Source organism: Actinotalea ferrariae CF5-4 (genome assembly GCF_000603945.1).
GTDB classification, from domain to species: Bacteria; Actinomycetota; Actinomycetes; order Actinomycetales; family Cellulomonadaceae; genus Actinotalea; species Actinotalea ferrariae.
Genome location: NZ_AXCW01000001.1, coordinates 1 through 57671, shown reverse-complemented (window position 1 = coordinate 57671; position 57671 = coordinate 1). Strand labels below are relative to the sequence as shown.

Genomic DNA, 57671 nt, shown 5'->3' with positions numbered 1-57671 from the left:
GCAGCGGCTCGCGGGGACAACGCCATCAGGTCTCACTCCCGGGTGGCGTCCCTGGCTTTGCCCGAGCCAGACCATGGCGTGCAGCACGCCGCCTTGCTAGCGTGAACGCACTGCCACGCCCGGCGCACGAATCGCATTGAGGCGGCACGTCGGGACCAGCACCGCGAGGTGATTTCAAGTCGGTCATCGGGGACCGGCGGGAAGCGTGTCTCGATGACCACGTCGATGAACAGCAGACTCACTGATGCGTTGATCAGCACACGTCGGTTCTTCACCCCGAAGCAGGAGGTCTCCCCGGACGGGCGCACCCTGCTCAAGGTCGGTGGACGGTCCGGCGACGCGTTCTACCGGGACCGGTGGAGCCACGAGAAGGTCGTCCGGTCCACGCACGGGGTCAACTGCACAGGCTCGTGCTCATGGAATGTCTACGTCAAGGACGGGATCATTACCTGGGAGACCCAGGCGGTGGACTATCCGACGACCGGGCCGGAGAAGCCCGAGTACGAGCCGAGGGGTTGCCCCCGAGGTGCGTCGTTCTCCTGGTACACCTACTCCCCGACCCGCACCCGCTACCCCTACATCCGCGGGGTGCTGCTGGAGATGTACCGCGAGGCCAAGGCCCGGTTGACCGATCCGGTCCTGGCATGGGCAGACATCACCGAGGACCCGGAGCGGGCGGCCCGCTACAAGAGTGCCCGCGGCAAGGGCGGGCTGGTCCGCGCGTCGTGGGACGAGGCGATCGAGATCGTCGCAGCCGCGCACGTGCACACGATCCGCAAGTGGGGTCCGGACCGCGTAGCAGGCTTCTCGCCCATCCCGGCGATGTCGATGGTCTCGCACGCCTCGGGTGCGCGCTTCGTCAACCTCATCGGCGGGTCGATGCTCAGCTTCTACGACTGGTACGCGGACATGCCCGTCGCCTCGCCGCAGGTCTTCGGCGACCAGACCGACGTACCCGAGTCGGGGGACTGGTGGGATGCGGGCTACCTGATCATGTGGGGTTCGAACGTTCCGGTGACACGCACGCCTGATGCGCACTGGATGGTCGAGGCGCGCTACCGGGGGCAGAAGGTCGTCGTCGTCTCACCCGACTTCTCCGACGCCACGAAGTTCGCCGACGAGTGGCTCCCCGCGGAGCCCGGCACCGACGGCGCGCTGGCGATGGCGATGGGTCACGTCATCCTCAAGGAGTTCTACGTCGATCGCCAGACGCCGTACTTCATCCAGTACGTGAAGAAGTACAGCGACCTGCCCTTCCTCGTCACGCTCGACGCTGCCCAGGATGCCAACGGCGAGATCACCCACACGGCCGGGAAGTTCCTCACCGCAGCGGACCTGACCGACGAGATCGAGCCCGAAACGGAGAACGCCGCGTTCAAGCCCGTCCTGGTGGACGAGACCACCGGTCAGCTCCGGGTCCCGCCAGGAACGCTGGGCCATCGCTACGGCGAGACCGGGGTGGGCAAGTGGAACCTCGACCTCGGTGACATCGAGCCGCGACTGTCGCTGATCGACGACGCCGAGCTCACCGTCCCGGTCGACATGCCCCGCTTCGACACCGGCCAGGGCAGCGTGGGAGCCATCCGCCGCGGGGTCCCTGCGCGCCGGGTCGCCGGACGGCTGGTGACCACCGTCTTCGACCTGCTCCTGGCGCAGTATGGCGTCGGGCGGTCCGGGCTCCCGGGCGAGTGGCCCACCGGCTATGACGACGCGGAGTCGCCGTACACCCCGGCCTGGCAGGCGACGATCACCGGGGTCACCGCCGACGCCGCGGAGCGCATCGGCCGTGAGTTCGGACAGAACGCCGTGGACTCCAAGGGTCGTTCGATGATCCTCATGGGAGCCGGCACCAACCACTGGTTCCACTCCGACACGATCTACCGGACGTTCCTCGCCCTGACCACGATCACCGGATGCCAGGGGGTGAACGGTGGTGGCTGGGCGCACTACGTCGGCCAGGAGAAGGTGCGACCGCTGACCGGCTACTCCCAGCTGGCCAACGCACTGGACTGGTTGCGTCCCCCGCGGAACATGGTCCAGACCGCGTACTGGTACCTGCACACCGACCAGTTCCGCTACGACCAGTTCGGCGCCGACACGCTCTCGGCGCGGACCGGCAAGGGTCAGCTGGCCGGTAAGACGACCGCAGACGTCATCGCCCAGTCGGCCCGCCTGGGCTGGATGCCGTCCTACCCGACGTTCGACCGCAACCCGTTGATCATCAGTGCCCAGGCGCGCGAAGCCGGGAAGAGCACCAAGGACTACGTGGTGGACGAGCTCAAGGCCGGACGGCTCACGTTCGCGGCCGAGGACCCGGACTCGCCGGAGAACTTCCCCCGCGTGCTGTCCCTCTGGCGGAGCAACCTGTTCGGCTCGTCGGCCAAGGGCAACGAGTACTTCCTCAACCACCTGCTCGGGGCGTCGCACACCATCAGCGCGCAGGAGACGCCCGAGCGGCACCGACCCAAGGAGGTCACCTGGCACGACGAGGCGCCGACCGGAAAGCTCGACCTGCTGACCACTCTCGACTTCCGGATGACGAGCTCCACCCTGCTCTCGGACGTCGTGCTGCCCGCGGCGACCTGGTACGAGAAGTACGACCTGTCGACCACCGACATGCACCCGTTCGTCAACTCCTTCAACCCGGCGATCTCCCCGCCGTGGCAGTCGCGGACCGACTGGGATGCCTGGCAGCAGATCTCCCGGGTGTTCAGCGCGCTGGCAGTCCGGCACCTGGGCAAGCAGACCGACGTCGTCGCCGTGCCGCTGACCCACGACACCCCCGACGCGATGGCCGTGCCGCACGGCCGGGTTCTGGACTGGAAGTACGGCGAGTGCGAGCCGGTCCCCGGTGTGACGATGCCGAAGATCGTCGAGGTCGAGCGCGACTACACCGCGATCGGCGACATGATGCGCGCCGTCGGGCCGCTGATGGACACCCTGGGTGCGACCACGAAGGGGATCACCTACGACCTGACTCGTGAGGTCGGTGAGCTCAGGGCGAAGAACGGCTATGTGCGTGGCGGTGTCGCCGATGGTCGGCCGGACATCCTGCACGACGTCCAGGCGTGCGAGATGATCCTGATGTTCTCCGGCACGACCAACGGACACCTCGCCACCCAGGGTTTCGAGACCCTCGAGAAGCGCACCGGCTGCCGCCTGAGCGACCTCTCCTCGGAGAACGAGGGCCACCGGGTCACGTTCGCCGACACCCAGCGCGGTCCGGCGCCGGTGATCACGTCACCGGAGTGGTCCGGGTCTGAGACCGGGGGGCGTCGGTACTCGCCGTTCACCATCAACGTGGAACGGCTCAAGCCGTGGCACACCCTGACCGGCCGGATGCACTTCTACCTCGACCATGACTGGATGACCGAGCTCGGCGAGGGGCTGCCGACGTTCCGGCCACCGCTGGACATGACCGCCCTGTTCGACGAGCCGGCGATCGGCGACACCCCCACCGGGGGCATCTCGGTGCGCTACCTCACCCCGCACAACAAGTGGTCGATCCACTCCGAGTACCAGGACAACCTGTTGATGCTGTCTCTGTTCCGGGGCGGTCCGGGAATCTGGATGAGCCCGCAGGACGCCGAGAAGATCGGCGTCCGGGACAACGAGTGGATCGAGGCCATCAACCGCAACGGGGTGGTCAACGCGCGGGCGATCATCTCCCACCGGATGCCCGAGGGCACCGTGTTCATGTACCACTCCCAGGACCGGCTCATCGACATGCCGCTGTCCGAGACCACCGGCCAGCGAGGCGGGAACCACAACTCGCTCACCCGGCTGATGATCAAACCGACCCACATGGTCGGCGGGTACGCCCAGCAGAGCTTCGCGTTCAACTACATGGGTCCGACGGGGAACCAGCGCGACGAGGTCACCGTGATCCGTCGCCGCAACCAGGAGGTGACCTACTGATGCGGGTCATGGCGCAGATGGCGATGGTGATGAACCTCGACAAGTGCATCGGCTGCCACACGTGCTCGGTCACCTGCAAGCAGGTGTGGACGAACAAGTCCGGTGCCGAGCACATCTGGTTCAACAACGTGGAGACCCGGCCGGGTCAGGGGTATCCGCGCACGTACGAGGACCAGGAGCGGTGGAAGGGCGGCTGGACCCTGAACAAGCGGGGTCAGCTCAAGCTGAAGGCCGGTGGCCGGCTGAAGAACCTGGCGACCATCTTCGCCGCGCCGTACCTGCCGGGGATCAAGGACTACTACGAGCCCTGGACCTACGACTACGAGAACCTCACGACCGCCCCGGCGCAGCAGAACATGCCGGTCGCCCGGCCCAAGTCGCTGCTCACCGGAGAGAACACCAAGGTCACCGGGTCCTCCAACTGGGACGACGACCTCGCCGGATCGGTCGAGCACGGGCACAACGACCCGATCCTTCGCAAGGTGAGCGACAAGATCAAGTTCGAGTACGAACAGGCCTTCATGTTCTACCTGCCGCGCATCTGTGAGCACTGCCTCAACCCCTCGTGCGTCGCATCCTGCCCAACCGGCGCGATCTACAAGCGGGAGGAGGACGGCATCGTCCTGGTCGATCAGGACCGATGCCGCGGTTGGCGGCAGTGCGTTACCGGCTGCCCTTACAAGAAGATGTACTTCAACCACAAGACCGGCAAGGTCGAGAAGTGCACCTTCTGCTACCCGCGGATCGAGGTGGGTCAGCCGACCATCTGCTCCGAGACGTGCGTGGGACGCCTCCGGTACCTGGGTCTGATGCTGTACGACGCGGACCGCGTGCTCGAGGCTGCCTCGACCCCCGATGAGCACGGCCTGTACGAGGCCCAGCGCAGCGTCTTCCTGGACCCGAACGACCCGGAGGTCGTGCGCGAGGCACTCGCGGCAGGTATCCCCGAGGACTGGATCGCTGCCGCCCGCCGCTCGCCCATCTGGGCCCTGATCAACACGTACAAGGTCGCGCTGCCCCTGCACCCGGAGTACCGGACCATGCCGATGGTCTGGTACATCCCGCCGCTGTCACCGGTCGTCGACGCGGTCAGCGAGACCGGGGAAGACGGTGAGCGTCAGGAGAACCTGTTCGCCGCCATCGACCGGCTGCGGATTCCGATCGAGTACCTGGCCGAGCTGTTCACGGCCGGCGACACCGGACCGGTCGACATCGTGCTGCGCAAGCTCGCCGCGATGCGCTCCTACATGCGGGACATCAACATGGGCTGGGAGACGAACGAGTCGATCGCCGAGTCCGTCGGCATGACCGGCCAGGAGATCAAGGACATGTACCGCCTGCTGGCGATCGCCAAGTACGAGGAGCGGTACGTCATTCCACCGGCGCACTACGAGGACGCGCACAAACTGGAGAACGTCGCCACCGAGTGCTCCCTGGACGTCGACGGCGGGCCGGGCATGGGCGGCATGGATGTGTCGTTCGCCGAGCACCCGGCCCGCGGCGGCGGCACCGCGGTCCCGGACCGCCCGGAGGGCGTGCGGATCAACCTGCTGAACTGGGACGGGACGGGCACCCCTGACGGGTTGTTCCCGGACTCGACCGACGCATCGGCACCGAGCGGCTCGGTGGGTGGACCATGAGCCCACGGGTCCCGACCCTCGCCTACTCCGAGGACACCCTCACCCAGGCCTGGCAGTCGGCGTCGATCCTGCTGGAGTACCCCGACCAGCAGCTCCTGGCCCGGATGGACCTGCTCACCAAGGTGGCGGACAGCCTGCCGGTCAAGCTCGGCGCCGGTCTGCGGGCGACGATCGACCACCTGCTCAGGCAGCCGCTGCAGGTCTCCGAGCAGGACTACGTCGACACGTTCGACAACCGGCGCCGAGGCTGCCTGTTCCTCACCTACTTCTCCAACGGGGAGACGCGCAAGCGTGGACTCGCGCTGCTCCGGATCAAGCAGGAGTACACCCGCGCGGGCCTGGTGCTCACCGAGGACCAGCTCCCCGACCACCTGTGCGTGGTGCTCGAGTTCGCCGCCACCACCGATCAACGTGCCGGCCTGAAGATGCTGCTGGACAACCGGGCCGGGCTCGAGATGCTGCGCCTGCACCTGACCGACATCGCCTCCCCGTGGAGCGGTGCGCTGGAAGCCGTGTGCGCGACACTGCCGCCGCTCAAGGGCAAAGACCGCGAGGCGGTCCAGCGACTCATCGACGAAGGACCCGCGCAGGAGCAGGTCGGCCTGACCCCGTACGGGACGCCCGAGCTGGCACCGACCTCCGGAGGTGTGTGATGGACGGCATTCTGGACCTGTTCCTGTGGCTGATCTTCCCCTACATCGCGCTGACGATCTTCGTCCTCGGGCATGCCTGGCGATACATGTACGACAAGTTCGGCTGGACCTCCCGGTCGAGCCAGATGTACGAGGGGGACATCTTGCGCTGGGCCAACCCGATGTTCCACTTCGGGATCCTGGCGGTGTTCCTCGGCCACGTCATGGGGCTGGGGATCCCGAAGGCCTGGACCGATGCGGTGGGAGTCTCCGAGGGGATGTACCACTTCATGGCCATCTCGATCGGCGCGATCGCCGGTGTTTTCACGATCGTCGGATTCATCGGCCTGGTCTACCGGCGCCGGTTCACCAAGGCCGTGATGGGTGCGACGACGGTGATGGACAAGATCATGTACCTGTTCCTCGGGGTGGTGATCCTGCTGGGACTCATGAACACGGCATCCCAGGTGGTGGGGGAATACAACTACCGCGAAGGCGTGTCGATCTGGTTCCGCAGCATCTTCTACTTCAACCCCCAGCCCGAGCTCATGGTCGGGGCGCCGCTGAGCTTCCAGCTGCACGCCATCACCGCGATCGCGCTGTTCGCGCTCTGGCCGTTCACCCGGCTCGTGCACGTCTTCACGGCGCCACTGGGGTACGTCTTCCGTCCCTACGTGCTGTACCGGACCCGGGACGCGCACGAGGGGTCTCGGGCGCGCCGGCGCGGCTGGGACAAGGTCGACACCATCCCACGCCGCCGGTAGCACTCACGCCGAGCGCCATGTCTGGGCAGGGGGCGTTCGTCATCGGCGGTACCGTGGAGGCGGGCGGGTCTGTGGTGCTGACCCTGCGTGCGGGGCGCTTCGACGGGAGCATCGTGGCTCTTCACTATGCGTGGTTGAGCCTCCAGGGTCGGTTGCCGGAGGCGGCCAGGAGGATGCGTAGTCGGTAGTGGTCGAAGGTACGGATTCCGTGCGCGAGGCGGCGGGGCTTCTTGATGTGGAGGTTGATGGCCTCGGTTCCGCCGTTGGAGACGCCGTCGGTGTCGAAGTAGGCCAGGACCTGGGCTCGCCAGGCTCGCAGGGTCCGGCCCAGGCGGGCGACCTCGGGGATCGGGCAGGTGTGCAGGGTCGCGATGACGTCGGCGGCGACCTCCTTGCCGGTCGCCGCGGTGCGCTGGTGGTAGATCGAGCGCACCGCCGATAGCAGCCCCGGGCGACGGTCACCTCCTTCAACGCCAGAGGCCCTCTCGATCCGAAGATCAAGAGGGCCTCTGAAATGCTACTTCACAAGTAGCGGGGTGTGCGCAGCGACCGCCGGTCCGGCGAGGCCGGCCGCCACCATCATCGCACCGGAGAGGAGACCCGCAAGAGACGTCAGGGCCACGGTCTCCTTCACGGGCACATCCGCGCTGTGATGGCGGATGCGGCCATTCGGCAAGAACTGAACCGCCCCGGCTTCCATGGAGGCTCTCAACCCACGGAGGATGAGGGTCATGGCTGCACCGAGGAAGTACCCCGAGGAGCTGCGGGAGCGGGCGATCCGGCTTGTGCTGGACGCGAAGAGGGACCCTGCGACGCGTCCGGCGGCGGCCCGCCGGATCGGTGAGCAGCTCGGGATCAATCCCGAGACGCTGCGCGGGTGGGTCCAGCAGGCCGAGATCGACGCCGGCGACAGACCCGGGACCACAACGAGCGATGCCCAGCGCCTGGCCGAGCTCGAGCGTGAGGTCCGTGAGCTGCGCCGCTCGAACGCGATCTTGCGCAGTGCGTCGGCTTTCTTCGCGGCGGAGCTCGACCGCCCACAACGGTGATCGTGGAGTTCATCGACGAGCACAAGGACGAGTTCGGGGTCGAGCCGATCTGCCGTGATCTGCAGGTCGCCCCGAGCACCTACTACGCCGCCAAGACTCGGCCCGCCTCGGCGCGGTCGGTCAGCGACGCGGAGCTGAGCGAGGTCATTTCGACCGAGTACGCGGCGAACTACGGGGTCTATGGGGCCCGGAAGATGTGGAAGCACCTGCACCGCCTCGGCCGCCCGGTCGGGCGCTGCCGGGTCGAGCGGCTGATGCGAGCCGCTGACCTGCACGGGGCCGTCCGCGGGCGGGCCAAGCGCACCACGATCCCGGGCAAGGACGGGGTCCGGGCCGGTGACCTGGTCAACCGCGCGTTCACCGCCACGGCCCCGAACCAGCTCTGGGTGGCGGACTTCACCTACGTCCGGACCTGGGCCGGGTTCACCTACGTCGCGTTCGTCATCGACGTGTTCTCCCGGATGATCGTCGGCTGGAAGGCCGACACCACCATGCGAGCCAACCTGGTCACCGACACCCTGGAGATGGCCGTGTGGTCGCGCGGCCGCGCCGGCGTTACCGACCTGCAGGGCCTGATCCATCACACCGATGCAGGGTCGCAATACGTCAGCCTGGCGCTGACCGAGCGGCTCGCCGCGCTCGGGATGCGGGCCTCGATCGGGACTGTCGGCGACGCCTACGACAACGCCCTGGCCGAGTCCTCGATCGGTCTCTACAAGACCGAGCTGATCCGGCGGCGAGGGCCCTGGCGGACGCTGGACGACGTCGAGATCGCGACCCTGGAGTGGGTCGACTGGTTCAACAACCGGCGCCTGCACACCGAGCTCGGCGACGTCCCACCCGCCGAGCACGAGACCACCTACTACCGTCAGAACCCGGCGTCGACGACGCTGGAAACCAGAGAACCGAGCCTCCACTGAACAGGGGGCGGTTCACACGGCAACCCCTACCACCACCTGGGCCACCACAACCGCACCAGAAGGCCGATGAGCCAGTTGCGTCCGCCAGAGTGGTGTACCGGTGGCTCGGTGATCGTGTCGTCGTAGACGAGGACGCGGTCACCGCGTGACCCTTCGAGTGATCTCTCACAACCGACTCGAAGAAGGACTCCACGATGACCGCACCTACGAGTATCGACCCTGCGCGGTTCCTGCACGAGCAGCTGGCCCAGGCGTCCCCGGACCTGATGCGTGAGCTGTTGAGCACGTTCATCAACGCGCTGCTGTCCGCGGAGGCCGACGCGGTCTGCGGAGCCGGGTGGGGCCAGGTCTCCGAGGACCGGATCAACCGGCGCAACGGCTACCGCCACCGGGACCTGGACACCCGGGTCGGCACGATCAACGTCGCGGTCCCCAAGCTGCGCACCGGGACCTACTTCCCGGAGTGGTTGCTGACCCGCCGCCGGCGCGCGGAGGCGGCCCTGACCTCGGTGGTCGCGACCTGCTACCTGCTGGGGGTCAGCACGAGGCGGATGGACAAGCTCGTGCAGTCCCTGGGCATCACCTCGCTGTCGCGGTCCCAGGTCAGCGAGATGTCCAAGGACCTGGACACCCAGGTCACCGCGTTCCGCACCCGCCCCCTGGACGCCGGGCCCTACACCTTCCTCGCCGCCGACGCCCTGACGATGAAGGTCCGCGAGGCCGGCCGCGTCGTCAACGCCGTGGTCCTCGTGGCGACCGGCGTGAACGCCGACGGACACCGCGAGGTCCTGGGGGTCCAGGTCACCACCGCCGAGACCGGCCCGGCGTGGTTGACGTTCTTCCAGGACCTGGTCGCCCGCGGCCTGTCCGGAGTCAAGCTCGTCACCTCCGACGCCCACGCCGGGCTGGTCGCCGCGATCGGCGCGACCCTGCCCGGAGCGACCTGGCAAAGGTGCCGCACCCACTACGCAGCGAACCTCATGAGCGTGACCCCGAAGGCGTCCTGGCCGGCGGTGAAGGCGATGCTGCACTCGGTCTACGACCAGCCGACCCCCGCGGACGTCCAGGCCCAGTTCGACAAGCTCCTGGACGCGGTGACCGACAAGCTCCCCGACGTCGCCGCCCACCTGGACGCCGCCCGCGCCGACGTCCTGGCGTTCACCGCGGTCCCCAAGGGCCTGTGGCGCCAGGTCTGGTCCAACCCCTCTCCGCCAGGCTGGCTGTGAGTCAGTTCGCGAGTGGTGAGGGGTGTCCCGGTGTCGATCAGTGCGGGGTTCACGGCGGCGGAGATCCGGTCGTTCGTGCACGAGTACACGGTTCAGCCGTTCGGTCGTAAGGCCGAGTGGCTGTCCGCGCAAGGCGTGTCCTACGACCGGCTGCGCAGGTGGCGGCTGGCGGTGTTCAACGGCGACCTCGACCGCGGGCTGATCCCGCGCGACAGTAGCCCTGTGAGAACCCCGCCCGGCCAGCGCGCAGCCCTGGAGAGACACCACGCGAAGGAGCACGCCGAGCACCAGACCGAGGTCGCTCGGTTGAATGCACGGATCCGTGAGCTCGAAGAGACCAACGGTGCGCTGGGAAAAGCTATCGGGCTCTTGCACTCGATGAGCGAGCAAGAGCCCGACGCGCCCCGGACGACGACCGATCCACTCGATTCCTAAGCGCTGAGAACGACCTGGTCGCCGGGCTCACCTCGGCGATGAGGTCTCAGCGGCAGGCCCTGGCGGTGGTGGGCCTGTCCCGCTCGACGTGGCACTACCGCCACAAGCCGCGACCGCAGGTGGGCGATCCGATCGCGCACCCGCACCGGGCCTACCCCTCGCGGATCAACGCCACCGACCGGGCACAGATCGCCGAGCGGATCGTCGCCGGCTGGGCGCGGGGCGTCTCGGTCGACCACTCCTTCGCCGTCGCGTGGGACGGCGGAGTCATGCTCGCCTCGCGCCGGTCGTGGTGGCGGATCGCCGCCGCCCTCGCCGACCAAAGCGCCCGGCCGCTCGCCCCGACCAGGCGGGGGGCCACCGCACCACGGGCGGCGCCGGTGCTCGAAGCGACCGGTCCCGGGCAGGTGTGGTCCTGGGACATCACCGACCTGCGCTCTCCATGGCGAGGCGTGGCGTTCAAGGCGTACTCGATCATCGACATCTACTCGCGCAAGCTGGTCGGCCACCGCGTCGAGGAGCGCGAGGCAGACCACCTCGCGGTCCAGATGTTCCAGACAGCGTTCGCGGCCCACGGCCTGCCCGGTGCGGTGCACGCAGACTCGGGGCCAGCGATGCGCTCGACCCTGCTCAAGGACCTCCTGCAGCCGCTGGGCATCACCCAGACGCACAACCGGCCCAGGGTCTCCAACGACAACCCGTTCTCAGAGTCGGAATTCCGCACGATGAAGTACCGCCCGAACTACCCGGGCGCCTTCGAGACACTCGATGACGCCCGCGCCCACATGAACGCTTACGTGCGCTGGTACAACACCAGTCATAAACACTCCGGCATCGCACTGTTCTCGCCCGACGAGGTCCACGACGGCACATGGCGCCAGCGCTGGACCGCGCGAGCACGCGTCCAGCAGAGTTACTACGACGCTCACCCCGAACGCTTCCGCGAACCGCCCGTGACCCCGGCACCCCCAGGGCTCGTCGGGATCAACCTCGACGAACGCAGACCCGCGGCCGACCGACTCCAGACAGCTTGACAACGCCCGCGCCACCCCGATCGAGCGCCACGCGGAGCCCCTAGACCTCGATTTTCGGCGCAGCGCCTGGTAGGGCCGGTGCGGGCATGCCTGACCCAAGGTCGACGACGCGGCCGCGATCACGCGTTGGTGCGGCAGCGCTCGACGAACTTCGCCAGAGCGTCGACCGGCACCTTGCGGAGTCGGCCGACGTGGACGGACTCGATCTGACCCGAGCCCAGCAGCTCGTACATGAGCGTGCGCCCGATACCGAGCCGATGGGCCGCCTCGACGACGCTGAGTAGAAGCTTCTCGTCGTTCTCGATCGTCAGGTTGATCAGCTGGGGCTCGGGGGCGGTCGGGGCTCGAGTCGCGGTCGGGCTGACGAGGCGGAGTTGGGCAGTTGCGGTCATGGCGGCCTCCTTGGAGTGCAACGTGCCACTCAGCGTGACGAGGACCGATAGCCGGGACGATGACGGGGAGGCCGCCGCTCGAGCGAGCCGCGATGACGAGTTGTGGCTACAAGGCCGTCATCGGCGGTGGTACCGATGACGCGGGACCCCGCGATTGCCCCCGCCCCCTCGTCAGCGCCTCGTTGACCTGCCCGTTCGCACCCGTCATCCCCACGGCTATACCCCCTGAGCAGCGTCTCTCGTGTCCGTTCGACACAGGAGGCGATGATGAACAACAACACGACGACACACCGAGGCAGCAGCACCTCGCCGACAGCCCCGCCCCGCATCACTCGCGACAGGGAGGCTCTGCTAGGCGCGCTGGCCACCATCGACGCCGAAGGTTGGGAAGGCCACACCGCAACCGCCCTCCTGCAGTACGTCCGCACCGAGGTCGTCCGCCCGCTCGCCATCGACGCCGGCCTACGCGGCGCTGCCGCGTCCCAGGCCGAGGCCACCGGATGGGAGGCGGTGTGGGTGACCCTCACCAAGCCGTCTCTCCGGACGGTGGCCTCACCGTGGGGCGTGCTGTGGCAGGTGGCGCGGCGAGCGGTCCTGGGCGAGATCGTGGCAGCGAGATACGGCACCGAGGAGCGCCGCGGTCGCAGGCTCGACGCCGCAGCCCGATCAGGCGAGGGCGGTCCATTGGCGTCTCTCGACTCGCTCGCCAGCGCCGGTTGGGAGCCTGCACACACTGACCCAGATCCCGTCGCCGGGATGGCCTGGCGAGAGCTTCTCGTTCGGGTAGACCAAGCGCTCGTCGACGCTGGGTGGGAGCCGGCTACGGCCACGCGCATCGTCGACGCCGTCCTGCGCATGCCCACCACTCCTGACCCGCGGTGCACGCTCGTCGGCTGGCGACTGCTCGCTGTGGAGCTCGACCTACCGCCCTGGCAGGCGCGCCGCCTCGCGCTCGCGCTGCGGGGGACTTCCGCGTCGCCAGGTCTCATCCCGCGGCTCCTGACCGCCGGCGACGAGGTACTCCGCGACCCGAGTGTTCGCAGCGAACTGAACGGCACCCTGCATCGACTGACCACGAGCCCGCCGTTCGCAACTGCGACCGCACCTGAGCGCGGCCGTCCACAGCGCGCTGCGGGCTGAAGTCGTCCACAGATCAGGCCGAGCGTGCCCGAGGTTGCGTAGGTCGGCGCCTACCTATCTCTATGAGGACACCACGCACCCACGCGCCAGCTGGCGTCACAGGACGAATTGACCCCTGTCGTTCTCGGGGCAACGGGTGTCCAATGGAACTCCTGGCCCAGGACGCGGCTAGGACAGGGGTGGCGCGACAACCGTTGGGGGACGGTGACCGCCGATGACGATGCACCGCACGCACTTCCGCACGGCCGCGGCAATGGCGATCGCCGCCGTGGCGTTCCTTGGTGCCTGCAGCGCCGACGGCAATGACCCGAATCCGAGCCCGACGCCGACGCCAACGGCCGCTGCGTCGCCGACCACGACCCCGACGCCCACCTCGACCGCTGACCCCGAGGTTGCTGCCGCGGAGGCCGCCATCCTTGAGGCGTATGAGGGCTATTGGGATGCCAAGGTGCAGGCCTTTTCAGACCCGTCGGCTCCAGAGGCTCCGAGCCTGACGCAATTCGCCGTGGACACCGCCCTGGCTGACGTGCGCGCCAGCGTTCAGTCCCTGAAGTCCAGCGGGATCACCGTCGTCGGTGAGCCTCTCCTCGCCCCGGAGGTCTCCGATGTCGTGCTCGGTGACACCTCGACCGCGACCATCACCGACTGTGTCGATGTCAGCGACTGGCAGCCGATATTCACGGAGAGCGGCGAGTCGGCCGCGGACCCGAACCAGGCGCTGCGTGTGCTCACGACGTCGACGGCCTACGTCTACGACGGCCGATGGACAATCCGGAGCTCTGAGGTCGACCGGGACTCCTCGTGCTGAGGCGGCTTGCTCCCGGCGTGGTCCTCGGTCTGGTGTTCCCACTCGCGTCGGCCGCGAGCGCCACGGGTGGACCTCCCGTCGTCTGCCTGCCCGGAACGCAGATCTGTTGGGTCGAGGTCGAGAGTCCTGGAACGCCACAGCCGGATCCCGTGTCGAACGAGGGCACCTCAGGCGGTGGCGGCGAGCGCGTCTGCGTGATCGGTCGGACGGGCGAAGCGCTCCCCTGCTACGACGGCACCTTCGGGTGGTTCAACGACGTCGACGACTGCTACTACATGCTGCTCGACCCGCAGCCGCCCGGCGACGACCCCCTCTGGGAGGGCAACTACCCATCTGGGGCCATGTACCAGGTGACGTGCATGGACCGGATACCCGGCACCAACGGCGGCTGGACGTGGCTTCCGGAGGCGCCGCCCGGCTACGGCGGCGTCGCGATCACTCCGGCTCAGCTCGCTGCCCGCGCCGTGGACCAGATGCACCTGGCGGGTCCCACGATCGGCATCACGGTGCCGCCGGATCGGACGGGATTGGTCGGTGTCCCGGTCTGGCTATGGACCGAGGTCGCCCCGACCACGTGGGGACCGAACTCGGCCACCGCAGCGGTCCCCGGGCTCTCGGTGACCGCAACGGCTCAGGTCAGGCAGATCGCGTGGGACATGGGTGACGGACGCACTGAGGTCTGCACGAACGCCGGGACGCCGTGGTTCGAGGGCGGCGTCGAGTCGCCGACTTGCGACCACGTCTACGAGGCGCCGTCGGTCGGCCAGCCGGACGACGCCTACACCGTGACCGCCACGTCGACGTGGGAGGTCACCTGGGCCGGCGGCGGGACCTCCGGCGCCCTGACCGTCACACGGTCGTCGACGACGCCCGTGCGCATCGGCGAGCTGCAGGTGCTCGTCACGAACTGACCCCCGGCCGCCACGGGCCGACCGTCATCGGGAGACGCCATGACGACACACACCACGCACATCCCGGCTGCGACGAACGGCCGAACCCAGTCCCTCCGCGCGCCCGTCGTCCTCACGCCTCGAGGACGACGTCGCCCCGGGCTGATCGTTGCGGGGATCGCCCTGGCGATGGTCGGTGCCCTCACCGCCGTCTGGCTGGTTGCCGCCGCGGGCCAGCGCTCCGGGGTCGTGGTGATGGCCCGGGACGTCGCCTACGGCGCGACGCTGACTGCGCAGGATCTGGCGGTCGTTGACGTTTCCCTCGACCCTTCGGTCGCGGCAATCCCCTCGAGCGAAGCTGGGAGCCTTGTCGGTCAGGTCGCGGCTGTCCGGCTGGTGGCCGGCTCGGTGCTCGCGCCTAGCCAGGTGACGGCGGCAGGTCCACCGGGACCCGGCGAGGTCGTCGTGCCCTTGTCCCTGGACCACGACCGTGTCCCCGCCGGGGGCCTGCTGCCGGGTGACCGGCTGCTGGTCGTCGACACCCCTCCCGAGCAGGCGGACCCGCCCTCGACCGACCCCGCCGTCTTCGAAACCATCGTCGCGCGGGTCGGGGTGCCGGACCTGAACGGTGTCGTCGTCGTCGACGTCGTCGCGACCGATGACGACGGGCCGGCGCTTGCTGCGCGAGCGGCGACCGGCCGGTTCGCGTTGGTGGTTCAGCCACGTGGGGACGACTCATGAGCCTGTTCACCCTGTGCTCGGCGACCGGAGCTCCGGGCGTCACGACGACAGCGCTGGCACTGGGATGGGTTTGGCCTCTCGTGCACCCCGACAGGCGGAACCTCGTGGTGGATGCCGACGTCTCTGGGTCGGGCATCCTGCCGGGCTACACGCAGGCGGGAGTCCCAGCGGGCGGGGGTGTGCTGGCTCTGGCGGCGGCGCGCAGGGTCGGGACCGCGGAGGAGATCGTCGAGCACGCCGTCGCCCTCGATCCCGACGCCCGTCGATTCGTTCTCACGGGCTTGAGTGCAACCGCGCAGGCACGACCGCTCGGGCCGGTATGGCAATCGCTGGCCGACGCCGCCCCGAGTCTCGGCGCGGCCAGCACGGACGTCTTGGTGGACCTCGGCAGGCTGGGGCACCGCTACGAACCGACGCCGCTCATTGAGCAGGCGGACACACTCGTGGTTGTCCTGGGCTCGACGCTGGCGTCGGTGACGGCCGCCGTGGAGGCAGTCCGAGCGCTGCGTGGGTCTCGCGGACCGAGCCAGACGGCGGCGCTCCTCGTCAGCGACGGTGGCCCGTACTCGGCGCGAGAGATCGCCGCCGAGCTCGAAGTCGACCGCCTACCGGTGATCGAGACGGACCGGTGGGCGGCTCGTGCGCTCGCCGAGGCCGCCACCACCGGCTGGCGGTTCGATCGCTCGCCGCTGCTGCGCGCGGCACGTGAAGCCGCAGCGCACCTACGAGACACCGTCGCCACGCTCCGCACGGGGGCGTTGTCATGAGCGGGTTCGAGAGTCTCACTCCCGATCCACGAGACCCAGGCCAACCGCACAACGGCGGCGCCTTGAACGGGCACTCCTATATGACCGCAGTTCCCAAGCGCGGACGGGCTGACGGCGCCGGGGCCCACGCGACCGTCACTCTCGATGCGACCTCGGCGGCCTCGACTGTTCCCGCGGCATTGAGCACGCCCGGCGAACACGTGCTTACGGGCCCAGCGACACCAGACGCGCAGACCGTACGGCACGTGCGTCGGGCGGTGGCTGAACGGTTGGCCGCACGGCTCCAGGTCGAGCAGATCACCGACCACGCCACCCGGCGCGAACTTGCCCGTTCGCTGGTCGCCGAAGAGCTCTCTGACCGCGCACGTGGTCAGGTGCGCGACGGCGTCGAACCGTGGTCCGCCGCCGCCGAGATCGGCCTGGCTGCAGCGGTGATGGCCGACCTGTTCGGGTTGGGACGGCTGCAGCCTCTCGTGGACGACCCGGACGTGGAGAACATCGAGGTCGACGGCCATGACTCGGTCTGGATCTCCTACGCCGACGGCCGCGACCAGCGCGGCCCCTCGGTGGCCGACTCCGACGACGAGCTCATCGAGATGATCCAGCTGCTTGCCGCCCGCAGCGGATCGGCGGAGCGAACCTTCTCCTCCGCGCACCCGTCGCTGCACCTGCGGCTCGACGACGGGTCGCGACTGGCGGCGATGGCCTGGACCACCCCGCGCCCTCACGTCGTCATCCGCCGTCATCGGGTGCGCGACGTCGACCTGGACGACCTCGTCAAGCTCGGCACCCTCGACAGCGCGCTGGCGGCGTTCATGCGCGCGGCGATCAGAACGGGCAAGAACGTCGTCGTGACCGGACTTCAGAACGCAGGCAAGACGACGCTGATCCGCGCGTTGGCCAACGAGTTCGCGCCAATGGAGCGTTTCGCGACCATAGAGAAGGAGTACGAACTGCACCTCCACGACCTGCCCCACCGCCATCCCCGCGTCGTCGCGATGGAAGGCCGCGAAGGCTCGGCGGAGAAGGACGTTCGCGGACACCGCGCCGGCGAGGTTACGCTGACCGATCTGGTCCACGACGCCCTGCGGATGAACCTACGTCGGATCATCGTCGGTGAGGTGCGCGGCCCTGAGGTGCTGCCCATGCTCGAGGCGATGTCGACCGGCGACGGGTCGCTGTGCACGCTGCACGCCCGGACCGCCCAGCACGCCATCGACCGGATCGTCACCCTGTGCCTATCGGCCGGCGTGTCGATGACCGAGGCTTTCGCCTACCGGCTGCTTGCCGGGTCGGTCGACCTGCTCGTGCACCTCGCCCTCGTCGACGAGTCCGCGACCGGAGGGCACAAGCGCCGCTTCGTCTCCCAGGTCGTCGAGATTAACGGCCTCGGCGAGGGGCACCGCCCGGCCACGACGACGGTCTTCGGCCCGGGTCGCGACGGTCGGGCCGTGCCGCTGCATCGACCCGGCTGCCTGGACGACCTCGTTCGGGCGGGGTTCGACCCGACGTTCTTCGACCACCGCGGCGGCACGTGGAGCACCGCCCTCGACGTCGGGGGGCAGCGATGACGCCGCTGCTCGCCGGCCTCGCTGGCTCCCTGGTGGCCGTCGGGCTGTTCCTCGCAGTCGTCGGGTTCCGTCGCTCGGCAGTCACGCCTCCCCCGCCTGCCGCAGCGAAGCGTCGACCACGCCGACTCGCCACCTCCGGCTGGGCACGATGGCAGTGGCCTGTGGCCGGCGCCGCCGGGCTGGTGACGTGGGCCGTCTCTGGGTGGCCTGTCGCCGGGGCCGTGGTCACCGCGACCATCGTCGGACTGCCGGTCCTGTTTGCCACGGGCACTGTCGCCGCCCGGCGGATAGGTCGTGTCGAGGCGATCGAGGAGTGGACCCGGCGTCTGTCGGACATCCTCGTTGCCGGGGTCGGTCTGGAACAGGCGTTGACCGCCAGCCTGCGGACCTGCCCACCTGCGCTTCGCGCCGAGGTCACCGCGCTGGTCGCACGACTGTCGGCGCGGTGGCCCACCGAGCAGGCTCTTCGCGCGTTCGCCGACGACGTGGATGACGCCGCCGCGGACTTGGTCGTGGCGGCCCTGGTGCTCGCATCGCGGCGCCGAGGACCCGGGTTGGCGCGGGTGCTCACCGCCGTAGCGGATTCGGTCGCCGAGGACGTTGCCGTCCGCCGCAAGGTCGAAGCCGAGCGGGCCAAGCCGCGCACGACGGCGCGCGCCGTCACCCTCATCACGCTCGGTGCCGTTGCGCTTGGTGCGCTCAACGGCACCTACCTCAGCCCGTACGCCGGGCCGCTCGGGCAGCTGGTGCTAGCCGTCATCGCCACAGCGTTTATCGGCTGCCTGGCCTGGATGCGGGCCTTGACGCTGTCACCACCGGAACCACGCTTCCTGACCGACCGTGGGGTGGCGCGCTCATGACCCTCTGGCCAGTTCTCCTCGCGGGTGCCCTCGTCGGCGTCGGCGTCACCGTCGTCGTCGCCGGTCTCGTACCAGCGGCCCCCAACCTGCACGCGGCGCTCGCCCGCCTCGACCCGCACGCCGCTCCCACCCCGGCTACGTTCCCCGTCGGTGAGTCCCGGGTGGCCGGCGCCCTGAAGCGTCGCGCTCTTCCCCAGCTCGTCGAGTCCCTCGGCCTTCGCCGCTACGCCACGGATCTACGGATGGTCGACCAGACCGCCGAGGCTCTGGCTGCCCGCAAGGTCGGCTTCGGCCTGCTGGGAGTCGCGTTCCCCGCGATCCTGGCCGGCGCTGCCGCCGCGATGGGGCTCCGTCCGCCAGCGGCGCTCCCGGTCGCGTTCGCCGTGATGCTCGGTGGCGCCCTCTTCGTTGTCCCCGACGTCGACCTACGCCGCCGGGCGGTCACCGCTCGCGCCGACCTGCGACACGCCGCCTGCGTCTACCTCGAGCTCGTCGCCCTGGAGCGAGCCGCCGACGCGGGCACCACCGAAGCCCTCGACCGGGCGGCGGCCATCGGCACCACACGCGAGTTCCAACGAATCCGCGACGCGCTGCTGCGTGCCGAGGTCACGGGTCGGCCGTCCTGGCAGGGACTGACCGACCTAGCAGACAGCACCGGTGTCGCCGAGCTGGGCGACCTCGCGGACATCATGCGGCTGTCCGGGCACGACGGCGCCGCGGTGTACGCGACGCTGCGTGCTCGCGCTGCGTCCCTGCGCACCCAACTCCTGACGGCAACGACCGCGAAGGCCAATGCAGCCTCGGAGCACATGGTCGTTCCCGTCGCGCTCCTTGGAGTCGCTTTCATGGCCTTGATCGCCTACCCCGCTTTCGCTCGGATCCTGTTCAGCTGACCAGCACAGATAAGGAGAGAACCGTGAACACCTTCGCCGCCCTCGTCATCCTCAACGGCTACGTGGCGACCCTCCGCAGGGAGGTGCGGGCCCGGCTTAGCGACAACGACGTGGGGGCCTCCACCCTCGAGCTGGTCATCATCGTGCTGGGCCTCATCGCTGTCGCCACCATGCTCGTCGTGGCCATCACCATGGCGGTACAGCGACGCGTAGATCAGATCACCTGAGACCAGAAGACCATGCTCGCGACGACGCCTCGAACACCGGCACCGACCCGCCGGGCGGATCTGCGCGCGACGAGTCGGCGCCATCCTGGTGCCGCCCGGGACGCAGGTTCTGCCAGCGTGGAAGTCGCAATCTTGTTCCCGGTCGTGCTGCTCGTCATCACCGCGATCGTCCAGTACGGGCTCTGGTTCCATGCCCGTTCGATCGCCCTGGCGGCAGCACAGGAGGGCGTCACCGCTGCCCGGCTCTATCAGGCCGATCCCGCAGCGGGTCCCGACCGGGCGCGGGCCTTCGTCGAGACCCACGGCTCGGACACCCTCACCGAGGTGACCGCCACCGCCACCGTTCCGGGTCGTGATCAGATCGGAATCCAGGTCACCGGGCGAGCCCTGTCGCTCCTTCCCGGCATCCCGGGACTGGCGGTCTCCCAGTCGGCGGAGGGGCCGGTCGAGCGCTTCACAACGGCAGGTGGACCATGATCCAACGCGCTGCGCGTCGCCACTCGTGGTCCGGACCGGACCGCGAGCGCGGCAGCGTGACCCTCGAGCTCGCCATCCTGGCGCCGGCACTCCTGCTCCTGCTCGGCCTGGTGGTCCTCGCCGGGCGCGTGCAGGTCGCCGCGGGCGCCGTCGAACATGCCTCGACCATCGCCGCCCGTGAGGCATCGCTCGCACGGACGGCCGTCGCGGCACAGTCCACGGCCGCTGCCGCGGCGTCCCGGGAACTGCACGGCCGGGACATCCGCTGCGTCACCTCAAGCGTCACGGTTGACACGTCGGGGTTCGCCGTCGCGCTCGGGCAGCCAGCAACTGTTTCGGCCAGCGTCACCTGCACGGTGTCCTTCGCCGACCTCGCCCTCCCCGGCCTGCCCGGGTCGCGGACTTTGACGTCGACAGCCACGTCGCCCCTCGACCAGTTCCGTGCGCGATGAGCACCTGGCTGCGGCGTCGCATCGCCGGTACCGACTCCGAAACCGGGTCGGTGACCGTGTTCGTGGCCATCACCGTCGTCGGCCTCTTAGTCCTGATCGGATTGGTTGTCGATGGTGGAGCAAAGATCCGTGCTGCTCAGCGCGCCGACGCGGTCGCCGCCGAGGCTGCGCGAGCGGCCGGCCAGGCGGTCGCCCTGCCCGGCGTCGTGGGCCACCAGAACGTCGCCGTTGACCGACAAGGTGCTGTAAGCGCGGCCAACGCGTACCTCGCTGCCGCGGGTGAGACCGGCAACGTTGCCATCGGCCCGGACGGCACCTCCATCGAGGTCACCGTCACTACGAGTTCCCCGACAGCGTTCCTGGCCCTCATCGGCATCACCGATCTCACCGTCACCGGCCACGGCGAGGCCACGCTCGTCCATCGAGTCTCCGGAGAACGACCATGAACCCCACCTACGCTCCGACCCGCCGGCGCGTCCGCACCGCGCAGGACATCACGCGCGGGCTCGGCGCCGCTGCGGCGCTGGTCGCGTTCGTTGTCGGCCTGCCGCTGGTGCTCGCCGTAGTGGCGCCCTTGAGCTGGCCGCAGTCGGGGCCCACATGGGAGTCGATCCGGACTGCCCTGACGCGGCCCGACGACGGGTCACTGCTGCTGCACGTCATCGTCATCATCGCCTGGCTTGCGTGGGCAGCTTTCAGCGCCAGCGTCATCGTGGAGATCGTCGCCAGCCTCCGCCACGTGCGGGCGCCGTCCATCCCCTTGCTGGGCTGGTTCCAGCGGGGAGCCGCCCTGCTCGTCACGACCACTGGGCTTGTTCTGAGCACCGCGGCACCATCGCTTGCGACTGTCGTGACGCCCGTCGCGGAAGCGCCCGTGTCCGCTGCCGACGTCGCACCCTCGACCATGACGGGCTCGAGCGAGCCGATGACGGCGATGCCGGCGGCAGTGACGCGCTCCCCGGCCGCGATGACGGCATCGGAGGGAGCCGGAGCGGCACACGAGGAGGCGGACCGACACCCCGTCATCACGGCCGCCCGCGGTGACACCTTGTGGTCGCTGGCCGAACGTCACCTCGGGTCCGGGCACCGCTACAGCGAGATCCGCGACCTCAACCTCGGCCTTCCACAATCCGACGGTGGTGTCTTGACCGATGCGCACTGGATCTACCCCGGCTGGCAGCTTCAGCTACCCGCGGACGCCACCAACCTCCCCGCCCTTGCCGCCACGTCGGAGGCTCGCCGGGACCTCGGCGCGACCCCGAGGGTGCACGAGGTCGTCGCGGGAGACACCTTGTGGGACATCGCCGCCGCGCGTCTCGGCGACGGTGCCCGGTACCCCGAGATCCTCGACCTCAACACCGGCGTCGCCCAGCACGGCGGTGGCAGCCTCACCGACCCGGACCTCATCCGCCCCGGATGGCGCCTCGCCCTGCCGGTCCCGGCCGACGTCGTCTCCCCGGCGCCGCTTGAGAGCCCACCAACCGTTCCCGCGCAGACCACCCTTGCCGATTCTCCCGAGACGGCGACAAGCCAGGCCCCGGCGCCTCCGCCCTCCGCTCAGCAGCACGACGGAGCCTCGAAGCCTGAGTTCGGTGTGCAAGCTCCTGCGCCTTCGGCCGCCGACGTCGACGGCGGCGTCGAAGATGACGCCGCCGAGGAAGCCGAGCCCGCGACCCGCCTCTTCCTCGGGCTGACGGGTCTCGCCGCCCTCGGCGTCATCGGCGAGCTCGCCCGGCGCCGCCACCTCCAACACCGCACCCGCCGCACTGGCGAGCGCATCCCCCTGCCACCTCCTGGATCGCCCACCGAGGCGGCCGAACGCACCCTGCGTACCGCCACCACCCCGCTGTCGATCCCTCAGCTCAAGACGTCCCTGCTGAACTTGGCCAGCCGCGCCTATGCGGCGGAGCGCGACCTCCCCCGCATCGGCACGCTCGTCCTCAGCGACGAGACCCTCGAGCTCCACCTCGTCAACGACGACGGCGACCCCGTCCCCCCGTTCGAGGCGATGGGGCCGCGCGTCTGGTCCATGCCCACCGCTGCGCTGGCAGCCGACGAACCGATTGAGGACGATCCCGACCGGCCGGAGCCATACCCCGCCCTGGTCACCGTGGGCCACACCGACAGCGCCACCGTCTTCGTCAACCTTGAGGCCGCCGGCACCCTCGTCATAGCAGGCGATCCCACAGCGGCCCCCGACGTCCTCCGTGCCCTGGTCACGGAGCTCGCTACCAGCGACCTGGCTGGTCGAATCGGGTTCGTCGCCGGCCCGCAGTTCGCCGGACTCGCCGCTGCTTGCGATCCGGCGCGCCTGCAGTGCGTCGATCCAGGTGACCTCGCGTCGCAGCACGCCAGTCGATCCGCGGCCATTGTTGGTGTCCTCGGAGCCATCGGCGTCGACGACACCCTCGAGGCCCGCTCCGACCGCGCGGGGGGAGACACGTGGCTCCCCGTCGCCTACGTGGACGGAGCCGAAGATGCCGAATGGACGCCGCCCGCTGCGTGGTCCGGCTCTGTCCTGCTGACAACGGCCGAGCGATCTGGCTGGACCCTCACAGTGGCATCCGACGGCACCGCGAGCCTTGACGATGACGGGATCCACTTCGTGCCTTCACGACTCACAGACGCGGACCTCGGACGGATCGTCGACCTACTGGCAGCGGCGGCCCCGCGCCCCGAAGCTGACGGCACTGCGAACGCTGTGATCTCTGACGAGATGGCAGAGGCGCTCGCGGCGATTCCGGCTTCTCGTGACGTCCACGCTGAGAGCAGTAGCGACGCCTCCGGGCAGACTCTCCAGGTGAACGTGCTCGGCCCGATCGAGATCCTCGGCCTCCCCGAGGGCGCGCGGCCACTCGGGAAGCGCTCCATCGAACTCCTCGTCTACCTCGCGATCCGCGGCAAGGCGACCGGCCCCGAACTCGACGAAGTCCTCTGGCGTGGCCGGCGAGTCGATAATCAAACCCGAAACAGCCTCCTGTACCGAACCCGGCAGCGCGTGGGAATCGAGAACCTCCCGCCGGTCGACGCGGACAGCTCCTACAGGCTCGGCCACGGCGTCGCTTGCGACTGGGCGTCGTTCCAGCACCTGGTTCGCCGCGGGTACGCCGAGGGCCCGGAGGGCCGGGACAAGCTGCAGGCGGCACTGGAATTCGTCCGCGATCGACCGCTGTGCGGGCTAGCCGGCGCCGACTACGCCTGGGCAGAGAGCGACATCCAGGACATGAGCAGTGCAATCGTCGACGCTGCACACGTGCTTGCGGCCAGCCTCCATGCAGACGGCGATCACCGTGGCGCACTGTCCGCCGCCACGCGGGGGCTCCTCGCCGAGCCCTGCTCTGAGCGACTGTACGACGACGCGATACGCGCCGCGCGCGGACGGGGAGACGGAGACGAGGCGGAACGCCTCACGTCGAGACTCCGAGCCACGCTGGAGAGCTTGGACCCGGAGTACGTCGGGTGATCGGTGAACGGGTCTTTCACCCGCCAAGGCTCACGGGTCGATAGGTGCAACGCCCCAAGACACCGTCCCTGCCAGAACGCGAGGCACCGCTCAACTGGTTGAGCGCACCCCGAATCAGAGCCCACCGGGCGCCTCATCGGCGGAAGGGCACGCGCTGGCCGTACGACCGCGCGTGCTCACGCGTGCGATGCGGGATCCTCGTGGGCACGCCCGGAGGTCGTCCAGCTTCGTCGGCAGGCCGTCCGTGGCCACGGAGCCGTCCACCTACATCGTGCGATCGCGCCGAAGGACCGAGTGCGCGGCCTACCGACGGTGAGTCCCGCCGATGTACGTCAGACCCGGATTGTAGGTTGGGGCCCAGCGCGTCAAGGCATGTTCCTGAGTAGGACACGTCCTAGACCACGAGGACGTCTCCACCCATCGACGGGGTGGTCCTGTCGCGCGGGTTCATGAGCATGGCGAGAGAAGAGATGACGACGATAGAGCTTGAGGCCGAGACAGTAGGCGAGGTCCCGGCGCCCGTGACGGAGTCGAGCCGACCGACGAGTATCGAGCTCTTCGCGGGAGCCGGTGGGCTGGCCCTCGGCGTGGAGAGGGCGGGCTTTCGCACCCTGGCGACGGTGGAGCGGGACAGGTGGGCCTGCGACACCATCCGCGAGAATGCCGCTGCGGGTCACGAGCTGGTCAGCGCCTGGACGGTGATCGAGTCCGACGTCCGGGAGCACGACTGGAGTCGCTACGGGGACGATGTCGCCCTCGTGTCCGGCGGACCACCGTGCCAGCCCTTCTCGATGGGTGGGCGCGGCCTTGCCGCAGAGGACCCCCGCGACATGTTCCCCGCCACGGCGGACGTCCTCGCGGCAGTCCGCCCTCGGGCGTTCATTATCGAGAACGTGAGGGGCCTGACCCGCCCGAGCCTCGCCCTCTACTACGAGTACGTGCGACTCAGGCTCTCGATGCCGGAGATGCGTCCTCGACGCAACGAGACGTGGCCCGAGCACCTCGAGCGCATGAGGCGGTCGTCGGAACGGGGGGGAGGCAGCCTCCGCTACCGAGTGACGCCCACGCTGCTGGACGCGGCCGACTACGGGGTCCCACAGCGGCGCCACCGGGTGTTCATGGTCGGCTTCCGTGAGGACATCGACGTCGACTGGTCGTTCCCCCGAGTGACCCACTCGCAGCTGGCGCTGATCCGGGACCAGTGGGTCACCGGTGACTACTGGGAGCGGAACGGGGTGAGCAAGCAAAAGCGTCCGGAGGCTCCCTCGGCGAGCGTGATCAGGAGGGCAGCCGGCGAGCACCCGCCCCTGCGGCCCTGGGTCACGGTCCGCGAGGCGCTACAGGGCCTGCCGGAGCCCGGGTCGCGGGCCGCCAGGAGCATCCCCAACCACGTCTACCAAGCCGGGGCACGGAGCTACACGGGCCACACCGGCAGCCCGCTGGACCAGCCCTCGAAGGCGCTGAAGGCGGGCGGGCACGGGGTCCCCGGTGGGGAGAACATGGTGCTCCGTCCAGACGGCAGCGTCCGCTACTTCACGGTTAGGGAGAGCGCCCGCCTCCAGACCTTCCCTGAGGACTACGTACTCCATGGGTCGTGGGGGGAGGCGATGCGCCAGCTCGGCAACGCCGTCCCCGTCGACCTGGCACGAGTCGTCGCTCAGGGTGTGCACGACGCGATCGTCAATGGCACGAACCGATCAGCAGGAGGCAGAGCATGACGCTGGAGCCCGAGGCAGCGGACTCGACGATCGACCTGACGCCGTCCCCGAGGATCTTGGAGATGATCGCGGAGGTGGACCTGGACATCTATCAGTGCCTCGCCGAGCTCATCGACAACTCCTTCGATGAGTTGCAGCGTGCACGTGAGGAGGACCCCTCTCAGGAGTACCGCGTCGACGTCTCAATACCGACCCAGGCCAGCGCCTCCAGAGCCTCTGAGATCATCATGTCGGACACGGGGCGGGGAATGTCCCAGGACCAGATGCGGACGGCCCTGCGAGCTGGTTCATCCGGTAACAGCATGTTTGGCAGCCTCGGCCTATTCGGCATGGGGTTCAACGTCGCCACCGCACGTCTGGGTCAGATCACTGAGGTCCGGACCGGGAGGGCCGGCGACGACACCTGGAGCATCGCCACCATCGACCTAGCTGCCATGCAGCGCCAGGACACCTTCACAGTCCCGCTGCACCACGAGCCGAAGGACAGGTCCGAGCACGGGACGGTCATCACCGTGAGTACGCTCAAGCCGGACATCGTGGCGAAGCTTCAGCGGCCCAGCGAGGTCACGAAGACCAAGCGGATGCTCGGTCGCATCTATTCGTTCATCCTGCGTGACCCCAAGCGGCACACCTTCTCGGGCTCCGAGATCGCCGGCGGGCTAGGGCTGCCTCTGTACCTAAACGGCAACCCGGTGAAGCCCGTGCTCCCCTGCATCTGGGACCCCGAGCGGACCGTCACCTACAGGGGACAGGATGTCACCGCCGTGCAGGTCATCGATGTGCCGCTGACCGACGCGTACGCCTGCATGACGTGCGGGCACTGGCACGCGAACCCCAGGGACGAGTGCGTCCTGTGCGGGTCCACCCAGGTCGTCCAGCGGGAGCGGCAGATCAAAGGGTGGCTGGGCATCCAGCGGTACAACCACAACTCCGACTTTGGGATCAGCTTCCTGCGTCACGGCCGCGCCATCACGTACCAGGACAAGGACTTGTTCCAGTGGCTGGACGAGGACACCCCGACGGCGGAGTACCCCGTCGAGATCGGCGGCGGTCGGATCGTGGGCGAGATACACCTCGACCACGCCCCGGTGAACTTCCGGAAGACCGACTTCGCGAAGGACCAGGTCGCCTGGACAGTGATGAGGGACCGGGTCCGAGGCGAGGGTCCACTCAGGCCGCAGAAGGCTCAAGAGCTCGGGATGCCGGCGAACGAGTCGCCCCTGGCCAGGCTCTTCAACGCGTTCCGGCGCAACGACCCGGGGCTGAAGAACCTGGTCCCGGGGAACGGCAAGGCCGCCCTGCACGAGCTCGCCCGCAAGTGGGCGGAGGAGTTCCGCAAGGAGGTGCCCGGGTACGAGACGGATCAGAAGTGGTACGACGCCGCGAAGCAGCACGACGATATCGTCAACGGCGTGCACGACCCCGCGGCCGAGGGGGAGGCCGAGTCGGACTGGCTCGCGGAGGAGGGTCTCGAGCACCTCGACACCGACCACGACACGAGCCGAGACGACGCCCCCGACGGAGAGGGGCCCGACGAATCGCGGCCCCCGTCGCCACCCGAGACGGTGGAGGAGCGGTTCGCCAGGTACTTGGCCAGCGCGAGGCCGCTGTCCGATCTGGAGGGCAAGGTGCGTGTTGGACCCCAGAATCTCACCCTACGGGCGTACGTCACGTCCGGAGTCAGCTTCAGCCCCGACGACGGTGGGTCTGAGCACTTTGTGCTGAGGGCGCCCTCGGGCGAGACGCAGCTCTACGTCGCCGAGGAGAGCCCCCTGGTCAGCGAGTTCGGGTGGGATCCCGCCGACGCGGCCGTCGTCTACGCGGTGCCGTATCTGATGCGCCTGTACGACCTCGGCGGCACGCAGGAGGAGGTGCTCCACGACGTCATCGGGCAGTTCCCGGACCGCCGCATCGACCCCGCGACGATTCGGGACCGCGGGACGACTCTGCTCGGTGACATTCGTGAGGGCGTCCTCGACGTCGTGCGGAGCGAGCCGCCGGCGTTCTGGTCAAGTCTGCGTCCCGAGTCTCGGACGGCCGCAGAGGACAACGCCCGGGCCGCCCGTCCCGACCTCAACTGGGAGGAGGCAATCAGCGACGGGTCCTTCGCCGCGTACCTGACCGCCAGCGGCGTCGAGGACGTGCTGAGGGCCAAGCCCGAGGCCCTTCTCGACGGCAAGGTGTTCACGAGCACCTACGCGACGTGGAGCGACCAGAAGGACGCGCAGGTGGACCGTCTCGCCGGTCTGCTCCAGGACCTGCGGCGCGTGACCGCCTCCGGTGCCACGCACGACGCCCGCGAGATCGCCCGGTTCAGCCTGAGCCTGGACTTGCTCAGGAGAGAGCTCGTCCAGTGAGTGAGGTGAGTTTCTGCGACCCGCAGTTCTTGCGGGAGGAGACACCGCAGGGCTTCGCCCGCCAGGTGGAGCGCCTCCTCGCCCTCCTTGGCTTCGAGGACGTCGCCAATGTGGACGGCTCGGGCGACCAGGGAGCCGATATCATCGCGCGGCTAAAGGGCGCCGATTGGGTCTTCCAGTCCAAGTGGCGCAAGGCCGGTCGGGCCGTCGACGAGGACGCCGTCAATGAGACCTGGAACGCCATGCAGGTGTACGGCATCCACCGCGGGGTCGTCGTGACCAACGCGACGTTCACGCGGAAGGCCCGCGAGCGTGCGGAGGCGCTGGCGAGGGTCGGCGTGAGGATCACCCTGTGGGCGGGTGAGAACCTGTCGGTCCTCTATGGCCGGGCTTCGGACCGACTTCCGCCCTTTACCCTGCACTCCTATCAGGAGAGGGCGGTCGACGCCGCGTGGGAGGCGCTGGAGGAGTCCGGACGGGCCCTGGTCTTCCTGGCCACCGGACTGGGGAAGACTGTGGTCGCCGGCCGCATCGTGACCCGCGCCCTCGACCAGAACCCCTCGGCTCAGATTCTGATCGTGGCCCACGTGACCGACCTCGTCGAGCAGCTCGAGAGGGCGATGTGGCGAGACATCCCCAAGAGCGTCCCGACGCGCCTGCTGCACGGAGACTCGAAGCCCGACTCGCTGCTCGGGGTGACCTTTGCCGTGCTGCCCACTGCGGCCAGCTACGTGGCGAGCGGCTACCGACCGGATCTGATCATCGTGGACGAGGCCCACCACGTCGGCGAAACGGGCCACTACGCAACGCTGCTCGAGGCCACCGAGGCCCGCCGGATGGGGGTGACAGCAACCCCATGGCGTGGTGACAGGTACGAGATCGAGCAAACCTTCGGCGAGGCGGTCGTCCGCGTGAGCATCTCCGACGGGATGCGCTTGGGTTACCTCGCGGAGGTGAATTACCGGCTGTTCACCGACAACGTCGACTGGGACTTCGTGGAGTCCCAGTCGGAGCGGGGCTACTCCATCCGCGACCTCAACAAGCGTCTGTTCATACCGGAGCGCGACGAGGCGGTACGTGACCGCCTGCGCGAGGTCTGGGATCGAACCCCCAGCCCGCGCGGCATTGTCTTCTGTCAGACGATCCAGCACGCCGAGGAGATGGCCCGCGTGCTGGCGCGCGTGCCCGGCTGGGGTGCCACCGTTGCGGTGCACAACGACATGGGTAAGGGGGAGCGCCGCGAACGACTGCTCGGGTTTCGGTCCGGGTCTATCCCGATCATCACCAGCGTGGACCTGCTGAACGAGGGTGTCGACGTCCCTGACGTGAACATCCTCTGCTTCGCCCGCGTGACCCACAGCCGCCGGATCTTCGTGCAGCAGCTCGGGCGCGGGCTCCGCCTGCGGCCCGGGAAGACCCACGTGGAGGTTCTCGACTTCGTGAGCGACCTCCGGCGTCTCGCCGAAGTCCTCGAGATCCGTGAGCAAGTCAGCGAGTCGGACATCGAGTCTGTCAACGTCCCCAGGAACCAGTTCATGTTCGAGGACGCCCGGATCGAGAGCCTGCTGGAACAGTGGATCGCGGACGTCGGTGACCTGGCCGGGGCGCAGGAGACGGTCCGTCTGGAGTTCCCGCCGGTGGAGGGTGGGGTTTGATGGCCGACGTCCCAGCTCTGGTGCGCCGGGAGGTGATCCAGCGCCTCTACGCGCACATGGACAGGCTCCGGTGGGAGGAAATCACGCACCGGGAGAAGTCGGACGCGTACGAGCGATTCGTGAACGACCCGGAGATCGGCGGGCGGCTGACCCGCTACATCGGCTCGGACAAGATACGTGTCTGGATCAAGGACGGGCCGGCGAAGGAGTACGGCCGCGCTCTGGAGGGTGTTGGCTCCTACGCCAGCTACAGCACCAGGATGTACCCAAGTCCGCAACGCTTCGTCGCCCAGGTGCTCGGGCCGGAGTGGCGGGTCCGGGACGGATCCGTCGACGACAAGCCGATGAGGTGCTGGGCCGAAGCCGATCATGATTCGGCCCGGTACGTCATCTGGGGCCCCCTCACCGGGCTTAAGGACCTCGTGTGGCAGGCGGTCCTGCACCGCACCGACCACTGGGACTCCGAACCGGTGATTTGCGTGACGAGTCGCGGCATGACGCCCCTGCCCGCCTCGGTCCGCAAGGAGGCCGAGACGATGTGCCGAATTGTCGGGGCCGAGATGCGGGAGGCTCGACGGTCGGTAGTCGATAAGCCGAAGGACCAGTGAGTCCCGAAAACGGGGGGATTCCACCCAGGAGGACACCGTCCCCTGCGGTGGGGGCCAGGTACGCCGCCCTTGCCCGCAAGGACACCAAACCGGAGATCAGGCTGCGCCAGGAGCTCCACCGGCGAGGAATGAGGTATCGGGTCGACAAGGCGGTGCCCGGACTGCCGCGGCGGAGGGTCGACATCGCGTTCACCAGGGTCCGGCTCGCCGTGCTGGTCGACGGATGCTTCTGGCACCACTGTCCCATCCACGGCGTCCTGCCGAAGACGAACGAGGAATGGTGGCGCTGGAAGTTCAGCGTTAATCAGGCGCGTGACGCGGACACGGACCAACGTCTCGCCGACCTGGGATGGCGGGTCATGCGCGTCTGGGAGCACGAGGAGGTCCACGCGGCCGCCGACCGGATCGAGGCCGCCGTCCGACCGCCGCTCAGCCAGGGGCGGGATCTGGACACTGGGACTTCGTTGTAGCGGCGTCCACGTCCAGCGACGGTGAGGTCTCACCCATCACGCGGCGGGTGCTACCCGTCCGGGTCAAACCCCTTGATTCCCGCATTCGCGGCGCGGCTCGCGAAGCGCACTTCCCCAAGTCAGCCCGTCCACGCGCGACCTCGGCACGTTTAATACGCGAGGCGTCTCGACGCTGTCTCGAAGGTGCTGGAACACTTGAAGGTTTGACCAGGGCCGCAGGGCGCACTCCCTCGACGCCCCGTCGCATGTTGCAGTCGGCTCCGCCTACCTGCCCGTGTGGCACCCAGTCGTCCGGGGCGGGTGCCCGACCGAGCGGGTCGGGGGTACGGCGCATGTGGGCAACCATGGTGGCGGCGCAGATCGCGCCGATGGCGGATCCGGGTATCAGTCCGAACGAGGACGGGCTTCCCGGCCTGCCGGTGGTCCGCAACATCGTCGGCGCGCTGCTGACGTGGGGTCTGGTCGCCTGCGTGGCCGGGCTGGTGGTCTCGGTGATCGTCTGGGCAGTGGCGCACCAACAGGGCAACTACTCGCACGCCTCGAGCGGTAAGACAGGCGTCATCGTCGCGGCCGGTGGCGCGCTGCTGATCGGCGGGGCGAACGCGATCGTGACGTTCTTCTCTGGGCTCGGATCGGCGATCTGAGATGCCGACACCGGCCCTGGACCCCTGCGTCGGTCCGATCACGTTCCTGTGCGACTTGGCGAGCAACGCGGCCGGCTCCGCCGCGGCCGGCGCCTCGGACTACGTCCTGAGCGGCCTGGGTGCGGCGTTCGTCGACGCTGCCGCGCAGATCGGCACGGGTGCCCTCACGGCGCTGGACACCCTGACGCCGATAGACCTGTCGGTGTCATGGCTGCGCGACAACGTCGCGGTGATCGCCACGATCACCCTGCCCGTGCTCGTCGCGCTCTTCGCCCTGCAAGTGATCGGTTCGGTGCTCCGGCGTGAACCGGGCGGCCTGGGGCGCGCCGTCGGCGGCGTAGGCAAGGCGCTCCTGGGCGCGGCGCTGGCCCTGGGCGTGACTCAGGTGGCGCTGACCGCAGTTGATGAGCTCTGCGAGTACGTGGCGGCGTCGGCGGGCACCACCGTCGCGGCGTCGGCCGGGCAGTTCTTCAACTTCGCGGCGCCTGTGCTCGCGACCTCACCCGGACTGGCGATCCTGTTCGGGCTGGCGATGATGATCGGCTTCCTGCTCCTCTGGGGCGTACTGCTGTTCCGCAAGGCCGCGTTGATCCTCATCGCGGTCTTGGCACCGATCGCGTTCGCCGGCTCCGCGTGGGACCAGACGCGGGTGTGGACCCGGCGCTGGCTCGAGATCGTCGCCGCGCTCGTGTTCAGCAAGCTCGTGATCGTCGTCGTGTTCGTAGTCGGCGCGTCCGCGTTCTCCGGCGTCGGCCCGAGCACTTCCACATCGAACGCCTCGGAACCACCCGGCGTAGCCGGACTGTCCGACCTGCTCGTCGGCCTCCTGCTCCTCTCGATCGCCGTGTTCGCGCCGTGGCTGACGTGGCGGTTCGTCCACTGGTCCGGCATGGAAGCCGCCGCGGTCATGAACTCGGCGGTCGCCGCTGGCCCGATCACCCGAGGCGCACGCAGCGCCGGCGCGCAGACACGGGGCCTGGCCCAGCACGCGGCGACCACGATGCTGCTCGGGCACGTCGGAGCAGCGGGGGCGGCGGGCAAGGCCGCGAGCGCTGGCAAGGCCGCCGGTGGAGGCGCGACCACTAACCCCGTCCGGCCGTCGGCGCCGCCGGCCGCGACGACGGCCGGGGCCGCGCGTCCGGCTTCTGCGCCTCCCCGCGGCTTGGGTGGTGGTCGGTCGTGAGCACGCATGAGGTCGCGACGGTGCGCTTCGGCCCGCTCGAGCAACGCGCCGTGCTCCTTGGCCTGGGATTCGGTCAGCTCGGCGTCCTCGGGGTCGCGCTGTTGGTCGCGCTGGTCGGGGTCTACTCCGCTGGGATGTCCGGGCTGCTGAACGGGGCGCCGATCTGGTTACCGCTGGCGATCCTGGCAACGGTGAACATGCGAGGCCGCCCCCTGCTGGCCTGGCTACCCCTTGTCGTCACCTGGCAGGCGCGATCGAGGACAGGGGCGACCACCCTGATCGCACGCCCAGTCCTGCGTGTGCAGCAAGCCCTCACGCTTCCTGGGATCCGAGGGCCGGTCTCGGTCACGGCATCGCCGACCCTGGCAGCTGCGCTCGTCCTCGACCGGCGAGCGGGCACGGTGACGGCGATCGCGCGCGTTCGCGGCGCTGGCTTCGTGTTGGACGACGCCGCCACCCAGGACACGAAGGTCAGTGCCTGGGGGCGCGTACTCGCGACGACCTGCCAGATGCCACGCGTCCTGCGTGTCCAAGTGCTGTCGCGCACCGTGGCGGGGGGCTCGGCAGCCGCGCGTTCGTGGTGGCAGCGCAACGCGGCCACCACTCCGTCCTTGGCCGGGCGTGTCGTTGCGGAGCTGCTCGAGGCCGTCACCGCCAGTGCGCGCCGACCGGAGGTCTTCGTCGCCGTGGCCCTTCGCAGCCCACGCGGGAGCGTTCGACGCCTCTCCACGACCGGGGCCGAGACGCTGGAGCAGGACCTCGCAGCGATTGGCGATGCGCTGCGCGCTGCCGGCCTGGTGGTCGACAGCTGGGTCGACGTCAGCGATCTCGGGGCGGTGCTGCGCAACACCTACGACCCGGTCGGCGCGCGCGACGCCTCCTCCGCGGCACCGACGTCCCCGGGCGACGACGAGCGGCTGGTCGGCCCCAGCCTCCTCGGGCCGATGGGCGCCGAGGAGCGCTGGGCGCACTTGCGCACCGACTCCGGGGTGCACGCCACCTACTGGGTGGTGCAGTGGCCACGCAGCGAAGTGCACCCGGCCTTCCTCAACCCTCTGCTTGGGTCGGCCACGACGACTCGCACGGTCAGCCTGATCGCCGAGCCGGTCACAACGGCGCAGGCACTGCGGGAGATCCGCCGAGCCAAGGTCGAGCACGCCGCCGACGCAACCAGACGAGTGCGGATCGGTCAGATCGAGGACGAGGCCACCCGTGCCGAGGTCGCCGAGCTGTCCCGGCGTGAGGCGGAGCTCGTCGCTGGCCACGGTGACCTGCGGTTCACCGGGCTGATCACTGTGACGGCCCCGACCCTGGAGGCGCTGGAAGTGGCGTGCACGGCGACCGAGGCCGCCGCCGCGCAGGCCATGTGCGAGGTGAGGCGTCTGGTCGGGCAGCAGGCCGTCGCCCACGCCGCCGCAGCCTTGCCACTCGCGCGAGGTGTGCTGTGAGTCGGCGGACGATGCCGGGCGGGCCGCCCCTGCGGCTGCCGGCGCACCGAGCATCGTCGGCCACCCTCGCCGGGGCCTACCCGTTCCTGGTGACGCCCTCCTGCACGACCGGCGTGCTCGTGGGAACCGACGCGCTGACCGAGGAGCCGTTCTGCTTCGACCCCTGGGACCTGTACGCCGCCGGGGTCCTCACCAACCCGAACGTGCTGCTAGCCGGGGTCATCGGTCAGGGCAAGTCCGCCCTCGCCAAGACTCTGGCGTTGCGTTCGATCGCGGCCGGGCGCCATGTTTACGTCCCCGGCGACCCGAAGGGCGAGTGGGGGCCGGTCGCCCGTGCCGTGGGCGGTGTCGTCGTGCGTCTGGGCCCTGACTCGCCCACCCGCCTCAACCCGCTCGACGTGTCGACCACCGAGCCGACTGTCGCGCACACCCGCCGCCTGCGGCTCCTCGCGGCGCTGGCCGCGACCGCGCTGCGTCGCGACCTATCTGCCGCCGAGCACACCGTCCTCGACACCGCCCTGAGCCTCGCGACCACCTCATCGACGACAGCAACGGTCACCGTTCCCGGTGTCGTCGACGCCCTCGACGGGCCACGCCCGGAACCCGACGGCCAGGACCTGGCCCACGGATTGCGGCGCGTGGTCCGCGGTGACCTGGCCGGGATGTTCGACGGACCTTCCACGCACCGGCTGGACGCAGACGCGCCGATGCTCGTCCTCGACCTGTCCGCCTTGGGTGCCGACGACGAAGCACTCGAGCTGGCGATGGTCTGTGCGGCTGGGTGGCTCGACGCCGCCCTGACCACTGCTTCGGCGGACGGTGGTTCCGCGCGGCGGTGGGTCATCTACGACGAGGCGTGGCGGCTGCTCCGCTCCGTGCCGCTGATCCGGCGCCTGCAGTCGCAGTGGAAGCTCTCCCGCGCCTACGGCATCGCAAACCTGATGGTCCTGCACCGCCTGTCCGACCTGGACGCCGTCGGCGCGGCCGGGTCGGAGGCCCGCGCCCTGGCCGAGGGGCTCCTGGCCGACTGCTCGACGCGGATCGTCTACCGACAAGAAGCGGACCAGCTCACCGCCACCGCGAGCGCGCTTGGTCTGACCCGCCCCGAACGGGACGTGTTGGCGGGCCTGCCTCGGGGGGTCGGGCTGTGGAAGATGCCCGGTCGCTCCCACCTCGTGAGGCATCACCTGCATGCCGACGAGCTCGCCATCGTCGACACCGACGCCGCCATGCGCGGCACTCCGCACCGGCCCCAGGAGGTGGCCTGATGATCGACCACGACGACGCCGTGCGGCTGGCCGAACAGGCCACCCTCGGCTCCCTGCTCTACGTCCCCGAGGCCACCAAGGCCATCGGAACCTGGCTGCGGCCGGGCGACTTCGCCGACATGTGGCATGCGCACGTCTACCGAATCGTCCACGAGCACCACCTCGCTGGACGCCCGCTCAACGCCTCCGAGCTCGGATCCCAGATGCTCGGGGACCTCGGTCCCCGACGCGCCAACATCGTCGCGATCCACGACCTGCTCGCTGCGGCGCCGACGGCCCCACGTCCGGCCGTGTACGCACGCATGGTCCTTGACGCCGGGCTGCGGAGGGAGATCGCTGGCCTTGGTGTCCTGCTCCGTGCCGGCGCGCTCCAGTCGGCACTGAGCGGCGGACCTGCCCCAGTAGTCAATTCCTCCGCCGTCGTCGACGCCGGGCTGGACTCGAGCGCCAACCGATGGAGCCTGGCCACCGGTGAGCCGAGCGGGTGCGACGAGCCGCCGATGCGCATGCGGGCAGCGCTGTCCAGCCGCGACCTGCGCTTGTCGGCCGACAAGTACCTGCGTGCCCACCCCCGGCGCGACCTCGTCACCGAGCACGCCCACGAGGCCGCACTCGTCGGCTCGTTGATCGCCCACCCGGACACCATCGGATCAGTCGCCGCGTGGCTCCCGCCTACGTACGTGGTGACGCCGATCTGGCGCACCGTCTACGCCGCGACCGTCGAGCTGGCTGAACTCGGCCAGCCCGTCGACCTCGTGACCGTCGCAGAGGCAACGTTCCGACTGAGCCACCACCAGCCCGCCCCCGACCTACCCGACCTTCGTGAGGCAGTCGAATCGGGACGACTGGTCGACCCGCACCGCGCCGCCGGCGACGTCGCTGCCGACCAAGTTCAGCGCATCGCAGACAACGGCGCGCACCAGCTCCAGGTGGGCGCGGACAACCCGGGTCTGCGCATCGAGGACCTAGTCGACACCGGTCACCTCGTCACCGGCGCCCTGCGACGGATCGCTCGCGAGCTCCCCCACGCTGTCTCCGGTGCCGGCCGCCCGGCCCTGACCGTGGTCCGCCAGCTGGAGGCCGCGCCCCAGGCGGTCGGCCAGTGACGCCTCCGCCGCGCCGCCCATCCCGCTACGGCGGCGCTCCCGGTCCGGCGATGGCACCGGATCTCACCAACTGGCTGCTCGTCGCCGGGTCCGCCGTGCTGGCGTTCGGGGCGATCTTGTGGTGCGGAGCGGCTCTTGCCTGCCTGGTCACGGGCCGAGGTGTGCCGGACGGCGGGCCGCTGGCCGCACTCCGCGCGCTTGGCTCGATGAGGGACCCCGCGACCGCGTGGCCAGCACCGGAAAGCATGCCCGGACCGGTCGCCTACTGGACCTCAACCGCCGTGGTCATCACGGTCCTCGCATGCGCGGGGGCGGCGGCGTGGCGGGCACGCAGGCTGTGGTCTGAATCCGGCGGAGCATCCTCTCGGGTTCGGGACCTGCCGGGCCTGGCAACACCGGGTGAGGTCCAGGCGACCGCCGGACGCAAGTCTCTGGTTCGCCGAGGCCGCGTCATCCGACCGACCCTTGACCACCCAGGTGCTCACGACCTCGGCTACCGGTTAGGTCGCGTTCGCGGGCGCGAGCTGTGGTGCTCCGTCGAAGACTCCGCGCTGCTGGTCGGACCGCCCCGGATGGGCAAGGGGCTGCACGTGGTCATCCCGTGGATCCTCGACGCTCCGGGACCGGTCGTAGCGACGTCAACCCGACCCGACACCCTCGCGGTGACGATGGACGCTCGAGCGCGACGGGGACCGGTCGCCATCTTCGACCCGCAACGCCTCGCCGGCCTTCCCGGCGGTCTGCGCTGGTCCCCGGTCCGGGGCTGCGAGACGCCCCGCACCGCCCTCGTCCGGGCTCGCGGGCTGGCCGCCGGCGCTGGGTTCGGACGCACCGTGTCGGACTCCGACTTCTGGGCCGGGCAGACCGAGACCGCCCTGCGCTGCCTGCTGCACGCCGCCGCCCTGGACGGGCGCCGCGCCGTCGACCTGTACCGGTGGTCCCTGAACCCGGCTCTCGCCGAGGACGCCGTGACCATCCTCAACCGGAACGACGACGCCGCGAACGGGTGGGCCGACGCCCTCGAAGCCGCCGTGCACTCGGACCCGCGGACCCGCGACTCCGTCTGGCTCGGTGTGCGTCAGTCGCTGGCCGCGCTGGCCGACCCGGATGTGCTCGGGGCCGTCGACCCCGCCCCAGGTGAGGAGTTCGACCCCACCGCCTTCCTGCGCGACTCGGGAACGCTGTACCTGCTGGCGTCCGCAGTGACGTCGGGGTCCTGCGCACCGCTGGTCGCGGCGTTCGTCGAGGACATCACCGAGACCGCCCGCTCCCTGGCCGCCCACTCCCCCGGCGCGCGCCTGGACCCACCTCTCCTGCTGGCGCTGGACGAGATCGCCAACCTCACCCCACTGCCGTCCCTGCCCCAGCTCATGGCGGAAGGCGGCGGGTCCGGGATCACCACCCTGGCCGTCCTGCAGTCCCTCGCGCAGGCCCGCAACCGGTGGGGCGAGCACGCCGCCGACGCCATCTGGGACGCCGCCACCGTCAAGCTGGTCCTCGGCGGCCTGGCCAAGTACCGCGACCTCGACGATGTCGCCCGCCTGCTCGGGGAGATCGACGAGCTCACCGAGACACGGTCCCGCGGACGGGCCGGCGACCGGTCCACCTCCACGTCGGTGCGCATGGTGCCGGTCATGCCGCCCTCGGTGCTGCGCACGCTGCCCTTCGGCACCGGGGTCCTGCTGCTCCGCCAGGTCCGTCCCGTGGTCATCGACCTGTGTGGGTGGCCCAAACGTCCAGACGCTGACGGCCTGCGGGCCGGGCAGCGCAACATCGAGACCGCCACTGCGGCGGCCGCCGGGGGTGCGCTTCGATGATGCGATCCGTCGTCACTGCCAGTGGCCTCGGCGTGCTCGCCATTCCGCTGATCGCCGTCATGGCCGCACTCGGCGCCGGTGGTTCGGCGCTCGCGTGCATCGAGACCTCCGCCGGGGGGTTCTTGGCCGACGACGCTCCTGTCCCTGCAGAGGCTCGCACCTGGGTGCGGGCGACCAAGGAGGCGTGCCCGGACCTTCCCGAACCGTGGATCGCCGCAGTGATGGCACAGGAGTCCGGGTTCCGGCCGGACGCCTACGCCGACGACTCCAACGGCGGCACCTGGGGTCTGTTCCAGATGAACGCCAGCGTCTGGGCCAGTGCCTACGGGCACCCGTGGTCGGCTGACCTGGACAGCAATGGCGTGTGGGACGTCAAGGACGGGGCGATCCACTCACGCGTCGGTGGCGAGTACCTGTGCGCCCGGCTCGCCGGCGTCCGTGAGCTCCGCGCCGACCACCCCGACTGGCCCTCATCGGCGCTGCCGGTGCTCGACGCTCTGATCATTGCCCACAACGCCGGCGAGTCCCGGCTCCGGACCTACCCGAACTTCCCTTCGACAACTCAGGCCTTCATCCACAACGTGCGCCAACGGGTCGCGGACTGGAGTACCGTCACCGAGGCTGGGATTCAGTCCGACCTGCCCGTCGAAGTTCTCGGCCCCACGATTGCCCCGACGCCCGAACCGTCTGGCCCCCTGGACACCTCGGGCGTCGGGTGCCTACCCCACCTCGGCACCACCGGTGACGTAGTCGTACCGCCCGGCACCCCGCACGACGTCGCCACCGCCGTCGAGACGGCTCTCGCGTACGTCGGGGTCACCTCTGGGTGGCATCAGCTCTGCGACCGCCTCGCCTGCCGCGCCTACGGGTACGTCGGCTCCGGGTACACCACGGCCAAAGCCCACTGGAACACCATGGTCGCCACCGGCAACGCCCACCCTGGCGACGCCTGCCCGCCTCTGGGGTCGTTCGTCTTCTGGAACACCGGCAGACCCGCCGGCCACGTCTCCGTCGTGGTCCAAGCCGACACCAGCTGCGATCCCGATCAGATCCTCGTGACGTCCAACGGCGTGTACGACTCCGCCACGGGCAACCACGGCGGTGTCTACCAGCTCTCGTTCGCGAAGATCAACGCCGGATACGTCGACGGGCGCGGCTACCTCGGTTGGTCCAACCCGATCTGCCAGGGAGCCAAGCTCCCCGCCGGGACCGTTCACCCGGCGCCCTCGGGCCGGTGAGCGACCCTGCGAACTCGACGCGACGGACCGTCGGTCCAGGACAAGCTCGAAGTCCTCCACCGCCAGCTCGTTGACGCCGTCGCGGAACTCGCGAGTTCTGACGCATGGATGCGGATGCTGCGAGCGGCCGCACGCTTCTACGACTACTCACCGTCGAACATCCTGCTCATCACAGCACAGCGCCCGGACGCCACCCGCGTTGCGGGAATCCGCACGTGGAACAGCCTCGGCCGGCACGTCAACCGCGGCGAGCGAGGCATCGCGATCCTCGCCCCATGCATCTATAGGCCTTCGGGCGACGTCCTCGCCACGGGCGTGCTGAAGCCTGGTGCCGAGGGTGGCCACCCTCCGGAGTCACCGACCGGCCGCGAGCCGACGAACCACTCACCGCGGGTCCTGCGCGGGTTCAAGATCGTGCACGTCTTCGACGTGTCCCAAACCGATGGCGAACCGCTGCCCGACGTCGCTCCACGACTCCTTGACGGCGACGCACCCAGCTCCCTAATGGACCACCTCACCGGACTGGCCACGGACGCCGGGTACCGGCTCGAGCAAGGTCCCTGCGGAACAGCCAACGGCTACACCGACTACGGCGCGAGGATCGTGCGCATCAGTGACGACCTCAGCCCCGCCCAAGCGGCCAAGACACTCGCTCACGAGGTCGGCCACATCCGCGCCGACCACGAGCACCGGTTCACCGAGTACGCCAGCAGCATGGCATGCAGGGGGCAGGCCGAAGTCGAAGCAGAGTCCATCGCCTACCTCGTCACTGCCCAGGCCGGCCTCGACGCGACCGACTACTCAGTGCCGTACCTTGCGGGATGGTCGGGCGGCGACGTCGGCCTCCTGCGAGAGGCGATGACGCAGGTGATCAAGGTTGCGCGGGGTATGGCTCCGAGGCCCACAGATGCGCCAGCTGCTGTGCCGGGGAAGCGCAACGGCATCATGACCAGTGTCTCGACGCTTCACTCCTCTCCACTGGCGCTGCCCGAGGGCTCGGGGAGCGCCCGCGAGTTCTCGAATCTGCCTGGGCCCGAGGCGGTGCCCGGACGTGGCCGGTGAGCGAGCGGCCTGGGGAGACGGTGGAAGCTTGAGTGAGAGCCGCGGGAGCGATCACGGGGACGTCGCCTCCGTGCCGGTGATGACGGTGACGAGGTCGCAAGTTCTGCGCTGGTCCTCGCCTCCGGTGGAGAATCACCCAGCGCGGCCTCCGAATCGATCCCGCCAGCGGCTGTCCCAGCTCGATGAGCACAGCACACCGACCTGGTCGTCGGCGTGCGTCTCCACCGACTCGTGGCCATCAGGTCCTGCGGGCTCGCCCAGACACGGGCGTAGCCGATCAGCAGGCCCTAGGCCGGGCCGGCCCTGTTAGGTCGTGGGGTCCGTTCGCATGATCGTGTCAGCAACGTCCCTGGCCACGATCCGCGACGCTCGGAGGGCAGGAGCGGCCCCTTCAACGCATCCCGAACCTGCCGGGCACTGTCACTCGTTTCCGGTACCGTGCCGCCATGCTGACTGAATCGGATTCTGACCTTCAGGAGGTTCTCACTCTTCGCTTCCAAGGCAAGGAGGAGGACGGCACGGAGATCCACGAGCTCCGCGCCGCGCACGTCGCCGAAGTGCTGACCGGCCTCGTCGGGTTGTCGAGCGACTTCGCGAGGGCCGGGGCCTTCGGTGACGGGCCAGCGGGCTCCGAGGTACTGGTCCGGCCTGCGCAAGAGGGTTCCTTCATCATCGAGGTGCTGCGGGTCGCTCAGGACCTGGATCCCACCACGGTCGCCGCGTACGCAGCAGCAGGCGGCATGCCGACGCTCGGCCAGATCATCTGGTGGGCCACCAAGTCCGCTCGGGCAGAGCCGAGCGGCGCCGAGTACCTGGAGAACGGCAACGTCCTGGTCTCGTGGCAAGACAACACCGTGCAGGAGATTCCGCAGGCGGCATGGCGGGAGTTGAACAAGCGTGATCGCCGACGCAAGAAGCAACTGCGGCAGATCATGGCACCCCTGAGCGATCAGCGAGTGTCCTCGGTCGAGGTCGAGGCCGTGGCGCCAGCAGAGATTGAGGCAGGCGAGGCCGAGGCAGCGTTCACGCTCACGAGGCCGGACTACAACGCGGTTCAGCCGGAAGACGACATCACGGAGACGTCGGAGATCTTCGATACGGAAGCGCAGATGTCGGCCATCGACTTCGACGACCCAACGCGATGGAGAGTCAAGACGACCGACGAGAACCGTCTGGCCACCGTCGAGGATGACGACTTCCTCGGCCGGGTGGCCCGAGGTCTGGCAATCCGCAAGAGTGACATATTCAATCTCAAGGTGCGTGAGGACACCGTTGAGAAGAACGGCCGGACCCGGCGCACGTGGACTGTGCTCGAGGTCATCAGTCACAGAAGGGCAGCGAGTGACGATGACGACGGATAGCCCTCACTCGTATCGCCGCCTGGATCCAGCCGGTCTGGCCCTGCTCGCTGTCGGACTCGCCTTCGCCGTCATTTCGTACTGGCTTGTTGTAGATCGCGCCTTCAACCCTCTCGTGATGGTGCCGTCCATCGTCGCGGCGACAACCGGCGCTAGTCACATCACAAAGCGCGAGGCATCGAGGCATTAGCCTCAGTCTTTCGTGATCTTGACGAAGACGTGCACCAGCGGCAGCCGAGGATGCAAGTTCATGGGGTCAGTCCTCTGCCTGGACGGACCGCATTGCACGGTGCTGGCCACCGCGCGGGCGCACGGTAATGCCTGCCGATGGCGTGCAACAGGGCGGGGTGTTCGGCGTGAGCGCGCGGCCAGTACAAGGCCCGGATGACGTCTCGCGCGACGTCCGATCATGCCGCTGCCCATTTGAGGCATTGATCCTCCAGCGGCGGTCCGCCCGACCCTTCGGGAGATGCGCGCCACCACGCTCACCGTGCTGGGATTGCAGGCGACCTGGATCGATGTGGACCGGGGCGACAACCCGTTCGCGATGCCCAGTCTGCAAGGCGGCTTCGGGACGCGGCGAAACGCTCGTGCCATGCCAGCGGGGCATCCGCCTGCGCGGTCGTCGCGAAGGCCCCCTCCCATGCGAGGTGCAGGGCGGCCAGCTCTTCGACGAGCTCCCAGTGCTCGTCCCAGCACTCGGGGACGTGGCGGCGATCGAGGCTGTAGTGGGCCACGAGCCAGGTGACCCAGGTGTCGAGGTCCTCGAGGTACAGGCGCTGGCTGTCGGGGGTCTGAGCGGCCCAGCAGATCGGCACGGCGGGGCCGAATGGTTGAGGTAGCTCGGCGCGGGGGAAGAACGCGTCATCGACAGACTCCGGTCGGGAGCGGCGTGCGGTCATCGGGACCAACTCCTCTGCGCTTCGGTGCTGGGGTCGACCGCGGCCACGTACTCGACAGCGCGCGGCGGGGCGTGCGCCACGGTGTTGCCGCGCGTGAAGTCCTCATGGGCGAGGGCAGCAGCGGGCTGACTGCGCCAGGCCAGACGTCCGGCGTCGTCTTCGGGTATCGGTTCTAGGTCGGCCAACCAGGCGGAACCGACGTTAAGGGCGTTGTCCGTCAGGGCTTCGATGCGGGCTGCGATCAGTGCGTCGACCTGGCGCAGGGTGTCGCGCGCCCCTGGTGACAGGTGCGCACTCTCGGGGTGGGTGGTGATGGCTGCGGGGTCTTCAACCTGAGCGGCCAGCCAGGCGCTGACGCGTCGGTGAAGGACAGCGGCGAGGTCACCGACCGTCTCGCCAGTTTCGTGGATGGGTCGGATGTCGATGAGCTCGCGCAGAACATCGTCCATCGGCACACCGAGTGCGGCGCCGCGTTCGAGGTTCGCGAACAGGGAGCCGCGTGCGGACGAGGTGGTGATCTGCTCGACGGCGGAGCCGCCCAGCCCAGCTCCGCGCAGAGTTGAGATCCAGCGAGTTGCGGTGGCGTCCGCAAGGAGGGTCTGACGGATCGGTTCGAGGCGCTTGAGAGAGCCAGCGGCGTTCTGGCGAGCGGCGATGGTCTGCGTCGCGGAGAGCTCAGCCCCCGAGGTCGCCAGGATGCCGGCGAGAACGGTCCGCCCGTCGGGCGCGGCGTGGGTGTCCGGCAGGTAGTCGCACGCCGGGTCGACGTCGTCGACGGCGACGTAGACGCGGTTGTCCTGGCGCCCGCGGGTCATCGCTACATACAGGTTCTCCCGGGTCATGCCCGGCGCTGCCAGGACGTGAGCGTGGTCGACGGTCAGGCCCTGGGCGCGGTGGGTGGTGGTGGCGTAGGCCAGGTCGACGTTCTGGGCGACGTACTCGGCCGACAGGACCACCGCATCACCGTTCACTTCGCCACGCCGGGTAAGGCGGGTAGCGGTCAGGGATCCGTCCGGCGCGGTGGCGGTGACGGTCCACAGGTCACCGTTGCGCACGTACCCGCCGCGAGTGCGCAGCCGCCGGTTGTTCGCGCGAGTCACGACTCGGTCGCCGACGGCGATGACGGATCCGTCCGTCGTCGTGATCCCGCTGGCCGCGACGAGACCGTCACTGACGCGGTCGTTGTGAGCGCGGGCGTTGAGGATGCTGACGGTGTGGGCGTCGGCGGCCAGAAGGATTGCCGGGACCCCGTTCTCGGTGTCGGCCTGCCAGGCGGTGTAGGCGGCCTCGCACATGGCCTCGGCGGCGCCGGCGGTGATCCGGTCGTGCTCGGCGTAGACGTCGAGGACGGCGGGGCTACCGGCGCGCAGCGCACGGGTGGCGTCGGCCTCCCACCGGTGGCTGAACCGCCACAGGGACGTCAGCACGGCGGGGTGGGTCCGCACAGCCAGGAGGTTGAACGCACCGCCGGCGTCGACGGCCGAAAGTTGGGCGTGGTCGCCGACCAGGAGCACCTTCGCCCCGGCTGCGGTGGCCTGAGCGGTCAGCTGGTCGAGGGTCGCGGTGCTGGCCAGGGACGCTTCGTCGACGATCACGAGCTGGCCCGGGCGCATCGTCCAGTGCTGCTGCTGCCCGCCCAGGTTGTTCGCGGCGGCATCGGCCGTCCGAAGCCGCCGAAGGTCACCGGAGCGCTGCGACGCCTCGCGCTCGGCCGTGAGGTGCTGCAGGTAGGTCGAGCGCAGGGTAGCGCCCCGCCCGCTGGACTCGTGGAGCCACTTGGCGGTGTTCTCGCACGTGATGCCCAGGGCTTCGGCGAGCTCGGCGGCCGCGGCTGACGACGGGGCAAGACCCATGACGGTCCCGCGACCGTGGACGGCCTCCCAGACCGTCTTTAAGCCCGCCAGCGTCGTGGTCTTGCCGGTGCCGGCCGGACCGACCAAGACCTCCAGCCGACGCCCGGAAGCAGCGATGAGGCGGATCGCGTTGACCTGGTCGCCTGCCAAGGCCACGGGCCGGCCGTCGATGCGCCGCACCGGGGCAATCAGGTCGACCGCCGTCGCACGGGCGGTGTCGGCTCGCGGCGCTGTCCGGTCCTCCGTGGCGGCGAGGAGTCGCTCCTCGGCCGCTAGGACGCCTGCGTGGGTGTAGCGAGCCTCACCAGACCGGGTGAACACCGACGACCCGTCCGGGCGCTGGTACTCGGCCGGCACGGTGAACAGCTCGGGCGGCTCGAGGCTGACGCACCGTGCCAGCACTGCCTCGCACACTCGGTCCAGCAGCGTTTGCCGGTCGTCGGGACTAGCGGTGCGCAGTCCACGGGTGGCGCGCGCCGTCTCCGCGAGGACGTTCCATCGGGTCCACGTCGAACGGCGCTCCATCACTTGGATGACCGTGTGGTCCGCGAAGTGGTCGATGACGGGTTGCGGCACCTCCGCGGCCGTCATCGCCACGTTCCGCGAGGCGCGCAGGACGGCGGCCGTCAGTTCTTGCGGCGTCCGCCCGGTGCGGTCCGTAGCCCGCCGCCGCCAGGTCGCGACCAGGTCCAGAAGCGGTTGGACGTGCTTGTCCGGGCGGGTGGTCCGGGTGACCTGCTGGCGCAGACGCGAGATCTCGATCCGGTTCGGGCCCCGGCCGTGAGTGGCGTAGAACTGGGCGACGGTGGCCGTCATCGCCTCGTCGATCTGCGTGGTACGGGTGGAGAACTCGCGCATGAGCCCGTCATCGACGCCGTCGACCTCGAACCCCGGGGAGCGGCGAGGGCCGCGATGCCGCCACGACCACGAGACCGGCAGTCTGCGGGCCAGCTCGTCGGCCATGAGGTCGTCGTAGATCTCGGAGATCGCCACGACTGCGTGGTGCAGGGCGCGCGAGTCGACCGACAGCCATCGCCCGTCCGGGGCTTGCACCTTGTTGGCGACGACCACGTGGGTGTGCAGGTTCGGGTCCCCGGCGCGGGAGTCCCAGTGGTCGAACGCCACAGCGAGCATCCCCCGGGTCGGGTGCTGCTGGCACCCTGCCGTCCCCGTGCGGGTGAAGAGCGCCGTGCGCTCGAAGAATGCCAACGCCTCATCGACGGCGGCGCGGTGCGCATCGACGACGGCCGCCTGGGTTGACCGGTCGGCCACCGCCCACATCGTGGAGACGGACTTCGGCGGCGTGAAGGTCATGTCGAAGCCGGCCACCGCCGTCGGATGCGCCTTGGCCAGCTCCACTCTCGTGATCGCCTCGACCGCGGCGGCCCGGGCGCCGTCCGTCATGGCGTCCGGCAAGTCCGCTACCTGCGACGCGATGCGCGCCCGGGCGGGGGTGAATGACGGGTAGGCGCGACCTAGTGGTGCGCCAGTGACGGGGTCCGTGCCGGCGCCGAACAGGTTCGCCATGGCTTCCTCGACGACCACGGCGCCGGACGCCAGGCCCTTGCCCCCGCCGACGCCAGCGAGACCCGCGCCGAGCCAACTGCCGGGCGGGTTCCCGGACGCGGTGTAGTACGCCGTCAGCGGCGCCGACCCATTCCGATCACAGTCCCCGGTCGCGGTGTGCTTGAGCAGGTACTGGTAGCCCGCCCCAGCCGACAACCGGTGCAGCGTCATCACCATGTCGGGCCGACCCTCGTGTCGGCGTCCGCCGCACCGGCACCGCCCGACCGCCCGACTCGCAAGTGCTCCATGCGGGCAGGTAGGCATCTCGCGCCGCAACGCGGACGACCCGCTAACCATGATCAAAAAGCTAGTGCCAGAGGTGTCCCGGATCTTCCTGCCCTGCCGGCCCATGACGGTCCTGAACCGCTCGACGCGGGTCCGAACTCGGGCACGCCTTGCCACCGCACGGGGTTGTCACCCGTTCTCCCCACCTGCTGGCAGGGAGTCGTCGTCCACATTCGCGAGGACGCACGAAGCGGCAGTCGGAGCCCCGGGGCGACGGTGAAGACCGGCCGCGCCCGATCGGCGGCACAGGGCCTTGGTTTGGAGGGCGCGATGAGCACAGAAGCCACGACGACGGTGGCGAAACTCCCAGGCTTGGGCCGCGGGTTCCTATCCCGCCATGGCGGCAGTCGAACTCCTCACTCGGGCCTTCGGAGGGCGCTTCGCCACCCGGGGGCATCCGTGGATCGTCGACGACGACGGGCGGGCCTGGCTGGAGCCCACGGCTTTGCGCTCGGGTTCGGCACTCTCCGGTGGCGAGCGCCGTGTGCTGCGACTGGTTGCCGCGCTAGTCGACTCCGAACCGATCGACATCGTCGACGTCGTGACGGGCCTCGACCGCGCCCACCTCGACTTGGTCCTCGCGGCGCTGGCTCACGCCGGCGGCAGCCCACGAGCACGCTGCCCTCACGCTCGACCGCGACGGCACGGTCCACCTATCCCAGCCCGGCCCCCTGCATCGGTGGCCAGCCGATGGCGCCTCGGGGCCAGGTGGAGCGGAGGAGGTTGCCGCGGGCGACGCCTACCTGCTGGAGAAGGCAGCCGACGACGGCAGCACGGGCCCGGGCGTCGAAGTTGAAAGGTGAACTGTGATGAGCTCTTCCTGGACCTCGCCCGCCGGCGTGCTGACCGAGGACGCCGAACCCGGGTGGGCCGGCATCTGGACATTGACCCACGCAGCCTCCCGCGCCGCCCTGCGTCTGGCCGACGCGCTGCCCCTGATCGACGCCCTGGATGTCATTTACGCCGCCGCTGATCTGCGCGAGGCCCAGGACAACCTCGAGTGGGCCCATCCCGCGCTGCCGGCTCGGTGCGCCGCCGTCGACCTCGGCCCTCTCGAATCCGACGAAGGCTTCACGCGCGGACGACGTGTCCTCGGCCAGCTGACCACCGCCGCGCTGGACCGTGCCTCGGATCTGTTCGACGCGGAACTCACGATCGCCGACGTCCTGACTTTGGCCGAGGTGGAGGCTGCCCTGCGTCGGGCGCGGGACAAGATCCTCGGGGCCGGGCCATGACGCCAACGACCTATCCCGACCTGATCAACCGGGCCACCCGACTGGTTGAGGATGGTCGCCCATCCGCCACCATTCGGCTGGACGACCGAGAGAGCGCCCTTGCGCTCGTCTTGGACAGCCACGCAGTCCTGTCGGCTCTCGAGGCCCACATCTGGGCACTGATCAGCCCCGGTCGGGCCTCTGGCGTGCGGTCCGCTGCGCACCCGGACACCGTCGAAGCAGCTGCGCTGCAACTCGCCGCGGCGATCTCCGAGACCATCGGTGTCGAACGACCTCACCCGTCACTGCTGGCCGGATCCGAGAGCGCCTGGACCGAAGCCGCCCGGACCCTCAGGGCGGCGACCGACCTCGTCCACCTCCACCACGACACCATCGGCGCTCCGCGCTCCCCCGTCGCGCACATCCTCGAGTCCCCGGAAGCGCGAGACGCCGCTCTCAGCCGCGTGGCCGCCCTCGCCTTGACGACGGCGTCGGTCGAGGACGCCCAGGCGCTTCGGATCGGTCAGGCCGGGGTGCACTGGGGGAGCGTCGCCAAGTGGCTGACCGGGCTCCACCACGTCGTCGTTCCCGCCGAGCAGCTCGCGCGCGTGACCGAGTCGGAACGACCACACCCCCTGCCCGACGTCGGCTTGATCACCGCCCGCGTCCGGACCGACGACGTCCTCGCCGAGCTCACCGACCGCCTGGCTCGCGTGCGGCAACGGGCCTGGGAACTCGTCAACTCCCCCGGCCGCTCCGTTGCCGCACTGCGCGACCTCGCCACCATCGGCGTCGCCGTGCACGCCCACGCAGCCGCCTTCCATGCCGGACCTGGCGGACCAGCTGGCACGCTCATCGCACGCGGTCGGAACTGGCAAGCCTTGGGAAGCAGACTCGCCATCCTGGTCAGCCCGGCGCTGCGTGACGACGTCGTCCACGCCGATCTCGCCGGCCTTGCCCGTCTCCTGCCGACCGTGGCGCCCCTGTCGGGTGTGGGAAGGGCGCACCTGCCGGATCCAGCCCTTCGCAGGACCGGCGCTGCCCTGGGTGGGGCCATCGCAATAATGACCGAGGTTGCAGACCACAACGCCCGGACCTTCGCCAAGATCACCCGGACGAGCACCGTCTACGCCCCCGCCCGTTCACTGACGGGCGAGGAAATCACCGACCAGCCTGAGCTCGTCCGTGCACGTCTGGAGGGCAGGCTCGCTCCGGCCTCGACGCGTCAGCTCGAGGAAGTCGGGCACCTCTATCAAAGCCTTCGCAGTCATCCGAGCCCGCGCTTGACCCCCAGGCCGGCTCTCGGGCGCGACACGCTGGACCGAGCGTCCGACGTCACGGCAGTCGGGCTGCAGGTGGACGCATGAACCTCAACGACGAGTTCGTGCGCGACATCAACCTGCCGGGCTGGGCGGAACAGTCGATCTGGGGCTACAACCCGCTACTGGAGTGCTACTGGGCCGCCCTGTGGCGGGATGAAGACCGCTCAGACGCTCCGAGGATCGAGTTCAGCGTCTACCACCTGATCCCCACCATGGGCCTGCTGACGGAGCTCCTCGCCGACGCCCTGGACCTACCCGAAGCTCAGGTCGTCCAGGCCCTGACGACCTGACGCTGGGCCACCGCGCGCGCGATGCCCCTGCCCACGCCGACGGCCCGGTGCGCAACCTTCGAAGACTGATGAGCCGCTACCCCTCGAGTGATTGGACTCAGGCCGGCGACCCGCCCGCCGTCCGGCGGGCCCCTGCCGTGTGACGTCGTCGATCCCCCTCGACGGCGATGACCTTGTCGCGGGCACAGCGGTGTCGTTGTTCCTGCGGTGTACCGCAGTACTTGACGCGGCTACCACGACAGGTGCAGCATTGGGGTCTGGTACACCGCAGGAACAACGGAACGAGGTTGGCGATGAAGTTTTACACCGCGAGCAAGAGCCGCAACCAGGGCAGAGAGTCGTGGTCGGTGATCTTCCGCCACCCGGCGCGCATCGACTTGCCCACCGGCAAGACCGGCCGCCGTGTACGACGAGGCCTGGGCACAAGCGACGAGATCGAAGCCTCTCTCCTCGTCGACCAGCTGAATCAGATCCTGCGCTCTCCTGAGCTGTGGGAGGTCACCGCGAAGGGAGGTGCGCTGGGGCGCTTCGATGCTCGGGTCGTCGATATCTTCTACGACGGCATGGAGGCCAGTGACCTCGACTTCGCTGACCTGCGGGAGGAACTGCTCCCGCTTCCGGGGGAGGACGAGGGCTACCGGACGGTGCTCCTGCTGGGTACGACGGGTGCAGGCAAGACGACCGTCGTGCGCCAGATCCTCGGCACCGACCCTGCCACTGAGCGCTTCCCTTCGACATCGACCGCCAAGACCACCGTTGCCGACACCGAGCTGATCACAACCGAGGACGGTTCGTATCGCGCGGTCGTCACATTCGTGCCCCGTGACGAGGTCATTGACTACCTCACTGAGAACGTCTCCGAGGCAGCACTCGCGGCCTTCCGCAAACGCTCCGACGATGAGATCCGGCGTCGTCTGCTCGACCACGTCAATCAGCGCTTCCGCTTCAGTTACGTCCTGGGACGCGGCGTCGCGCGAGCCGACGACGACCTTGACCTCGCGGAGGATGACGACGAGGAGATCGATGACATCAACCCCGACGACTACGGCACCGTAGACCTGGTCGCTACGAACGCCGTGGTCGCCGCCGCGGTGGAGGCGATCAAGGCGGTCGTCGATCGCCACGCCAGTGCCGTGACGGAGACGTTCAAGGACATGGAGGACGACGAGCGGGTGCTGCAGGAACTAATCGAAGAGAACCTCGACGGCGACCTGCGGCGGTCAGACGAGTTCCACGACATCGTGGACTCCCTGGTCGATGAGATCGAGAAGCGGTTCGGCACCCTGGACGTGGGCGAGCTGCGCCGGAACCGCCAGGGTTGGCCGACCACGTGGTCGTGGGAGTCAAGCGACCGCGCAGCGTTCATCAAGGTGGTGACCCGCTTCTCCAGCAACTTCGCCGCGCTCTTCGGGCGTCTTCTCACGCCGCTGGTCAACGGCATTCGAGTCATCGGTCCCTTCCAACCCGAGTGGTCCTCCGAGCCGGTGCGCCTAGTCCTGGTCGACGGCGAGGGCTTGGGGCACACGCCGAAGTCCGTTGCGACCTTGTCGACCCACGTCGCCACCCAACTGCAGAACGTCGATGCCATCCTGCTCGTCGACAACGCCGCCCAACCGATGCAAGCTGCACCGGTAGCCGCACTCAAGGGGATCGCCGTCTCCGGCAACGCCGGCAAGCTGCACATCGTCTTCACCCACTTCGACCAAGTCAAGGGCGACAACCTCCCTACCTTCGGCGACAGGGAGCAGCACGTCCTGGCATCGGTCGAGAACGTTTTGAAGGCCATCGGCGACGAGCTCGGTCCGGCTGGGGAGCGGGTCCTGCGCCGCCGGATCGATGGTGCACGCTTCTTCGTGGGCGGGATCCACGAGCCGCTCAACTCCAGGAAGCGCGCTGGTATGCGAGCGATCGAGCAGCTTGATGCGCTTCTCGAGGTGCTGGCTCACCCGGAGCGGGCCGTCGACACCGGGCCCAGCCGCCCGATCTTCAACCGTATGAATCTGTCGCTCGCCGTGGTGGAAGCCGCCAAGACTTTCCACACGCGCTGGCGCGGCCTCCTCGGGCTCGACTACAACCCGGAGGCCCCGAAGGAGCACTGGACGCGCGTCAAGGCGCTCAGCCGGCGACTGGCCGAGGGCTCGGCCGACGAATACGACAGCCTCAAGCCGGTGGCCGACCTGCGCTACCACCTCCAGATGCAGGTCTACCTGATGCTGCAGCGTCCCGAGCGGTGGTCGGGCGAGGAGCCCGGCGAGGACGAGAAGCAGGCGAACCTCGACGCACTCTCCAACGCGGTCACGAACCGGTTGGTCGAGCTGACCAAGCGCCGTCTGCGTGACGACGTTCGCGCCGGATGGCAGCAGGCCTATCTGCAGAAGGGGCCCGGCTCGACCTTTGTGCGGGCTCGGATCATCGCGAACGACGTCTACGACCGCGGCGCGCCGATTCCGACGGTCAGCGCATCACCCGACCAGAACCGCTTCCTGCGTGATGTCGCCGAAGCGGTCGACGAGGTGGTCCGCGAGTTTGGCGGGGATCTCGAGTGAGGCCCTCTGACTGTCCTGAGGTCCCTCCTCCGATCAACTCGGAGGATGCCTGGACCGATCGGCAACGCCACGTGGTGGCGGCCAGCGCGCCGACTGCCCGCGCTGTGCTGGGGATCGAAGGGCTCGACTCCGGGTGGGGCCACGGCTCCCCCACGAGCCGGGTGCGCGGCTGATTGGGGTCGAAGTTCTCGACGATCGGCGCTCGACACGACCAATACAGGCCTGGAGTCCGGCCATCATCGTTGACGCCCGCGGGCGTTCACTGATGTCCGCTGCCCACATTCTGCCCACATCAACGCCAGAGGCCCTCTCGATCCGAAGATCGAAAGGGCCTCTGAACTGCAACTTCACAAGTAGCGGGGGCAGGATTTGAACCTGCGACCTCTGGGTTATGAGCCCAGCGAGCTACCGAGCTGCTCCACCCCGCGTCGGTTCCTCAACCATACGTGGGACGTCCGGGCCGGGGCAAATCCGCCCCGGCCCGGACGTCACCTCTCGCTCACCTGCGGGTCACCGCGACGTCAGCCTTCGAGCTCCGCCTCGGCCGCGATCGCGCGTTCCAGCGCCTGCTGGAGCCGCTGCTGCGCCTCGCCGTACGCGGCGAAGTCGCCGTCGGCGAGCGCCGTCTGCCCGTCCTGCAGAGCCGTGCGGGCGTCCGCGAGCGCGGCGTCCAGCCGGGCACGCGCGTCGCCGGTCTCGGCGGGCGTCGTCGGCTCGGCGGTGGGTTCCGTCGTCGGCTCCGCCGTCGGCTCGGAGGTCGGTCCCGGCTCGGGCGCCTCGCCGCCGGGGGCGTCGTCGATCGGCGCCTCCGGAGCGGTCGGCAGCTCCTCGTCGGGCACCAGGTCGTCGACGCCCGCGTCACCGCCGAACACCTGGTCCAGCGCCTCCTCGAGGGTCTCGGCGAAGCCGATCTCCTCACCGAAGGAGACGAGCACGCGCTGCAGCAGCGGGAACTGCGTGCCGGTCGCGCTCTGCACGTAGACCGGCTGCACGTAGAGCAGGCCGCCGCCCACGGGCAGGGTGAGCAGGTTGCCGGAGACGACCTCCGAGGACCCGAGGGTCAGGACGTTGAGGCTCTCGGAGACCTCTGGGCTCGACCGGAACGCGTTCTGCACCTGACCCGGTCCTGGCACCGTGGAGTTGCGTGGGAGCTCCAGGAGGCGGAGCTGGCCGAAGCCTTCCCGTACCTCGCCGGGTGTGCTGCCGGTCTCCGAGTCGACCGCGAGGAAGCCGGTGAGGACCTGCCGGTCGGTGTTACCGCCCGGCACGAAGGTCGAGGTCAGCGAGAACACCGGCTCGTCCTGGGTGGGCATCTGCAGCGTCAGGTAGTACGGCGGCTGCGCCTGGGTCTCCGTGACCGGGTCCTGCGGGTTCCGCCAGAAGTCCTGGCCGGAGTAGAACTCCGCCGCCGTGTCGACGTGGTAGGTCGAGAGCAGGTTCCGCTGGACCTTGAACAGGTCCTCCGGGTACCGCAGGTGCGCCATCAGGTCGCCGGTGATCTCGTCGATCGGCTCCAGGGCGTTGGGGAACACGTTGGTCCACGCCCGGAGGACCGGGTCCTCCGTGTCCCACGCGTACAGCGTCACCTCGCCCGTGTAGGCGTCGACGACGGCCTTGACCGAGTTGCGGATGTAGTTCACCTGCTGCGGCGCGAGCGCGGCGATGACGTCCGACTGCCCGGTGAGGGCGTCGACCGTGATCTCCTCCAGCGCACGCGAGGAGGAGTACGGGTACTGGTCGGAGGTCGTGTAGCCGTCGACGATCCACACCACCCGCTCGTCCACGACGGCGGGGTACACCCGGGTGTCGAGCGTGAGGAACGGCGCCACCTTGCCGACACGGTCCCGCGGGTTGCGGTCGTACAGGATCTGCGACTCCGAGGTGACGCGGTCGGAGAAGAGGATCTGCTCGGACCCGAACTTCAGCGCGTAGAGCAGCTGGTTGAAGATGTTGCCGACGCTGGGGCCGGCCTCGATCTCGCGGGTCGGGAAGGTCGTGTTGACCTGGCCGGCGGCCGAGTCGTCGTCCGGGAAGTCCAGCTCCCACGGCTCGGTGCCCTCGGGGGCGCCGACGATCGAGTACTCCGGCAGGCTCTGGCCGAAGTAGATGCGCGGCTCGTAGTCGCCCAGCGCACCGGTGGACGGGATGCCGCCCTGGAAGAACGCCGGCCGGCCGTCGTTCTGCGTCGTGTTGCCGTAGGCGGCGACGACGCCGAAGCCGTGGGTGTAGACCGTGTGGTCGTTGACCCAGGTCCGCTGGCCCGCCCCGAGGCCGTTGAGGTTGAGCTCACGGACCGCGATGACGGTGTCCCGCATCTCGCCGTCGATCTCGTACCGGTCCACCGACAGGGTCTCGGGGAAGTTGTAGTACTGCTTGTTCTGCTGGAGCTGGCGGAACGAGTTGCTCACGACGGACGGGTCGAGCAGGCGGATGCTCGCGGTCGTGTCCGCGTCGGCGCGCAGCGCACCCTCCTCGCCCTCCAGCACCGCGTTGTACGGCTCGACCTGGATGTCGTCGATGTCGAAGGCCGCGCGGGTCGCGTCGATGTTCCGCTGGATGTACTCCGCCTCCGCCTCCTGCTCGTTGGGCGCGACCTGGAAGCGCTGGACCACCGACGGGTACACCCCGCCGATGGCGACCGCCGCCACGACCATGACGCCGACGCCGATGGCGGGCAGCCGCCAGCTGCCCTGGAAGGCGGCGACGACGAACAGCGCGGCGACGAGGACGGCGACGCCCGCGAGGATGAGGCGCGACGGCATCACGGCGTTCACGTCGGAGAAGAACGCGCCCTGGACGCCCGCCGAGCCCAGCTCGCTGGGCTGGATGAGCAGCGAGTAGCGGTCCAGCCAGTAGTTCGCCGCGACGAGCAGCATGACCACGGTGGCCACGCTGGCGAGGTGGATGCGCGCCGCACGGGTCGTGCGGTCGCCCTCCCCGCCGAGCCGCAGCCCGCCGTACAGGTAGTGGGTGGCGATGGCGGAGATGCCCGCGATGATCGCGACGGCCATGAGGAACGAGACGACGAACCGCAGCGCGGGCAGCGTGAAGACGAAGAAGCCGATGTCCATGCCGAACTCGGGGTCACGCTCGCCGAACGGCTCGCTGTTCAGCGCGAGCAGCACGGTCTGCCACTGGGCGGACGCGGCCGCGCCGGCGAAGAAGCCGAGGAGCCCGGGCGCGGCGACCATCACCAGCCGACGGAGCGGCTCGATCATCTCGCGGTACTGGTCCAGGGAGGCCTGCTCCGGCGTCGACGGCGCGTAGACCGGCCGCGAGCGGTACGCCACCGACAGGCTGGCGAACACCGCCCCCGCCATGAGCAGGAAGCCGCCGGCGAACAGCGCGCCACGGGTCAGCCACTCCGTCTGCAGGACGTCGAGGTAGCCGACGACGTCGAACCACAGCACCTCGGTCCAGAGCTGGGCGGCGATCATCACGATGACACCGAGCACCCCGAGCACGACGATCGTCGGCGCCAGGGCGCCCCGTCGTCGTTCGGGTCGCGGCGATGCCGGGGCGGGGCGCGGGGCGGAGGCGAAGCTCACGTCACTACCTTCAGGTCGTCCAACCGGGGCCGGCCCGACCCGCCTGGTCAGACGGCAGGTCGAGCACCTGGCAGCACAACGTTCCTGCCGGGACCCAGGTTCCCACACCTGCGACGATGGCCCTCATGACGGACGAGGCACCCCTCAGCGACCACGACACCCGGCCCGACGAGGCCCCGGAGCAGCCGACCCCCGCCGACGCCGCGACGGCGTTCCTGGCCGACTCCGTCCGCGAGATCGAGCGCCACGTGGCCCGCGGCGGCTGGGACGGTCCGGTCCGCGTGTTCGCCCTCGTCGGGACGCAGGCGGCGCTCGCCGCCGAGCCGGGCCTGGAGTCCCAGCTCGCCCCGGAGGTCGTCGCCGCGGCCCGTCAGGACCCGGACCACCTCACGTCGGTCGAGCAGGAGGGCCTGCCGCAGGTCGAGAGCCTCGAGGAGCTCCTCGGCGTGCTCACGTGGCCCGAGACCGTCGCGGGGGCCGCCGTCGTCGTGGAGCGGGTCGTCCTGCCCACGGCCGCTGAGGACGCCATGCCCGCGGACCCGGACGAGGCCCTCGCCTACCTCATGGCCCACCCGGAGCGCCAGGACGTGCGGCTCGCCGTCGGCGTCCTGCGCTCGGGCCCGGCGTGGTCGGTGCTGCGCACCCGCGCGCACGACGACGACGCTGCGGTCGCGGGCGGGCCGGACCTGGTCCCCGGGCTCACCGAGGCGCTGCGGGCGACGTTCCTCTAGCCCCGTGGCGGGCGGCGCCGCCGTCCCCGGCGGCCCGGCCGGCCCAGCAGGTGCGGGACCTCAGCGCTCGCACGTGGGGAGGTCGTCGGCCTGGCCGGCACCGATGGCCTCCACGGCGGCGCGGGCGTCGCCCAGCGTGGCGACGCGGACGACCCGCAGGCCGTCCGGCACGAAGCCCGCGACCTCGTCGCAGTTGTCCTCGGGCGCGAGGAACCAGGTGGCGCCGTCGCGGACCGCCCCGTGGAGCTTCTGCCGGATGCCGCCGATCGGGCCCACGGCGCCGCCCAGGTCGACCGTGCCGGTCCCGGCGATGGTCTCGCCGCCGGTCTCGTCCTCCGGCGTGAGGGTGTCGATGATCCCCAGGGCGAACATCATGCCCGCGCTCGGTCCCCCGATGTTCTCGATCTGTATCGACACCTGGAACGGGAGCGCGAACACCGGGTCGATGTAGACGCCGAGGAGCGCGCGGCCCTCCCCGCTGTCGCCCGTGACGAGGTCGAGGTCGACGCGCTCGCCACCGCGCAGCACCGTCAGGACGACCGGCGAGCCGGGCTCCACCTGCTCCAGCTGCGCGGTGAGCTGGGAGAACGAGCCGAGCTCGGTGCCGTCCAGGGCCACGATCACGTCGTCCGCCGCGACGACGCCCTCGGCCCCGGTGCCCTCGACCGCCTCCACCACGACGAGCTCGGTCGGCACGTCGTACCCGAGCTCCTCCAGCGCGGCCACCGTGGCGTTCTCCTGGGAGGACACCATGGCGGCCTGGTTGCGCTCGTCGATCTGCTCCTCGGTCTCCGTCGGGGCGAAGACCTCCTCGACCGGCCGCACCGCGCGCGAGCTGTCGGCCCAGCCCCGCAGCAGCATCGGCAGGCCGACGGGGAAGCCCGGGCCACCGGCGACCGCGACCGTCGTCAGGAGCAGCCCCCCGGTCGACTCGTACGTGGACGCCCCGGAGACGGTGACGAGCGGCTCGCCGTTGCTCTCGCCGAGCGTGTCGCGGGTCGGACCCGGCGACGAGACCGCGTACGGCGCCGGGAGGAGGGCGGCGACGGCGACCAGCAGCGCCGTCGTCACGGTGGCGCCGGCGAGCACGAGCGAGCGGGGCGTGACCGGCTGCGGCTCCCAGCCGGGGGCTGGCGGACCGTGCGCCTCCAGCGGGGCCGGCTCGCCGACCTGCCCGCCGACC

Annotated in this window: 46 protein-coding genes, 1 tRNA gene, 1 pseudogene and 1 other annotated feature; of the genes and pseudogenes, 40 read left to right on the top strand and 8 right to left on the bottom strand. The window is 69.6% G+C overall.

Features of this window, described 5'->3' with window-relative positions; translation table 11 throughout:
- Positions 1-213: 213 nt before the first annotated feature.
- The 4 genes from N866_RS00250 to narI are packed head-to-tail and all read left to right on the top strand — an operon-like array spanning position 214 to position 6954.
- Positions 214-3918: a nitrate reductase subunit alpha gene (locus tag N866_RS00250; RefSeq protein ID WP_034220999.1), complete on the top strand. Its 3705-nt coding sequence runs from the start codon at positions 214-216 to the stop codon at positions 3916-3918.
- Complete coding sequence (narH, locus tag N866_RS00245) at positions 3918-5558, top strand: nitrate reductase subunit beta (RefSeq protein ID WP_034220997.1); 1641 nt, start codon at positions 3918-3920, stop codon at positions 5556-5558. Before N866_RS00250 ends, narH begins: the two co-directional genes overlap by 1 nt.
- Positions 5555-6211 (top strand): nitrate reductase molybdenum cofactor assembly chaperone, encoded by a 657-nt coding sequence (gene narJ, locus N866_RS00240; RefSeq protein WP_034220995.1) that lies wholly within the window; start codon positions 5555-5557, stop codon positions 6209-6211. The genes narH and narJ overlap by 4 nt, the downstream gene beginning before the upstream one ends.
- The gene (narI, locus tag N866_RS00235; protein WP_034220993.1) at positions 6211-6954 is read left to right on the top strand and encodes a respiratory nitrate reductase subunit gamma; all 744 of its coding nucleotides are present in this window, start codon (positions 6211-6213) and stop codon (positions 6952-6954) included. Before narJ ends, narI begins: the two co-directional genes overlap by 1 nt.
- 124 nt (positions 6955-7078) lie before the next feature.
- Here the strand turns inward: narI and N866_RS00230 are convergent, their stop codons facing one another.
- Both N866_RS00230 and N866_RS19550 read right to left on the bottom strand, forming a co-directional pair.
- Positions 7079-7387: a transposase gene (locus N866_RS00230; RefSeq protein WP_034220991.1), complete on the bottom strand. Its 309-nt coding sequence runs from the start codon at positions 7385-7387 to the stop codon at positions 7079-7081.
- A gap of 84 nt (positions 7388-7471) precedes the next feature.
- A complete protein-coding gene (locus N866_RS19550) occupies positions 7472-7687 on the bottom strand; it encodes a hypothetical protein (RefSeq protein ID WP_052022165.1) in 216 nt (71 codons plus the stop codon).
- Here N866_RS19550 and N866_RS00220 point away from each other — a divergent pair.
- The 4 genes and pseudogenes from N866_RS00220 (at position 7686) to N866_RS00205 (ending at position 11618) form a co-directional block, all read left to right on the top strand.
- A protein-coding gene (locus N866_RS00220) for an IS3 family transposase (protein ID WP_245612303.1) occupies positions 7686-8923 on the top strand; the annotation gives its coding sequence in 2 pieces (ribosomal slippage) (positions 7686-7965 and positions 7965-8923; 1239 coding nt in all). The genes N866_RS19550 and N866_RS00220 overlap by 2 nt on opposite strands.
- Positions 7964-8077: a sequence feature (AL1L pseudoknot), on the top strand. It overlaps the preceding gene by 114 nt.
- Positions 8924-9117: 194 nt before the next feature.
- Positions 9118-10125, top strand: a pseudogene (locus N866_RS00215) (IS256 family transposase); the annotation flags it as partial.
- A gap of 54 nt (positions 10126-10179) precedes the next feature.
- Positions 10180-10584, top strand: a complete 405-nt coding sequence (locus N866_RS00210; RefSeq protein ID WP_155855113.1) for a hypothetical protein — start codon at positions 10180-10182, stop codon at positions 10582-10584.
- A gap of 38 nt (positions 10585-10622) precedes the next feature.
- Positions 10623-11618 (top strand): IS3 family transposase, encoded by a 996-nt coding sequence (locus N866_RS00205; RefSeq protein ID WP_034220983.1) that lies wholly within the window; start codon positions 10623-10625, stop codon positions 11616-11618.
- Positions 11619-11737: 119 nt separating this feature from the next.
- Here the strand turns inward: N866_RS00205 and N866_RS00200 are convergent, their stop codons facing one another.
- The gene (locus tag N866_RS00200; RefSeq protein ID WP_081802167.1) at positions 11738-12010 is read right to left on the bottom strand and encodes a helix-turn-helix domain-containing protein; all 273 of its coding nucleotides are present in this window, start codon (positions 12008-12010) and stop codon (positions 11738-11740) included.
- Positions 12011-12277: 267 nt separating this feature from the next.
- Between N866_RS00200 and N866_RS00195 the strand changes: the two genes are divergently transcribed.
- The 27 genes from N866_RS00195 (at position 12278) to N866_RS00060 (ending at position 42234) form a co-directional block, all read left to right on the top strand.
- Positions 12278-13150: a hypothetical protein gene (locus N866_RS00195; protein ID WP_155855112.1), complete on the top strand. Its 873-nt coding sequence runs from the start codon at positions 12278-12280 to the stop codon at positions 13148-13150.
- 214 nt (positions 13151-13364) lie between these two features.
- Positions 13365-13958: a hypothetical protein gene (locus N866_RS00190; protein ID WP_034220977.1), complete on the top strand. Its 594-nt coding sequence runs from the start codon at positions 13365-13367 to the stop codon at positions 13956-13958.
- Between the two features lie 194 nt (positions 13959-14152).
- On the top strand, positions 14153-14869 hold the full coding sequence (locus N866_RS00185) for an ATP/GTP-binding protein (RefSeq protein ID WP_155855111.1): 717 nt from the start codon (positions 14153-14155) through the stop codon (positions 14867-14869).
- Positions 14870-15103: 234 nt separating this feature from the next.
- Complete coding sequence (locus N866_RS00180) at positions 15104-15589, top strand: SAF domain-containing protein (RefSeq protein WP_162177275.1); 486 nt, start codon at positions 15104-15106, stop codon at positions 15587-15589.
- A complete protein-coding gene (locus N866_RS19545; RefSeq protein ID WP_155855110.1) occupies positions 15586-16356 on the top strand; it encodes a CpaE/TadZ family protein in 771 nt (256 codons plus the stop codon). Before N866_RS00180 ends, N866_RS19545 begins: the two co-directional genes overlap by 4 nt.
- Positions 16353-17927, top strand: coding sequence for a TadA family conjugal transfer-associated ATPase (locus N866_RS00170; protein ID WP_155855109.1), 1575 nt, complete (start codon positions 16353-16355; stop codon positions 17925-17927). Before N866_RS19545 ends, N866_RS00170 begins: the two co-directional genes overlap by 4 nt.
- Before the next feature lie 221 nt (positions 17928-18148).
- Positions 18149-18787: a type II secretion system F family protein gene (locus tag N866_RS00165; RefSeq protein WP_245612302.1), complete on the top strand. Its 639-nt coding sequence runs from the start codon at positions 18149-18151 to the stop codon at positions 18785-18787.
- Positions 18784-19680, top strand: coding sequence for a type II secretion system F family protein (locus tag N866_RS00160; RefSeq protein ID WP_034220972.1), 897 nt, complete (start codon positions 18784-18786; stop codon positions 19678-19680). The genes N866_RS00165 and N866_RS00160 overlap by 4 nt, the downstream gene beginning before the upstream one ends.
- A 23-nt stretch (positions 19681-19703) precedes the next feature.
- A complete protein-coding gene (locus tag N866_RS00155) occupies positions 19704-19907 on the top strand; it encodes a hypothetical protein (protein ID WP_034220971.1) in 204 nt (67 codons plus the stop codon).
- Between the two features lie 12 nt (positions 19908-19919).
- The gene (locus tag N866_RS00150) at positions 19920-20384 is read left to right on the top strand and encodes a TadE family protein (RefSeq protein ID WP_216699332.1); all 465 of its coding nucleotides are present in this window, start codon (positions 19920-19922) and stop codon (positions 20382-20384) included.
- Positions 20381-20836, top strand: a complete 456-nt coding sequence (locus tag N866_RS00145; RefSeq protein WP_034220966.1) for a TadE/TadG family type IV pilus assembly protein — start codon at positions 20381-20383, stop codon at positions 20834-20836. The genes N866_RS00150 and N866_RS00145 overlap by 4 nt, the downstream gene beginning before the upstream one ends.
- A complete protein-coding gene (locus tag N866_RS00140; RefSeq protein ID WP_052022159.1) occupies positions 20833-21282 on the top strand; it encodes a pilus assembly protein TadG-related protein in 450 nt (149 codons plus the stop codon). The genes N866_RS00145 and N866_RS00140 overlap by 4 nt, the downstream gene beginning before the upstream one ends.
- Positions 21279-24299: a LysM peptidoglycan-binding domain-containing protein gene (locus N866_RS00135; protein WP_034220965.1), complete on the top strand. Its 3021-nt coding sequence runs from the start codon at positions 21279-21281 to the stop codon at positions 24297-24299. The genes N866_RS00140 and N866_RS00135 overlap by 4 nt, the downstream gene beginning before the upstream one ends.
- A 449-nt stretch (positions 24300-24748) precedes the next feature.
- Positions 24749-26017 (top strand): DNA cytosine methyltransferase, encoded by a 1269-nt coding sequence (locus tag N866_RS00130; protein ID WP_245612301.1) that lies wholly within the window; start codon positions 24749-24751, stop codon positions 26015-26017.
- Positions 26014-28374, top strand: a complete 2361-nt coding sequence (locus N866_RS19540) for an ATP-binding protein (RefSeq protein WP_052022158.1) — start codon at positions 26014-26016, stop codon at positions 28372-28374. The genes N866_RS00130 and N866_RS19540 overlap by 4 nt, the downstream gene beginning before the upstream one ends.
- Positions 28375-28379: 5 nt before the next feature.
- Positions 28380-30029 (top strand): DEAD/DEAH box helicase family protein, encoded by a 1650-nt coding sequence (locus N866_RS00120; RefSeq protein WP_034221129.1) that lies wholly within the window; start codon positions 28380-28382, stop codon positions 30027-30029.
- A complete protein-coding gene (locus N866_RS00115; RefSeq protein ID WP_034220964.1) occupies positions 30029-30637 on the top strand; it encodes a hypothetical protein in 609 nt (202 codons plus the stop codon). Before N866_RS00120 ends, N866_RS00115 begins: the two co-directional genes overlap by 1 nt.
- A 47-nt stretch (positions 30638-30684) precedes the next feature.
- The gene (locus N866_RS00110) at positions 30685-31107 is read left to right on the top strand and encodes a very short patch repair endonuclease (protein WP_245612300.1); all 423 of its coding nucleotides are present in this window, start codon (positions 30685-30687) and stop codon (positions 31105-31107) included.
- Positions 31108-31439: 332 nt separating this feature from the next.
- Positions 31440-31751 carry a DUF6112 family protein gene (locus tag N866_RS00105; protein WP_081802165.1) on the top strand — a complete coding sequence of 104 codons (312 nt, stop codon included), beginning with the start codon at positions 31440-31442 and terminating at the stop codon, positions 31749-31751.
- A 1-nt stretch (position 31752) separates the two neighbouring features.
- On the top strand, positions 31753-32934 hold the full coding sequence (locus tag N866_RS19535; RefSeq protein WP_052022157.1) for a type IV secretion system protein: 1182 nt from the start codon (positions 31753-31755) through the stop codon (positions 32932-32934).
- Positions 32931-34382: an SCO6880 family protein gene (locus N866_RS20735; RefSeq protein WP_052022156.1), complete on the top strand. Its 1452-nt coding sequence runs from the start codon at positions 32931-32933 to the stop codon at positions 34380-34382. Before N866_RS19535 ends, N866_RS20735 begins: the two co-directional genes overlap by 4 nt.
- On the top strand, positions 34379-35650 hold the full coding sequence (locus tag N866_RS00090) for an ATP-binding protein (RefSeq protein WP_245612299.1): 1272 nt from the start codon (positions 34379-34381) through the stop codon (positions 35648-35650). Before N866_RS20735 ends, N866_RS00090 begins: the two co-directional genes overlap by 4 nt.
- Positions 35650-36756 (top strand): DnaB-like helicase N-terminal domain-containing protein, encoded by a 1107-nt coding sequence (locus N866_RS00085; protein WP_034220961.1) that lies wholly within the window; start codon positions 35650-35652, stop codon positions 36754-36756. Before N866_RS00090 ends, N866_RS00085 begins: the two co-directional genes overlap by 1 nt.
- 50 nt (positions 36757-36806) lie before the next feature.
- Positions 36807-38573 (top strand): TraM recognition domain-containing protein, encoded by a 1767-nt coding sequence (locus tag N866_RS00080; protein ID WP_052022155.1) that lies wholly within the window; start codon positions 36807-36809, stop codon positions 38571-38573.
- Positions 38570-39811, top strand: a complete 1242-nt coding sequence (locus N866_RS19530) for a transglycosylase SLT domain-containing protein (protein ID WP_052022154.1) — start codon at positions 38570-38572, stop codon at positions 39809-39811. Before N866_RS00080 ends, N866_RS19530 begins: the two co-directional genes overlap by 4 nt.
- 114 nt (positions 39812-39925) lie before the next feature.
- On the top strand, positions 39926-40873 hold the full coding sequence (locus tag N866_RS00065; RefSeq protein WP_216699331.1) for an ArdC-like ssDNA-binding domain-containing protein: 948 nt from the start codon (positions 39926-39928) through the stop codon (positions 40871-40873).
- Between the two features lie 446 nt (positions 40874-41319).
- A complete protein-coding gene (locus tag N866_RS00060; RefSeq protein WP_034220959.1) occupies positions 41320-42234 on the top strand; it encodes an LAPAL motif-containing putative phage structural protein in 915 nt (304 codons plus the stop codon).
- A gap of 482 nt (positions 42235-42716) precedes the next feature.
- On the opposite strand, the gene N866_RS19525 is transcribed toward N866_RS00060, so the two are convergent.
- Entirely contained in the window at positions 42717-43133 is a 417-nt protein-coding gene (locus N866_RS19525; protein WP_052022152.1) for a hypothetical protein, read from the bottom strand.
- Positions 43130-46729, bottom strand: coding sequence for a MobF family relaxase (gene mobF / locus N866_RS00045; RefSeq protein WP_052022151.1), 3600 nt, complete (start codon positions 46727-46729; stop codon positions 43130-43132). Before mobF ends, N866_RS19525 begins: the two co-directional genes overlap by 4 nt.
- A gap of 917 nt (positions 46730-47646) precedes the next feature.
- Here mobF and N866_RS00040 point away from each other — a divergent pair.
- The 4 genes from N866_RS00040 (at position 47647) to N866_RS00025 (ending at position 52209) form a co-directional block, all read left to right on the top strand.
- A complete protein-coding gene (locus N866_RS00040; RefSeq protein ID WP_155855107.1) occupies positions 47647-48072 on the top strand; it encodes a hypothetical protein in 426 nt (141 codons plus the stop codon).
- Positions 48069-49418, top strand: a complete 1350-nt coding sequence (locus N866_RS00035; RefSeq protein WP_034220952.1) for a hypothetical protein — start codon at positions 48069-48071, stop codon at positions 49416-49418. Before N866_RS00040 ends, N866_RS00035 begins: the two co-directional genes overlap by 4 nt.
- Positions 49415-49663: a hypothetical protein gene (locus N866_RS00030; protein ID WP_034220950.1), complete on the top strand. Its 249-nt coding sequence runs from the start codon at positions 49415-49417 to the stop codon at positions 49661-49663. The genes N866_RS00035 and N866_RS00030 overlap by 4 nt, the downstream gene beginning before the upstream one ends.
- Positions 49664-49956: 293 nt before the next feature.
- Positions 49957-52209 carry a hypothetical protein gene (locus tag N866_RS00025; RefSeq protein ID WP_034220948.1) on the top strand — a complete coding sequence of 751 codons (2253 nt, stop codon included), beginning with the start codon at positions 49957-49959 and terminating at the stop codon, positions 52207-52209.
- A gap of 354 nt (positions 52210-52563) precedes the next feature.
- Here the strand turns inward: N866_RS00025 and N866_RS00020 are convergent.
- Together N866_RS00020 and N866_RS00015 are read right to left on the bottom strand one after the other, a co-directional pair.
- Positions 52564-52637: transfer RNA gene (locus N866_RS00020), tRNA-Met, on the bottom strand.
- A gap of 93 nt (positions 52638-52730) precedes the next feature.
- Positions 52731-55757: a UPF0182 family membrane protein gene (locus N866_RS00015; RefSeq protein ID WP_034220946.1), complete on the bottom strand. Its 3027-nt coding sequence runs from the start codon at positions 55755-55757 to the stop codon at positions 52731-52733.
- Between the two features lie 125 nt (positions 55758-55882).
- Here N866_RS00015 and N866_RS00010 point away from each other — a divergent pair, with 125 nt between their 5' ends.
- Positions 55883-56488, top strand: coding sequence for a PPA1309 family protein (locus N866_RS00010; RefSeq protein WP_034221104.1), 606 nt, complete (start codon positions 55883-55885; stop codon positions 56486-56488).
- A 60-nt stretch (positions 56489-56548) separates the two neighbouring features.
- On the opposite strand, the gene N866_RS00005 is transcribed toward N866_RS00010, so the two are convergent.
- Positions 56549-57671: YlbL family protein (locus tag N866_RS00005; protein WP_052022150.1), on the bottom strand; the 1123-nt coding region annotated here is incomplete at its 5' end.

Excerpts from the sequence above, each read along its gene's own strand:
- N866_RS00150 (WP_216699332.1), top strand. The coding sequence starts at position 19,920 with ATGCTCGCGACGACGCCTCGAACACCGGCACCGACCCGCCGGGCGGAT.
- N866_RS00065 (WP_216699331.1), top strand. The coding sequence starts at position 39,926 with ATGCTGCGAGCGGCCGCACGCTTCTACGACTACTCACCGTCGAACATC.
- N866_RS00170 (WP_155855109.1), top strand. The coding sequence starts at position 16,353 with ATGAGCGGGTTCGAGAGTCTCACTCCCGATCCACGAGACCCAGGCCAA.
- N866_RS00130 (WP_245612301.1), top strand. The coding sequence starts at position 24,749 with ATGAGCATGGCGAGAGAAGAGATGACGACGATAGAGCTTGAGGCCGAG.
- N866_RS00135 (WP_034220965.1), top strand. The coding sequence starts at position 21,279 with ATGAACCCCACCTACGCTCCGACCCGCCGGCGCGTCCGCACCGCGCAG.
- N866_RS00140 (WP_052022159.1), top strand. The coding sequence starts at position 20,833 with ATGAGCACCTGGCTGCGGCGTCGCATCGCCGGTACCGACTCCGAAACC.
- N866_RS19550 (WP_052022165.1), bottom strand. The coding sequence starts at position 7,687 with ATGACCCTCATCCTCCGTGGGTTGAGAGCCTCCATGGAAGCCGGGGCG.
- mobF (WP_052022151.1), bottom strand. The coding sequence starts at position 46,729 with ATGGTGATGACGCTGCACCGGTTGTCGGCTGGGGCGGGCTACCAGTAC.
- N866_RS00180 (WP_162177275.1), top strand. The coding sequence starts at position 15,104 with ATGGCCCGGGACGTCGCCTACGGCGCGACGCTGACTGCGCAGGATCTG.
- N866_RS00060 (WP_034220959.1), top strand. The coding sequence starts at position 41,320 with ATGCTGACTGAATCGGATTCTGACCTTCAGGAGGTTCTCACTCTTCGC.
- N866_RS19535 (WP_052022157.1), top strand. The coding sequence starts at position 31,753 with ATGCCGACACCGGCCCTGGACCCCTGCGTCGGTCCGATCACGTTCCTG.
- N866_RS19545 (WP_155855110.1), top strand. The coding sequence starts at position 15,586 with ATGAGCCTGTTCACCCTGTGCTCGGCGACCGGAGCTCCGGGCGTCACG.
- narH (WP_034220997.1), top strand. The coding sequence starts at position 3,918 with ATGCGGGTCATGGCGCAGATGGCGATGGTGATGAACCTCGACAAGTGC.
- N866_RS00105 (WP_081802165.1), top strand. The coding sequence starts at position 31,440 with ATGTGGGCAACCATGGTGGCGGCGCAGATCGCGCCGATGGCGGATCCG.
- N866_RS00195 (WP_155855112.1), top strand. The coding sequence starts at position 12,278 with ATGAACAACAACACGACGACACACCGAGGCAGCAGCACCTCGCCGACA.
- N866_RS00145 (WP_034220966.1), top strand. The coding sequence starts at position 20,381 with ATGATCCAACGCGCTGCGCGTCGCCACTCGTGGTCCGGACCGGACCGC.
- N866_RS00085 (WP_034220961.1), top strand. The coding sequence starts at position 35,650 with ATGATCGACCACGACGACGCCGTGCGGCTGGCCGAACAGGCCACCCTC.
- N866_RS19540 (WP_052022158.1), top strand. The coding sequence starts at position 26,014 with ATGACGCTGGAGCCCGAGGCAGCGGACTCGACGATCGACCTGACGCCG.
- N866_RS00040 (WP_155855107.1), top strand. The coding sequence starts at position 47,647 with ATGAGCTCTTCCTGGACCTCGCCCGCCGGCGTGCTGACCGAGGACGCC.
- N866_RS00030 (WP_034220950.1), top strand. The coding sequence starts at position 49,415 with ATGAACCTCAACGACGAGTTCGTGCGCGACATCAACCTGCCGGGCTGG.
- N866_RS00190 (WP_034220977.1), top strand. The coding sequence starts at position 13,365 with ATGACGATGCACCGCACGCACTTCCGCACGGCCGCGGCAATGGCGATC.
- N866_RS00115 (WP_034220964.1), top strand. The coding sequence starts at position 30,029 with ATGGCCGACGTCCCAGCTCTGGTGCGCCGGGAGGTGATCCAGCGCCTC.
- N866_RS00250 (WP_034220999.1), top strand. The coding sequence starts at position 214 with ATGACCACGTCGATGAACAGCAGACTCACTGATGCGTTGATCAGCACA.
- N866_RS00160 (WP_034220972.1), top strand. The coding sequence starts at position 18,784 with ATGACCCTCTGGCCAGTTCTCCTCGCGGGTGCCCTCGTCGGCGTCGGC.
- narI (WP_034220993.1), top strand. The coding sequence starts at position 6,211 with ATGGACGGCATTCTGGACCTGTTCCTGTGGCTGATCTTCCCCTACATC.
- N866_RS00205 (WP_034220983.1), top strand. The coding sequence starts at position 10,623 with ATGAGGTCTCAGCGGCAGGCCCTGGCGGTGGTGGGCCTGTCCCGCTCG.
- N866_RS00080 (WP_052022155.1), top strand. The coding sequence starts at position 36,807 with ATGGCACCGGATCTCACCAACTGGCTGCTCGTCGCCGGGTCCGCCGTG.
- N866_RS19525 (WP_052022152.1), bottom strand. The coding sequence starts at position 43,133 with ATGACCGCACGCCGCTCCCGACCGGAGTCTGTCGATGACGCGTTCTTC.
- N866_RS00025 (WP_034220948.1), top strand. The coding sequence starts at position 49,957 with ATGAAGTTTTACACCGCGAGCAAGAGCCGCAACCAGGGCAGAGAGTCG.
- N866_RS00200 (WP_081802167.1), bottom strand. The coding sequence starts at position 12,010 with ATGACCGCAACTGCCCAACTCCGCCTCGTCAGCCCGACCGCGACTCGA.
- N866_RS00010 (WP_034221104.1), top strand. The coding sequence starts at position 55,883 with ATGACGGACGAGGCACCCCTCAGCGACCACGACACCCGGCCCGACGAG.
- N866_RS19530 (WP_052022154.1), top strand. The coding sequence starts at position 38,570 with ATGATGCGATCCGTCGTCACTGCCAGTGGCCTCGGCGTGCTCGCCATT.
- narJ (WP_034220995.1), top strand. The coding sequence starts at position 5,555 with ATGAGCCCACGGGTCCCGACCCTCGCCTACTCCGAGGACACCCTCACC.
- N866_RS00035 (WP_034220952.1), top strand. The coding sequence starts at position 48,069 with ATGACGCCAACGACCTATCCCGACCTGATCAACCGGGCCACCCGACTG.